Origin of the sequence: Vibrio sp. 10N.286.51.E5, assembly GCF_041469125.1 — a bacterium.
GTDB lineage: Bacteria > Pseudomonadota > Gammaproteobacteria > Enterobacterales > Vibrionaceae > Vibrio > Vibrio crassostreae_C.
Window position 1 is genome coordinate 10,983 of the sequence record NZ_JBFRJZ010000050.1, and the last position, 56,892, is coordinate 67,874.

Below are 56,892 nucleotides of genomic sequence, written 5' to 3' on the forward strand. Positions count from 1 at the left end.
GTTCTAAGTTCTAAGTTCTAGCCTACAGCGCTTATCCATTGCCCAAGAATAAAACGGAAGCGACCGAACGCTTCCGTTTTCATTGGGATTTTCCCCAAATAGGTCACCCCAAAGCGGTTGGCAACACCTACAAAGTCCATTTATATTCTATACTCCTAGCAGATAAGCTTTTCTTTTTATGGAAGAATAATGACATTACCTAGGATTTTGGTACTCGGCCTCTGCGCCCTATCGACACTGACTTATGCCAACCCATGGCAGTTCGTCAAAAGTGAAGATGGCATCATGATTGATAAAAGGCCACACAGCGAAGGCTTGGTCGAAATACGAGCACAGATGCAAACGCCCACCACTTACTCCGGTTTTTTACTGTTATTGGAAGACAGTGAGAACGTGCCAAACTGGATAGATAATGTATCGCAAAGCCGTGTGTTGATGCAGATATCTGAAGATGAAAACATCGTCTATACCCAATTCAAAGCACCGTGGCCTGCCAGAGATCGAGACATGGTGACCTACTCAAAATACAGCATCGAGGGTGGGCAGTTTGTTTTGTCGATAAAGGATGCGTCGAACTATTTGGCGAAAGAGTCGGGGTACATTCGAATCTACGATGTGGACGCACTTTGGACACTGCAACCGCTGACTAATGCCAATACCTACATCACCTACACCGCGTATGCGAACGCAGGGGGCATCTTGCCAAATTGGTTGATGAACAAGTTATCGATAGGCAGTGCGCTGAGCACGTTTAAGGGGCTGAAAGAACAGCTACCAAAATACCAAGGCCAGCAGCACCCTAACCTGCCAAATGAGTCTCGCTAATGATACAAGTCGATAAGTAAATGGAGGCATTAAGGTTAAAGATTAAGGTCTTCTAGCGAGGTCGCGAGCTAAGATAAGCGCCAAACCAAATACTTGAAGAAACAGGGCGATGTTCTTATAGAAAGCCATTTTCTCATCAAGCCTTTGGATTAACTCAACCAAGGTCAGGTTATCCAAATAGTAATCATCGATTCGAGTTCGTTGCGCTTCTTGTGCACTGTTTATCAGCATCATCAGTTTCGGTAAGTGAGCCAAAGAGATACTTGGCACTTCGCTACTCACCCAACGCCTAAGTTGCCCACGCAGTGCTTCGTCGAGAACCGTGGTCGGCTGCACCGTTTCTAGTTTATCAAGGTGAATCAAAATCGCTTCACGCTTGCGCTCTAGGGTTTCAATCGTATTCCAAGCAAGCTGTATTGAGTACACATTGCCGTATTTGCGATCGTTGTACTCCGCTTTCTCAGCTTCAATTTTATCGAGCACCAAGCTCGACATGACAATCGCCATGATGTTGAGTATCAAGCCTGCAAGGACAATCGCCCAAGCAGGAGGAAGACGCAACGCCATAATGCTCCCTAGAACATTTTATCAAAAGGTAGGTAAGCTAAGTTTAGGACAATCAAAGAGATCATGCAGATAAGCGTTAACACCATCCCCACTTTTCGACCTTTGAAGTTCTTCGCTAAGATCCCTTTCGCATGAATCACACGCCCCACAATAAACGCCACACCAATGACATGAATCAGCCACACACCGGCACCATTCATCTCTAACAATCCCATCAAAATCACCGTGATTGGGATGTAATCCATAGCATTACTTTGTGCCGAACGTGCTATCTGTAACGACTCAACACCGCCATCAGCATGAGCAACAAGATTGATTCGCCTTTGCTTGATCACCTCTATCGCTAACCAAATCATTACGATCGTCAGCAAGGCTGCGTAAAGTGCTGTAACCATCATATTTCCCTATTATTTTGTGTTTACTCAGTATTCTTTGTTATCTGTTCGACAACACCCGCCGAGATAAAATGAAAATCGCGCCCGAGCACTTGTAAGAGATCTCTCACACCGAACGTAAGAGATCACAATCAAGCTTCGCAGAAAATTCGTAAAATACAAACCCAAGCCCTTGTTTTGTATGAATCCACGCATATTTCTTTCGATCAGCGGGTACATTTATTTCTTAGGGTGGATTGTGAGTAAAGCCTCTGCAGTGTTTAATACACATGTCGACAGGGAGTTGGCAGGAACAGGAAAAAGCCTAACGGATTAGGTATCTTCAGGATGAAGATTTGGTGACTTAGGATGAGTTATCAGCAAGGAAGTTATGCTCTAGGATAGAGTCGCTTATCAGGATGATGAGTTGGCAAGGACACCGCTAGGACGGCGATGAATTGGATAGGTTAAAGGATTTAGCCACGTCAAGGAACGATGCAGGGAGCACCAGTTACCTATTGAAAGATAAGTAACGCGCAGTAGCAGGATGGCTACGAAAAGAATAGACCCCGTTTGGTGAAAGCCAAACGGGGTTTCCTTTTTTGTAACGTCTGAAAGCTGTTCGCAACTAACCGTTCAAAGTCACGTTACAAAATAATGTTCATCAAGAACATTGCACCAAAGGCATTCAATACTGAAATCGCGATCATCACTGGAATATAGCGACCTTCAATACCAATTGGTCCCATGATACATCTCATGTATTGCACCAACAAACTTGAAGATAAACATCACAGCAACCGCTAGGCCAATTGACGAAGTTACCGCCAAAGAACCATCCATAACTGGAAGGGTGAACAGTACTGTACCTGAAGAGAAGAAGTTAACGATCGCCCCGCGCCAGCATCAGTACTTTGAAGCGACGCAATCAATGCTAAGCCTGAGTTGCCAGGAGTATCCATCAAAGCTAATACTTTCGCCACCGTCTTTCTTTTTCACTATAATCTATTGAATTATTAAGATATCTATCACACCCCACATGCTTATTTAGGTCTACGCTTTTACCCGTGTTAATAACTTATTAACTTCGGAGCGTAATCCATGTTAGGTATCCAGCTTTCTGCTGTTCTCTCTTTGTTACTCTTTTCTTCGGTAGCAGGTGCTGCCACTTCTCAGTTGGGAGAACCACTCAAGCTCACCAACTCATTCGCTGGCTACCTATCCCTGACCATTTTCGTTGTCGCCTACATCGTGGTGATGATGGAAGAGTACCTAAAGCTCCGAAAATCTAAGCCAGTGTTACTTGCAGCAGGACTGATCTGGATAATCATTGGTTTTATCTACCAAGAACACAACCTTGTTGAAGTCGCTAAGCAAGCACTCGAACACAACTTACTGGAATACGCTGAGCTGTTACTTTTCCTACTCGTCGCCATGACCTACATCAGCGCCATGGAAGAGAGAAGACTGTTTGATGCGCTGCAAGCGTGGATGGTGGGCAAAGGCTTTAATTTCCGCTCTCTGTTCTGGCTAACCGGTATTCTGGCCTTCTTTATCTCACCGATCGCCGACAACCTCACCACAGCTCTATTGATGTGCGCCGTGGTTCTGAAAGTCGCAGGATCTAACCCTAAATTCGTTAACCTAGCCTGTGTGAATATCGTGATAGCCGCTAACGCTGGCGGCGCGTTCAGCCCATTCGGTGACATCACAACGTTGATGGTGTGGCAGGCTGGTTATGTGAGCTTCAGTGAATTCATTCCCTTATTTATTCCTTCAGTGATGAATTACCTCGTCCCTGCAATGATCATGTCTTACTTTGTTCCCACAACCCAACCCGACACGGTGCATCAGCACGTTGAATTAAAACGCGGTGCAAGACGCATCGTGTTGTTGTTCATCATGACCATCGGCACTGCGGTTGCTTTCCATGCCGTACTCCACTTCCCTCCAGTAATGGGCATGATGATGGGGCTGGCGTATCTACAGTTCTTTGGTTATTTCTTGCGTAAGACCTTACCAAATTCACTGGCGAAGAAAAAAGCGGTGGCGATTGCCAACAATGATGGGGGGGCATTGAAGCGACTCGGTTCAGTCGTGCCCTTTGATGTATTTCGAAGAGTGTCCCATGCCGAATGGGACACTCTGCTGTTCTTCTACGGCGTGGTAATGTGTGTAGGTGGCTTGAGTCTACTGGGATACTTGGAGCTTGCCTCTGGCGTGATGTATAGCCAATGGGATCCAATTTGGGCCAACATCATGGTGGGGATCTTATCTGCGATTGTCGATAACATTCCGGTGATGTTTGCCGTGTTATCGATGGAACCTCAAATGTCGATGGGTAACTGGCTACTGATCACCTTAACCGCAGGCGTTGGCGGCAGCTTGTTATCTATTGGTAGTGCGGCAGGTGTGGCGTTAATGGGCGCGGCGCATGGCAAATACACCTTCTTTGGCCACTTGAAATGGATGCCAGTGATCATGATTGGCTATGCCGTCAGTATCGCTGCACACCTATGGCTTAATGGCGATCTTTTCTAATTCGGAGATCTTTTCTAGTTCGAACTGTCTTTCACAGGCTTATCTACAAGTGTCCAGACGTTACTCAATTGTATCGCTGGACATTGGTTGCAAGTTAGCATCTCGCCCTTCTGTTGAATGCGCATCACTAGTCTAGAGTCAGTTCGGCTGCTTCCAGAATTGAATTCAATGGTGATCAAGTCATCATCAACACGATAGGTTCGAGTCACGGAATTATCCGTTCTTTGATAAGTCACTTGCCCGGATTCAAAAAGTAGATAACTGTCATTATCTGCGTTCTCATACATACCTTTGAACAGAGCAAGCTGTGGAACCTCGAAAGGTCGGCTGGTATCAGTTAAACAACCTGTCAGCAATAATGCAGAGCTGCAGCCAGATATTAGTAAGGGGAATCTATTCATTTGGGCATCCTTGCCTAGAGAACATAGTCAAAGAATATGCAACCAAATCGATATTTCCCAGAAAGCGTTGATTTTAATGCAAAGTCATATTTTAAGAACCACTCGCCTTCACCATTAAGTAGTACGAGATATTCAGCCAGCATCTCGACAGGCTCATGGCTAAATCGCTTGCTAGTCTTGCTCTCTTCCCTCTATCACCAATAAGTGCTGTTTACGTTCTACGCCACCTGCATAACCCGTCAGTTTGCCGTTTTTACCAATCACACGGTGACACGGCACAATCACTGAAACCGGATTTTTGCCATTCGCCAAACCCACAGCACGAACGGCTTTCGGATTGCCTATCGCATCGGCCAGTTGTGCATAGCTCCAAGTCTCTCCATAAGGAATGGTCGTCAGCGCCTGCCAAACCGACTGCTGAAATGGCGTGCCCTTGGCTGCAATCGGCACAGAAAACTGAATAGCTTCGCCCGAGAAATAGCGATTAAGCTGCTCGATAGCCAATGCAAAGATCGGAAAGCTATCATCTTGAACACCCAACGGTTCCGGCTTGGTGGTATGTGTCTCGAACCAAAGGCCGAGCAAGCCTTCATCGTTCGCCTGTAACGTCACGGTTCCCAATGGGCTCTCATAGTAAGTAAAACGGTTGTCCATGATATCTCCTAGCTTAGTATTCCGATTAAGACTGATTCCAACAGTGGAACGTGGCGTAACTACCCCAAGGCGAAACACTCTCCGTGTTGATGGCGGGGCGATGCTCAATAAACTTCTTCACCACCAAGTCACCAACCAACAGATGATTAGGTTCGCTTAACCCGCGAAGCAGTGCATATTGAATAGTCCAAGGCCCAATCCCTTTTAGCTCAATCCATTTGGAAGGATGCTCAGCTTCATTGTCGACCATGTATTCGGCAAAACGCTTTAGGGTCTCTTTGCGGCTTCCCGGCATTCTCAAGAAGCTAACATCAGCGTCCGCTATCTGTTTTGGTGTTGGGAAGCTGGCTTTCTCATGTTCATCAGAAAGCTCTTTGACCAATAAGTTAAGCTGACCAATCGCCGCGGTTACCGAAACTTGCTGTCCTAGAATCGCTCTCACGCCTGCCTCCCAAGCACTCCACACGCCAGGAATACGGATACCACTCTTAGCCACCAAGTTAGGATCGATAGTCGTAAAGAACGTCTCAACCTTGGCAATATCGACATCAAGATCAAACATACGGCGGATATTCGCAATCAAGCTTCTTAATTGGCTTATATCATCCAACTCGAATTCAATATCCAAGCGGTTATCTTTGGCTAAAGTCGCCTTGAACCAACCCTTTGACCCGTTCACATTTACCGTGCGCTTATAATAATCTTCGCCAACGCCTTCTAAGCCCTCAATCATTCTTCGTCGATAAAACCTCAACAAGTGGTTCCAATCTAAGGGTCCATGAAAACCAAGCTGAATATGATTACTCTGAGTGTCACTTGGCTTCGCTCGCCTAATTTGGCTTGGCGAAAGCTGCAGCTCTTTTTGAAAGGCATCATTAAAACGGCGCGTACTATTGAAGCCACTAGCAAAGCCGACATCAGTAATGCTCATGCTACTGGTGTGCAGCAACTGCTTGGCAAACATCAATTGACTGTACAGACTATATTGCTTGGGTGACACGCCGATGTAATTGTCGAATAAGGTTCGTAAATAACGATCTGAAATACCTAACCGCGTTGCAAGGTCGACGATAGATCCTGAATTCAGAGCGCCATTATCAATCAACTGCATCGCACGTAAGAAAGTGGTTTCGACGCCCTTCCAAGCCGGCGAAAAAGGTGCGCTGTCTGGTCGACAACGTAAACAAGGACGATATCCCGCTTTCAATGCTTGAGCTTGATGGGAAAAATATTCGACGTTTTCTTCTTTGGGTGGTGTGGCTGGGCAAATCGGGCGACAAAAAATTCCTGTCGTTTTCACCGCTGTAAAAAACATCCCATCAAAGCGAGCATCTCGTGCATATCGAGCCAAATGGCACTGCTCACTGGTTAAGCTGCTGTTGTGATTGATCTTTTTCGACATGCCGTACTCTTCCCACTTACCATAGCGTTTGTTCCGATACCTAAAAGTTTACCGTGAACCACCATTGTCGCTAGCCACTTTCGGAAGCGAAGGTCAGATAAATCACAAAAAAGGGTTTTAATTTTATTCAATTCGACTAAATTTAACCTAGAGAGGACATTCTTCTCACAACGTCAACGATCGGTACTTAGCACGCCAAGATGCAGAGACCTATCGAATATAAAAAGGAAAAGGCTATGGTTCTACACACATGTCGTATTGTTTTATCAAATCAACAGGTTCTCACCAGTCAATCAGTCGAGCAGTCTCTAAGCTTTCTTGAAGACAAAGCGGACAACGGGATTTCTATGATCGAGATTGACGCAACGGATGGCAATCAAATCCATTCGTACATGTCACACTCTCTTGAAGAGTCTATTGAGAATCTAATGAACCTATAGGGCTTTTAATAAAGGCTACACATACCAGGCTTAAACGATATTTATGGAATTAGAAACGATCTCTAGTTCCGAAAAGAAGTACATTTCTGGTTTAAAACAAAAATGGCTCCCAACTATACAATTAGTTGGGAGCCATTTTTTATTGAATCTAATCAGCAAAGCCACTGCTTACCGCGAATGCCGTTACTCAGGTGCTTGTTCAGCGGCTTGCTGCAATGTGTAAGCCGTCGATGGGTCAATCTCATTAACCAACTTCTCAACCTGCATGATCGCATCAACCGAGGTACTGCTTTTACGGTAGCTCAGATAAATTGGGAGATACCAGTCTTCAACCCCTTTCACCTTGTGCAGCTGACCCGAATCGATAAAAGGTTCGACTAGAGACACCGGAAGATACGCACTGCCGCCTTTCTCTAAAATGAAATCGAGGGCGATACGGGCTGTAGAGGTACGTAGGTACGGTGCTGGCACTTTAGGGTGACGTTCTGCGTGTTCAGAACCAAAGCGCGTTCCCCAATCCACATAAACATACTTATGTTGAAATACAGATTCCAGATCATCTTGCTGCGTTGATACCAACACCAAAACCAAGTCAGCGACTTTTTTACAGTTCAGCTCTTCTGCTTTGATCTGATCGAACGCGAAAGCCATATCTAAGGTTCGTTCTAACAAATTACGGTTCAGTTGCTCGCGCCCCATCACCTCTGCCATAAAGCCGTAACCACCAAAAGAGTCGGTTACCACACTTAAACAGTTTTGCAGATACGCATCCCAAATATTCGGCGTGCCGCCCAGCGTTAACTGCAAGGCTTTACCACTCTCTAACGACAGCTCAAATTTGGCTTGTTGTAGGGTGGACACCATCACTTCGGCATAACCAATCAAACGTTCACCGGAAGATGTGAGTTTGATGTTATTGCGGTCACGAATGAAGAGCTGAGTATCAAAATAGCCTTCAAGCTGTTTGATCCGCGCACTCACCGCCGCTTGTGTTAAATACAAGTTTTCAGCTGCACGCCCAAAATGGCGCACCCTTGCAACCTCAAGAAAGGTTCTAAATACTTTCACATCCATCAAATACATCTCTGTAATAAATCTGCTAACTAGCCGATCTAGGATTGTTTATCGTAAAGGCAAAAACATTTTGTTTCCTATTTTAGCCTTTTAACAATATTTTCGCGTGAGCAATAAACACTAATTTCTATCTAACCACATTACTGAGGCTGATATGTCTGAGACCGAATTCCGACACGGAAAAAAACGTTTTTATGACACCATTAAATTCCCGAGAGGGTTCGCTAAGTCGGGTGATTTTACTCTTTCAGAAGAGGAAATCCTAACCTTGTTTGGTGACACTATGCTTGCACTTGAAACTGGTGAACTAGCACCAATCAATGCAGAAGAAAAACACTTCATTAAAGTGTTGTCTCACCCTCATAAGGCAAAGTCCAAGTTAGAGCGTGTTTGGTTGAAGTACATTCAACTGGCTCGTGGACGCCGTCGCTTTCACACCCTAAACGGCTGCAAACGCGGCGACGTATCTAGGGAAGAATACGAAAGTGAGTTAGTGTTAGAAGATTAGTAAAATCGCTCAAAGTGATACCTCATCACTTTGGGCTTTTTTTTGCCTTCAAACACACATCTTCTTTGTAATTGGTAAGTTTAGCCAACCTATCCATTTTTACCAATATTTATATACAATTCATAGCGATAGCGTGACTAAAACACAGCTCTCGTTCAATCTTATGGGTATTCATCCCACTGAGATTCATCGTTCTTCATCCTGCCCCTGTCTTTTATCACGATAGCGCTCCATTGCCATCATTATTTTTCTAGTTTCAACTATACGCTCAAGGCTTGTTTATACTCGAAACACGTTAATGCACCAAAATTCGTCAATGGTTCGAGCGATGCCATTATTGCAATAATCGTATCAAGGCATAGAAACACACCAACCCTTTCAGGTGCTGAATTAGATCAACATTGCTGTATATGACAAACGTATTAATCTTGTTTAACGCCACCAAATATCCATACAATAATTGTGCAATTTTGAGAGTTCCAGTCACAGTTACGACGAAAAAAGCAAAAACTTGACCTAAAACAATAGCGGAACTGGATAACTTATTTTATAATGCGAATTAATGTTTCAGAACACTATAAAATTTTATTTCTAGGGGCAAAATCAATGAGACTTATTCCATTAAGCAACAAAGCTAAAGTAGGTAAATGGGCTGCTCGTCATATCGCAGATTCAATCAACAAGTTCGCTCCAACGGCTGAGCGTCCATTTGTACTAGGTCTTCCTACTGGTAGCACACCTCTAACTACTTACGCTGAGCTAATTGAACTTTACAAAGCTGGCGAAGTTAGCTTCAAGCACGTTGTAACATTCAACATGGATGAGTACGTTGGCATCGACCCTAACCACCCAGAGTCTTACCGCACATTCATGCACGAGAACTTCTTCAACCACGTTGATATCCAAGCAGAAAACATCAACCTGCTAGACGGCAAAGCTGAAGATATCGATGCTCACTGTGCAGCATACGAAGAGAAAATCCGTTCATACGGCAAAATCAACCTGTTCATGGGCGGCGTAGGCATCGACGGTCACATCGCATTCAACGAACCAGGTTCTTCTCTATCTTCACGCACTCGTATCAAAACGTTGACTGAAGACACTCGTATCGCGAACTCTCGTTTCTTCGATGGCGACATCAACCAAGTTCCTAAATACGCACTAACTATCGGTGTTGCGACTCTTCTAGATGCAGAAGAAGTGATGATCCTTTCTCTAGGCCACAACAAAGCTCAAGCGCTTCAAATGGCTATCGAAGGTTCTGTAAACCACATGTGGACTGTTACAGCTCTACAGATGCACCGTAAAGCTATCATCGTTGCTGATGAGCCAGCTCAACAAGAGCTAAAAGTTAAGACTCTACGCTACTTCCAAGAGCTAGAAGCTGAGAACATCCAAGACCTATAATTCCTATAGTCTTGAATAGCAGGGCGTTTTTATAAAGAGAGCGTCTTGAATAGAAAAAGCCACTGAATGTGGCTTTTTTTGTGCCTGCTGCTTTTGTATTTAATGTGAAGATATTTCGGATATTTTTTAGAAGCACAAAAACAACAAAGCGATTTCTCCAACGAGAGAAACCGCCATCATTTAAATCTTTGTATTGAAACGAACGAACAGCTACAAGTTATGTAGGATGCGAAACAAGATAAGCAGAGCTGCAAACTAGAGCTAAGAGCTCAGCGCGTTATCTCGGCATAGGGTAGTGATAATGTCAGTGATAGCTAATACGATCGTCGACTTCACCTTTTGATTATGTCGCCCCAAGAACATTTCAAGCATTGGGCCAGACATCGTTTCCACCATCTCCGCGTCATATTCGATAGGCATAATACGCTGAATCGCGTGCACCTTGTTGAGCTCAAATATCACATCAACTTCTGTAAAGCTGGTGTCTTCACCCTGTATTTTCGCCCACTCTTTCAAGGTAACGAAAACCTCAAGATCGTCGTAGAGTTCTTTACTGATCACGCCAAGTCCGAGTAGCAACTTAGCACGAATCATGATCTCGCCTAACGGCCCACCACTGTTGAGAAGTGGCTCGACAACGAACTTAATTGCAGTGTCGTCTTTCTTAAAGATGTTTTTTAATACGGCATCTACCGTGTCGTCCAATGCATCATAAGCAGCCATTAGGCAAGCGCTAGCACTCTCAGCTTCCGAAAGGGCTTCGAGTAATTCAGTTTCATGGCTTGTTTGTATTGGCATAACGGCTCGACAATAAGAAAGTGCCACTGGTGTGGCACTTTGATGGTTTATCATTTCAATGCTAGATAAGCTTCTTCCGCTAGTTTAACAACTTCTGAGTCACTATTCAGCTCAGAATAATGCGCTAATGTCTCAGCAAAGCCTTTTTCTGCGAACATTGCTTGAAGTTCAACCGCTTGTGGGTCGTCTTCGTTCTTGTAATGGAACGCAGCAGCGATTGCTTTTACTAGGTGAGCATTCGGTAGGCCGTACTCTAATGTACCGTTTAGAGGCTTAACTAGGCGGTCTTGCGGGCTCAGTTTACGAATTGGCTGACGACCAACGCGGTCTACTTCATCACGTAGGAACGGGTTAGCAAAACGACCTAGAATCTTTTGGATGTAGGCAGCGTGTGCTTCTGGATCAAAGCCGTAACGCTTAATCAGAACCGCACCACTCTCTTCCATCGTCGCTGTTACTTCAGCGCGGATTACGTCATCTTCGATAGAGTCTTTAATAGTCTCATGACCTGCAAGCACACCAAGGTATGCCGTTACCAAGTGACCTGTGTTTAGCGTGAACAGTTTACGCTCAACGAAAGCCATTAGGTTATCAGTGCATTCCATTCCTGGGATGTTTGGAATCTCACCTTTGAATTGTGTTTGATCTACGATCCACTCGCTGAACGTTTCAACCGTTACCGCTAGAGGATCTGTTTCGCCCGCTTCTGCCGGTGGAACAATACGGTCAACCGCAGAATCAACAAAGCCAATGTGCTCTTCAGTGAACGCTTTCATTTCATCAGAAAGGTGCTCTAACACGGCTGCTTTTAATTGGCTAGTACCGCGAACCATGTTCTCTGCCGCGATGATGTTCATTGGTGCAGTGTTGTTTGCTGCTGCACGCTTTTCAATGCCTTGAGCGATAGACTTAGAGATGATTTTAAGAACCGTAGGGCCCACGGCTGTCGTCACAAGATCAGACTCAGCAATGCAATCTACTACTGCGCTTGTCGCTGAGTTTACTGCTGTCACGTTCTTAACAACTTCGACAACACACTCTTCGCCAACAATCTTAACTGGGTATTCTTGGCGTTCAATTAACGCATTTACAACCGTTTCATTTACGTCAGCAAACGTAACCTTCATACCAGCATCAGAAAGAAGCTTACCAATGAAACCACGACCGATATTACCTGCACCAAAATGTAACGCTTTCATAATTTTGACCTTATAAATATTTGAATCTAGATAGCTAACTGCTCAACAACATGCCTTGACGATGTGCCCTAGGCATTAAGCAGTAAGCTATTCAGACTGAATCTTGTTAGAAAGATTAAGACCGAAAATGAGGCCAGTAGGGGGATACCGGCCTCCTTCACTCAGGAGCTTGACTAGAGCTTTTTAGTTTCCGTTGAGAATACGTAGAACATCAGCAGGGTTTGTTGTGTTCTGTAGGCATTCCACAGCTTCTTCATCATCGAGTGAATTGGTAATAGCCATCAGCACCATGTTGTGCTCATCGCCTTGTGCGGCAATACCGATAACCATCTTCGCGATATCATCTTCATCTTCGCCCCACTGAATACCTTCAGGGTACTGACAGAAAACGATGCCGGTTTTTTGTACGTACTGTTTCGCTTCGATTGTGCCGTGTGGTACTGCGATAGACTCACCTAGGTAAGTAGACACAAGCTCTTCACGAGCAAACATGCCATCTACGTATTCTGGTGATACGTTGCCAAGTTTTACTAATTGTTCGCCAGCAAACTTGATTGCGTCTTCTTTTTGAGTCGCTTTAAGGCCAAGGAAGATGCTGTCGTCATTGAGTGCAAGCTTGTTGCCTTCTTGCGCTGGAGCTGCTGCAGGAGCCGGAGCTTCTACTTTCGCTTCACCACTTTGAGCATCGACAAGCTCGGCAACTAGTTGGTCGTATACGCCGCCGTCTAGGAAGTTGCTTAGAGACATATGCATCGCACCTGGCACAGTGCTACGAGCACGGTCTGTTAGGTCTTTATGCGTAATAACGATTTGCGAATCAGCCGGTAGGTTGTTGATTGCGTAGTTGGTTACTTCAATGTCTAGGCCAGCTGTTGCTACTTTCTTACGTAGTAGACCTGCACCCATTGCACTTGAACCCATACCCGCATCACACGCTACATAAACTGCTTTTACATCCGCTAGGTTTACGTTTGCTTCTGCTGCTGCACCTTTAGAAGACGCTTTCATGTCTTTCATTTGTGCAGAAGCTTTTTCTAGAGAGTCTTCGTCGTCATCTTGAGCTGAAGTTTTAAGCAGAATTGAAGCCACTAAGAAAGATACTGCTGTTGCTGCGATAACTGACAATACAACACCGATGTAAGAGCCTTTTGGCGTCATCAGTAAGATTGCGAAGATAGAGCCTGGTGATGCTGGAGAGATAAGGCCAGAATCGAACATTACGTTAGTGAATACACCCGCCATACCACCTGCGATTACCGCAAGAATTAGACGTGGGTTCATTAGAACGTAAGGGAAGTAAATTTCGTGGATACCCCCTAGGAAGTGGATGATAGATGCACCAGCAGCAGATTGCTTCGCGCTACCTTTACCAAACACCATGTAAGCAAGTAGAAGACCAAAACCAGGACCTGGGTTTGCTTCGATTAGGAAGAAGATAGAGCGACCCATCTCTTCAGATTGCTGGATACCTAGTGGAGAGAAGATACCGTGGTTGATTGCGTTATTTAGGAATAGAATTTTCGCAGGTTCAACAAAAATAGATGCTAGAGGTAGTGCACCCGCTTCTACCATTGCGTTTACGCCAGCCGCAAGTCCGCCAGACAGAATCTTAACCGCAGGACCAATCACGATGAACGCGATGATCGCACAGATCATGCCGATGATACCCGCAGAGAAGTTGTTCACTAGCATTTCGAAACCACTCTTCACTTTACCGTGAACAGCTTCATCGAATTTCTTAATTGCGATACCACCTAGTGGACCTACAATCATTGCACCCATGAACATTGGGATATCAGTACCAACGATAACACCCATTGTTGTGATAGCGCCCACTACCGCACCGCGGTCACCACCAACCATTTTACCACCGGTGTAACCAATCAATAGTGGCAGTAGGTATGTAATCATAGGACCAACCATTGATGCTAACGTTTCGTTAGGCCACCAACCCGTTGGGATGAATAGTGCAGTAATGAAACCCCACGCAATAAATGCGCCGATGTTTGGCATTACCATATTGGATAAGAAACGACCAAAGTTTTGAACCTTAATCTTTGCTTCTGGTGATAACATAGGTAGAACCCCGTAATGTATTGGTTGGTCAAATGACCGAAAGTGTGTACTCAAAAGTCGATTAAAATGTATCACAACATTTCCAAAATGCACCTTAGCCCAACTTTCGTGATAGCCATCACACACGAAAAGCACTTTCGGGTTAACAAGCACACCTTAGATCACAAAAACACCATGAATTTAAATTACAAAGCTAAATTAATGAGAATAGATATCATCAACACACGATCTAGATCACATTTTATTTTGTAATACTTAAAAATAAAATGTGATTAAAGTCACATTTAATAAAATATAGCATCTAAGATCTGTATAAACCGTATAAAAGAACATCGTGTCACGTATATAAAATATGCACCCAGATGAGCAAAATCGCGATACCTGTAATTTAATTACAGGTTGAGCTACATTTTGCTAAACATACAAAACGAGACCTAACGCTCTACTAAAAACATAGACCACTGAACTGCAGTTAGCATTGATAGATGTGATATGGTATTTACCAACGCTATCGCATCATATATATCCAACACCCATCAGCTGATCACTCCGCTATTTGAGAAAAGACTATGTCAGACAAAATTTCCACATCCGCACTCGCTAAACAAAAAGGCATAGAAGCTAAAGCTTTATTTAGCGATCTAAAAACAGCGGGCTATATAGTGCGTTCACAAGAGCGTTGGATTCTCACAGAACGGGGAGAAAGCTTTGGTGGGGAATATGTCGAACACAAGAAGTTTGGTGTCTTTATTGTCTGGCCAGAGAAACTGCTTATCGATTTGGACTCATTCTCAGGAAAAACACTCACCGCCACCCAGCTTGGCAGTGCCTTTCAACTCAGCGCAAAGAAAATCAACTTACTGCTCAACGAGCTTGGTTGGATAACAAAAGAAGAAGACGGTTGGCATGTCACCTCTACAGGCTTAAAAGCCGGAGGTGAACAAAGAGAAGACAAAGCGACTCAAAACTTATTCGTGGTATGGCACGACTCATTGGTTCGCAATAAACGTTTAAAGCAGTCTGTTGTTGAATTCCTAGGGCATGATGCTGAAAGCCACTCGACCGATGTGTCATTCTCCAGTTTTCGTCAGAAATTTGAGGCGAAGCACCGAAGCTTAGACGGGCATTATGTTCGATCAAAGGGAGAGCTGATCATTGATAACTGGCTTTATATGGCAGGAGTGGTCCATGCGTACGAGCGTCCGCTTCCGATATCAAAAGAAGTGATCAGCGATTTTTATCTACCAAGTGGCAAAGTATACATCCAGTTCTGGGGAACTGATTCTGCGCCAATCGCCGAAAATAAACGTGAAGCTACGAGAAAAATCTATGAAGAGCATGGTTTTGGTTTAATCGAAATCACGCCAGAAGATATCCCCAACCTAGACAGCGTACTTCCGCCATTATTGCGCCAATATGGTATCAAAGCGTACTAAGCTACTGAATCTAGAGATTCCACCTCCATTAAGATCACACTTATTGAATCATTATGGACATTATTAACCATAGTGATTTGATATGTTCGCTATTTTTCCCGAGTCATTCTTCTATTATCTTACACCCATCGACTTGAGCTACCGCAGATACTCGATTTATTGGGGCATGTTCGATAACTATTTAGACGTTCAATCTATTGAGATTCGTTTAAATTGGTTATCCGTTTATTGTTGACGTAACTGAACATAAAACCCTACAACATTTATTATTGATAGATATTAGGATTCAACATGACTCATCCAATCATTACTGATCTAAACACTCGTTACACAGCTAAAAAATACGATGCAGAAAAGCGCATCTCTGCGGAAGACATGGAAGTAATCAAAGAAGCACTTCGCTTGTCAGCTTCTTCTATCAACTCTCAGCCTTGGAAATTCATCATCATTGAGAGTGACGCTGCAAAACAACGCTTCCACAATACTTTCGAAAACATGTTCCAGTTTAACCAACCACATGCGAAAGAAGCGTCACACACAATCCTGTTTGCTCACGATCCTAAGTACACTAAAGAGAAATTCGCGAAGCGTGCTGATACAGAAGTAAGCTCTGGTCACTTACCAGCTGAAATGTACGAGCAATTCTTAGGTGCTTACGCATTCGCAGAAATGAACACAGACGAAACAGGTTTCAACGGTAACTGGACTAAGTCTCAAGTTTACATCGCACTAGGTAACACACTGCACACACTAGCTCGTCTAGGTATCGCTTCAACACCTATGGAAGGTGTAGATGCAGCTATGATCAGCGAAGAGTTTGCTGACGAACTAGAAGGTCACGTTGTTGATGTAGCTCTAGCTATCGGCTACCACAAAGACGGCGAAGACTACAACTACGGCAAACCAAAAGCGCGCCTAGCTCTTGATGAAGTCGTTACAACACTTTAGGGCGTGTTGACCTTTCGTGGTTAAATTTTGTTCGGATGGGGACGCCTAGTCAAAAGCGTTTTAATCGCGGTGAGGGAGAAGTAGCCTAGTCATTCTAAGCAAACCTCCCTCAACAAAGAGTAAAACGCTTTTGGCGGGGGCGCCCAGCTCGAACCCTTCGGGCAGCGTTTGCTGGTCATTTCTACTGCGTTATCGGCTTCTCATGTAGGCTAGCTACACATCGATGCCTCTGCCTTGTATAAATACCCAGCAACTCACTGCAAAAATCAGCTCGAAAGATCAACACGCCCTAGTTATTGATGTGACAGAGCCCTAACCGCAGGGGTATCAGGCAAGAAAACCTCGATAAACAAGAACAAAAAAAGCCAGTCAACAGACTGGCTTTCTTGTATTCATCTTAGTGCGATAAGCACATTGCGTTTAAGTAAAGGCGAACATTAACCGATAAACGAGATGTAACCCTGAAGGATAATCAGGTTAACGATATCGATAAAGAAGGCACCAACAATTGGCACCACCATGAACGCCTGTGGTGAAGGACCAAAACGGTTCACCAAAGAGCCCATGTTCATTACCGCTGTTGGTGTTGCACCTAGGCCGAAACCACAGTGACCACCTGCCATAACCGCTGCGTCGTAGTTAGAACCCATTACTTTGAACGTCACAAAGTAAGAGAAGATACCTAACACAACCGCCTGAACCGCCAGGATAACCAAGAACGGAATCGCAAGGTCAAATATGTTCCAAAGCTTAAGGCTCATTAGCGCCATTGCTAGGAACAGTGACAATGACACCGTACCAAGAATATCGACCGTTTCGCTGTCAGTCTTATGCAGCTTAGTCACTTCAAACACGTTAGTGATGAACACACCGATAAACAAAGCGTAAACGAAGTCAGGAATCATCAACCAAGAAATTTCAAAAGTCGCCACCCACTGCTCTAGGTACTTCGCACCCGTGATACAGATAAGAAGGATGAACAACACTTCAATCACCTTCTTCGCCGTCACTTTGTCTTCTTCATACTCGTTGTAAGTAACAAGTTCAGGGAAGCGTTCATGTGTTTGCGTGCCAGTGCCGTACTCAGATTCAAGCTGGTTTTTATCAATCAGCTTTTGCGCCACTGGGCTACCGATAATACCACCGATGATCAAACCAAAGGTCGCTGAAGCCATCGCGATTTCTAGCGTATTTGCAATGCCAAAAGTGTCTGCAAAAGTTTGAGACCAAGCCGCGCCTGTGCCGTGACCGCCCGAAAGGGTGATAGAGCCAGCAATCAAACCCATCAAGGGTTCAAGGCCTAGTGCCGTAGCTAAGGTTACGCCTACACCGTTTTGGATAATGATGTAAACCGACGCTACCCCTAAGAATAGGAATACCTTAGCACCACCTTTTATCAGCTGCGTGTAGTTCGCCGCAAGACCGACCGTTGCAAAGAACATCAACATAAACGTGTTCTGCAGGGGCAAGGAAAACTCAAGATCAAGGCCGTTAAAGTGCAGGGCTGTAATAGCAAAAGCGACAATCAAGCCGCCGACAATGGGCTCTGGAATGTTGTACTTTTTGAGAATCGGAAGCTTTGCATTGACGAAATGACCTAGAAACAAAACACTAATCGCGATTAGGAAGGATTCTAGTGGTCCAATTGAAATTAATTGATTCATATAACCTCTATTTTTTTACGTTCTCATCTTCCCTAATGAGTCTAGTTTTATCTGTAATTATTTGTGCTGCTCTACCTATATTTATACAAACTGGAGAGAAAGTGTGGATTCGAAAAACGAACACATTACTGCGATCGCTTAGTACCATGTTAGTAGCACGTTAACTTTTATAGGAGATAAAAGGATTTGTGACAACAATCACCTCCTAAAAGTTGAAAACGGCGTGAGTATCTATGCCGCTGACTCTGCTTTCTTAATACCTAAAAAAGCAAAAGGAGCTATTTCTAGCTCCTCTTTCATCACCATCGCTGGTAATTAGAATTTTTTCGGTGCGTAACCAGTCATAACCTCAATGCGAAGTTCTTTACCGATCTTCGTCATTGGGTGAACAATTACGAGTCCTTTAACAGACTTTTTAAGTTTACCCATATCCGCTTGCTCAGCCTTAGTGATCTCACGGCTAAATGGCATATCAACCAGAGACTTACGCTCTTGGTTCACATCATAGCTTTCTTTGTGTTTAAGCTGGGCAATTTTCTTAGTTAGCTTCTTAATCTCTTCCTCGAACTGACGAACAACAGGACGATCATTACGAGTTTTAGCAGCATCTAACTTGTGGCGACACTTGTCTAGACGGTTGTTAATTTGTTGAAGTTCGTTTTTAACACTCATAATAATTTCCTAAGATTAAACAAGCCAATTCGGATTGGGGCGCGGAGTATAGCACAAGGGTTGTGTTGAACCGAAATTTATCTGTTAATTACCAATAGAAACGAATCACATCGACACCGCTCATTCAGCTTACTTATTCTTTGTGGCGAATCTCTAAGCGAATTATTCATTGATAGGATAGCGCCTACTTCAAAAATTGCAGTCCTCGATGCATCAAAATTCCGTCTAAACTTATACTCTAACGCAATAACTAAATCAGGGTACACAGCTTGGAGTTGTTACCCCCAGCACGACTCTGAATCGCAACGTAATCACAAGGATAGCCGATGACATTATTGAAACGAACATTGACCTGCAGCCTAGCCCTGAGTGCAATGTTTGCCACAACTTATGCATCTAGTGAACAAGCCACCCAAAGTAACCTAATCGTCGAGTACTCTACACCGCAAAATACCGAAGAAGAGCAGCTCAAACGAGAGATTCAAAGCAGTGGCGTTAATGACACCGTGGTCGACCTATCAAACCAACTCTTCATGTTTGAGAAGCCATTAACCATTCAATATGGCGGGGAAGAAGGACCACTCTACGATCCACAAACCCATCAAGTACTGATCCCTTACAGTTTTTACGCTGAGTCACTCAATTACTTTGAGAAGAACCAATACGAAAAAGAGTATGGGAAATCTGCGCAAACCGGCGCTATTGATACCTTGCTGCACACCCTGCTACACGAGACTGGGCATGCGTATATCGAAGATCAGAACATTGCCATATTGGGTAAAGAAGAAGATGCGGTTGATAACCTAGCAACCGTGCTACTGCTTAACTACGTAGAGCATGGGGCCGACGCTGCTATCAGCGCTGCAGACATGTTCGCTTTCGAGTCAGAAGACCGCCCAGAGTATTACGACTTGGGGGAATACATCGACGAGCACAGTTTCGACCTGCAGCGTTACTTCTCCACGTTATGCTTGGTGTATGGCAGCGATCCCGATGCCTATAAGAACTTGCTCGATGAAGTGGAAAACGACTATTTGAAAGACAGAAAAGAGTTCTGCGTTGAGCACTTTGACGTGATCAATGAAAATTGGCATCAGTATTTAAAAAAGAGTGACGATGCTTAGATGCTTAAAGGTTAGTGTCGAGAACTAGGAAAACGGCTTTGGCATCAAATTCCAAAGCCGTCACTCGATAGATTGGCTTAAGTCTTACGTGTTAAGAGTTAAGAGTTAAGAGTTAAGAGTTAAGAGTTAAGAGCTTAAACCCTAGACCTTCACTTTATACTTCAGATCTTGAGCTTCATCGCCGGTCATGCCTCGAAATCCCCAGCAGTGCGATGGCTGTTCCTTAATGGTGATTTCAATATCAATTGGAGAGATAGCTAACTGCTTCTCTATCTCAGAAAATATCTTCTTAATTAAGCGCTTTTTGGTGTTTACCGCTCGACCTTCCATCATGTTGATCTCAATGACGGTATAGGCTTCTGTTCTTCCTTCCGGGTAAAAGAAGTCATCTCGTTCCAATGGCACAAACCGATGTGCTCGCTTGTCATCGGGTAAACCCATTTCACTGTTTAAGCACTGCTGCAACACATTAGAGAGCTGCAACTTAATTGGATTTAAGCACTCTTTGATACCATAAATAACAATCATGACCATTCCTTTGATGCGATGTTAGGTATAGAAGAACGTCAGATAGAAGCATCGCCTGGCGACTACCTATTCGCTTACTATTTGTACACATATTACCTAATGACGCGTATGGGAAAAGGTAAAAACAATGAATTTATGAACAGGTGCAACAAAATACTTATCCCTTTGCCAACATAAGCCGAAGCGAATTGATCGAACACCACCCTCCCCGCGTATATCTTCTCAAATCACATTTGAACTAAGGAGTGCTATGTGCCGAATTCACCTAGGAAGACCACGCGGACAGACGCCGAACCAGAAACACCCGTAGAGTCTTCTCTGAAGCTTGCTGTGTTTCCTCTCCCTATCTTTCTTTTACCGGGAGGCAGGCAAAGACTGCGCATTTTTGAGCCAAAGTATCTCGCGATGGTTGCTCACGCAGCGCAGGGCGATGGTTTCATTATCGCCACTCAAGACAACACTAACTCTGATCATCTCAGTTCTTGGGGAACAAAGGTGACCATCGTAGACTTCAATATGTCGGAAGACCAAATATTAGAAATTGATGTTGAAGGCGAAAAGTTGGTGCAATTGCATGGGTCGTTTCGAGACGATGATGACCTGATTAAAAGTAAGTTCAGATCGTTGCCACACTGGCCTACCGATGAATATAAAGTGCCTAACGTGTTTACCGCTTTTTTGGTTCAGTTGTTTCGCGACCACGATTCGATAAGAACACTCTATCCCACTCCTGATTTTGAGAGCCCACAATGGATCTGTGCGCGATTGCTCGAAATGATGCCTATCCCACTGGAAAAGAAAACAGAATTTACTGAGCCAGCCAGTTTTCCGTCTCTAGTTCCTTTTTTGAATCAAATCATTACGGGGCAATAAGCACTTTTCTTCACTATAATTTTGTATAGTAGAAATTAATTTAAATTAAAGTGATCCCGACTTTCTCCTTTCACGTAGTGCCCATCAAATTCGCATGATGGTTAGTTACTATGCAAGTGGAAAGCAGAAGTTCAGGGAACGGCAAGGAGCATGTCATTATTCCCGATAACAAAGTACCGACAGAGCTCTCGAGCTGGCTGGTGTTGGTTGGTACAGACCGAGACAAGCAGGCGTTCACCTGTTTGTTCAAGTTCTTCGCTCCTAAGATCAAGCGTTTTGGTATCAGTAAGTTGGGTGGCGAAGCTGCTGCAAACGAGCTAGTTCAAGACACGATGACTAATGTTTGGAAGAAAGCACATCTCTACAATGTAGATAAAGGCGCTGCGACCACTTGGGTCTACACGGTAATGCGTAATGCAGCATTCGACATGTTGCGCAAAGTGAAAGCGAAAGCCGAACAAACGATAGCCGACGATATCTGGCCAATCGATGCGATGGTAGCCGAGTCTCAAAGCGAAGATTTGCCATTCGGTGACCATTTGATGAGCCGACACGTAATGACTCAAATAGAAAAGTTGCCTCTCGCTCAGAAAACCATCGTCAAAGGCGTTTACTTTCAAGAGCTCTCTCAAGAGCAACTCGCTCAGCAACTTGGCGTCCCACTTGGAACAGTGAAATCACGTCTGAGACTCGCTTTAGCCAAATTAAAAGTTCACATGGGGGAACAAGACCATGATTAAACATCACCCAAACGCGGCAATCTTGAAAGACTTCGTCGATGGCACGTTGGCTGATTCAGTTTCTTTGATTGTTTCTAGCCATGTAGAGCTGTGTGAACACTGCCAACAACAAGTCAAGCAGCTTACAGCTGTAGCAGCGAATAATGCTTTTGACGCAGAGCCAGTATTCTCAAGTGAAGATCTAGATAGCTTCTCAATGGACGACATGGACTTTGATTTTGACGCGATAGAGCAAATCACAGCTGATACTTCTCAGTCTGTTGAAGTGACTCCAGAGGTTCAGAAAGTAACTGTTGCTGACACGACATTCACAATCCCTCGCGCTCTAAACTCAGTAGCGAGAAAGGACTGGATGAACCTAGGCAAAATTTCACGAGCAAGACTCGATTTTGCTGACGAAGCACACCACACCAGCTTGTTGCACATCGACAAAGATGGACAAGTGCCTTGCCACACCCACAAAGGCTTCGAGATCACGCTTCTTCTAGAGGGCAGTTTCGAAGACGAAATGGGCGTTTACAACAAAGGTGACTTCATCTGGTTGGATGGCAATCACACTCATCAACCTGCAACAAAAAAAGGTTGTGTCTGTTTAACCGTTTCAAGTGATGCGCTTTACTTCACAAAAGGTGTGAGCCAACTATTCAATCCACTTGGAAAATATATCTATTAACCCAGTTGCAGGCTATAAATATACAGGATGGCATGAAGCTATCCTGTATATCGTCAATACATCTGAATAAAAACAACTACGGTGTCAAAGTAAAAACACACCCAGCTCTGTAAGTACGATTAGCAATGTTGAACTATAAGAAAAAGCTCAGAGCAAGAGCAAAGGAGTTGGCCAATGGAAAAGAAAATCAAAATCGGTATCAGTGCATGTGTTGCTGGACACAAAGTACGTTTCGACACAGGTCATAAACGCTCTCGTTTTTGTACAGACGACCTAGCAGACTACGTGGAATTGGAACCTGTTTGCCCAGAGATGGCTGTTGGTCTTCCAACCCCTCGTCCAACCATTCGTCAAACAAGAATGCTAGATGACATCATCCATGTTTCTCGCCCTGATGGCTCAGGTGATGTGACCAACGAACTGATCGAGTTCGGTCAAAACTACTCAAAGAAAAACCAACACATTGCTGGCTTTATTGTGTGTCAAAAAAGCCCAACCTGCGGCATGGAGCGCGTGAAGGTGTACCACCACCATGGTCGCGGCTCTGAATCGACAGGCATAGGCATGTTCACCCAACAAATTATGGACGGCAACCCGTTACTTCCCGTTGAAGAAAACGGCCGCCTTAACGATCCCATTTTGCGTGAAAACTTCATGACTCGAGTGTTCACTTACCAAAAATGGCTCGATCTTGTGGATGAAGGTGTGACCAAGCACAAACTGATTCAGTTCCACAGCGCCCACAAGTACCTCGTCATGTGTCACCACGTTGAGGGTTACAAAAGCTTAGGCAAACTGCTAGCGGGTAATGACTTAGAAATCGACGAATTGGCGGCTCAATACATCGAGGGCTTGATGACAGCATTGTCACATCACGCAAATCGAGGCAGTCACGCCAATACGCTGCATCATTTGCAGGGTTACTTTAAGAAACAACTGAGTAGCGCCCACAAACAAGAGTTGACCAACCAAATTGCAGCTTTTCGAGAAGGTGTTATCCCACTGTTAGTGCCGCTGACACTGATCAATCACTACCTGATGGAATACCCGAACGAATACCTAGAATCACAGGTTTACCTAAACCCGCACCCTCAAGAACTTAAACTGAGATACGGATATTGAGCGACATACTATGGATACGACGAGACCTGCGGATTCTCGATAACCCAGCGCTCGTCTCGGCAGTTGAAAACGGCGTAACAATCGCCGTTTTCATTTCAACTCCTCAAACGTGGCAGCAGCACCACCTTGCGCCAATCAAAGCTGATTTTATCTATCGTCATCTAAAACAACTCGATTCCCAGCTCGCTGAATTCGGCATAACGTTGCTTCACCTAAAAGCGACCGATTTTGACGACCAATCCAATCAACTCATCGATCTATGCCAGCAGCTTGATGCCAAGTGCGTCTACGCTAACTCTGAACCAGAGGTCGATGAACAAGCTCGCGATAAAAAGCTGATTTCAAGCGGCCTAAACCTGAAGATCAGCGATTGTGACGTTATGCTGCCACTCGGTAGCGTTCTCAACAAACAAGGCGAGATGTTCAAAGTCTTTACGCCCTTTAAGAACGCTTGGTTAAAAGAAGTTCAGGTGAAAGGCATCATCTGCAGTCCAGCTCCTGTCGAGTCAGCTGAACGTTCACAAACACAGCTTCCTGACGACTTACAAGCCTTAACCCTCTCTGCTGACTATGATTTCGATTTTCCGCGTGTTGATTCGAGTCGCTGGCCATTAAGCCAAGATGTATTGGGCAATGTGATCCCCAATTTCTTAGGCAATAAAGTCAACGACTACGCACGTCTGAGAGATATTCCCTCAGTTAAAGGAACATCGGGGCTATCACCTTATTTAGCGATTGGCGCCGTGAGCCCACGTTGGTTAGCGATTCAATTGATTCAGCAGCAACCCGATCTGTTATTTGATACGCAATTACCGGCCTTTTGTTGGCTCAATGAATTGATTTGGCGAGATTTTTATAAGCATTTGATGTTCCACCACCCTAAACTGGTCAAAGGTGCTAACTTTCAGCAAAAATACAATGGTTTAGATTGGTATCACGATCATCCTAGCTTCAAAGCTTGGTGCGAAGGAAAAACAGGATATCCATTGGTTGATGCCGCAATGCGTCAACTGGTTGAAACGGGCTGGATGCACAACAGACTAAGAATGGTGGTGGCAAGCTTCCTAACCAAGCACCTGCTTATTGACTGGCGTTGGGGCGAGCGTTTCTTTATGTCGCACCTTATCGACGGAGACTTTAGTGCCAACAATGGTGGCTGGCAGTGGGCTTCAAGTACTGGCTGTGATGCTCAACCTTACTTCCGAATTTTCAATCCAATCACTCAGAGTGAAAAGTTTGATCCAAAAGGAATTTTTATTCGTAAGTACATACCAGAGCTGCAAAATATCCCAGATAAGCATGTACATTTCCCACATGACTTTATCGCTAAAAACGGAATAGACAGCGAATACTGGCAACCCATCGTTGAGCATAAAGAAGCACGATTGAGAGCCTTAGCCTTCTTCAAATAATTAGAGTGAATATTATGGATAACTCTCTATGGCTTGATAACTTTCTCAACATGTATCGAGAACTCGGAACCGACAATTTCGACGTGCTTAAGACGGTTTATCACCCTGATATTGAATTCCAAGATCCGCTGCATCATGTCAGCGGTATTTCGGCGCTTACGCACTACTTCGAGAACCTCTACACCCAAGTAACCAGCTGTTACTTTCATATCGAACACACTTTCGAAGCGAACGACGAAGCTTCCGTTTACTGGACGATGCAATTTGCTCACAAGCAATTAAATGGGCAAAAGCCAATCGAAGTACAAGGACACAGCCATCTCAAGATGCTCGACGGTCAAGTGATTTACCACAGAGACTACCTCGACGTCGGTTCTATGTTGTATGAACACATTCCAGTACTGGGCTGCGCGATAAAATCCATCAAAAAGAGAGCGAGTCGATAATGCGTATTATGATTACAGGCGCGACCTCAGGTATCGGCCAATCCCTAGCTAAAGATTACGCTCAGCAAGGGCATCAGGTGATTGCTTGTGGCCGCAACTCAGACAAGCTGCAAGCCTTAGTTGACTCGCACGAGACAGACGTCGCGCATTCATCAATTTCACCGCTCTGTTTCGATCTGACTGATTACCACAACTTCCCAGAACTCGACCAAGACAAGCCGCTCGATCTGCTGATTTTAAATGCGGGTGATTGTGAGTACATCGACGACCCAGTGAATTTTGATGCCGAGCTTTTTGAGCGCGTCATCAACATAAACCTAATTTCAATTGGCTACGCCCTTAAAGCTTGGTTAAAAAACATCAAGCCCGGCGGCCGTTTGGTTTTAGTCAGCTCCAGCGCCAGCTTTTTACCTTTGCCAAGAGCCGAGGCTTATGGCGCTTCAAAGGCAGCCCTCACCTACTTAGGCAGAACACTTTCGGTTGATCTGGCAACGCACAACATTCATGTCTCAATTGTGCACCCTGGCTTTGTTGAAACGCCATTAACCGAGCGAAATACGTTCTCTATGCCTATGATTATTAGTAGTGAGGCCGCAACTCAGCGAATCGTAAATGGTATCGCTCAAGGAAAGAGTGAAATTGATTTCCCAAGACGATTCATCATGTTGATGAAGCTACTAAGAATGCTTCCAACTCCAGTTTGGCAAAAACTCGCTTCAAGGATGGTATAACAATGAAGAAAATCGCCATTATTGGTTCAGGTATCTCTGGACTCACTTGCGCGCATATATTAGATAAGCACCACGACGTAACAGTATTCGAAAAGAATGATTACGTTGGGGGGCACACCGCGACCGTTGATATTGAACATCAAGGCTCGGCGTTTTCGATAGATACAGGTTTCATCGTATTCAACGATCGAACCTACCCGAATTTCAATCAGCTTCTAGAACAACTCGATGTCGAAAGGCAACCGACTGAGATGAGCTTCAGCGTCCACAACACGACGACCAAGTTTGAATACAACGGCCACAGCATTAATTCGTTATTCGCGCAGAGGAGCAACATCTTCAAACCTCAGTTCTGGTCTTTAGTGTCTGACATTCTCAAGTTCAACAAACTGTGTAAGGCTCAGTTTGAAAGCAATGAATTCACACCAGACGTTACCCTCGGCAGCTTCCTACGCGATAATCAATTTTCCGACTTTTTCAGCCAGCACTATATCCTACCGATGGGCGCGGCGATTTGGTCGACAAGCTTGGAAGAGATGGAAGAGTTTGAGCTCAAGTTCTTCATTCAGTTTTTCTACAACCATGGATTGCTCGATATCGCGAACCGTCCTCAGTGGTATGTGATTCCAAAGGGATCGCGTTCTTATGTTGAAATCATCCTTTCACGCCTAAGTAAGACTGTTGCACTGAATACATCGATTAAACAAGTGACTCGCCAAGAAACAGGCGTCACGATTGAATTTGAAGATGGCAGCGCACAAGGTTTCGACGAAGTAATATTTGCCTGCCACTCAGACCAAGCCTTACGCTTGCTTGGTGATGCAACAGAACAAGAGCAACAGGTACTGGGCGAGATCCCATACAGCCGCAATGAAGTGGTTCTGCACACCGATACTCGCTTGTTACCAGACAGAAAACTGGCTTGGGCAAGCTGGAACTACATGTTGGATGGCGACAGTAAACGACCTGCCTGTGTCACGTACAACATGAACATTCTGCAAGGCATCGAAAGCCAAGACACCTTCTGTGTCACCTTGAATCAAAGCGAAGCCATCGACCCAGAAAAAATTATTCGCAGCTTTGTTTATCATCACCCGGTACTTAATTCGAACACGGTCGAAGCTCAGCACAAGCGTGAGCAAATCTGTGGCAAAAACCAGACGCACTTTGCTGGCGCTTATTGGTATAACGGCTTCCATGAAGACGGTGTCCACAGTGCACTCGATGTGACCAAACGCTTCGGTTTAGATTTGAGTACGAGTTCCGCGCTATGAACAGTCAAACCCTGACACCCGAGATGGGGATCGCATCCGAAAAGAGTGAAGAGCTCAGCGGTATCTATTGGGGTAACGTCAGACATCGCCGCTTTGGCGACATCACTCATGAGTTCAGCTATCAGCTGTATATGATGGGGTTAGATCTTGATGAGCTGCCCCAAACCACAGCGCGCAGTGCGCTGTTCGGAACTCGTTGGTACAACCCGATTCGCTTTGTCGAATCGGATTATCTCGCTGAAAAAAAAGAAAATGTCACCACGGATGAACCAAAATCACTTAAGCAACGTATAGCTTCCAAAGTGCAACAACTTGGTGGGGTTTGGTCTGATTCAAACCGTGTGACGATGCTGGCTCAGTGCCGCTGTTTAGGCATCTACTTCAGCCCAATCAACTGTTTCTTCTGTTATGACGAGACTGGAGATTGTAAGTACATGTTGGCTGAGGTGAGTAACACGCCTTGGCGAGAAAGACACTACTATCTCATCGACATGCACCAAGAATTGAAGGTAAAAAAAGAGTTTCACGTTTCGCCGTTCATGGATTTGAACATGACTTATTTTTGGAAGATTAAGCCACCAGCGAAACGCACGTTAGTTCACATCGAAAGCCGCCGAGACGACAAGCTTTTCGATGCGACACTAGCCCTGACGAAGCAGTCAGTAACCAAGACAAACATTAGACGAACGGTATTCAAGATTCCGGCGATGACGATCAAAGTCGTGATGGGAATTTATTATCAGGCTCTCAAATTATTCCTGAAAAAAGTACCGTTTGTGGCGCATCCAGACTCAACATCTTAAGCGCTTAAAACAGAAATCATTTCTAGCTTGGGTTCGCTCCAATCAAGGAGCTGAACTCAGCTTAGTTGGCACAAAATATTAGAATGAGTTATCAGCGAGGTTCACATGGAACAGCTTGCCAAACAAAACAACAATATTGAACAACAAGCTAAAGCCGTTGCTGTTTCAAGCAACTGTAAATATCGAGCTTTAATCTTCAAGGTGTTAGAAAGCCTGCAATTCGCGACGCTCGAGATCATTGAGCGCGACCAGCATTCGGTGTTCGGTGATCGAGAAGCAGACTTGAAAGGTCGAATCGTGATTCATGATGCGACCTTTTTTAGAGATGTGGTCATCAATGGCAGCATTGGGGCATCTGAAGCCTATATCGATGGTAAATGGACCAGCCCAAACCTCACGCGTGTGATTCAAATCATGGCTCGTAACCAAGCCCAATTGGATGAGCTTGATGACAAGACACAATGGATTTCTCGCATCAAAAACCTATTGCTGCGCCGTAAGAATGCCAACACCGAGCAAGGCTCTAAGCGAAATATTCTCGCCCACTACGATATTGGCAACGAGCTGTATGAGCGCTTCTTAGATAGCTCGATGCAGTACTCTTCCGCAATCTACAGCGAAGACGCAGAAACCTTGTCGAAGGCTCAACAAAACAAAATGAAAACCATCTGTGAGCGACTAGAACTGTCTGAGAAAGATAGCGTGGTCGAGATAGGCACAGGGTGGGGCGGCTTAGCCATCTTCATGGCGCAACACTACGGTTGCCACGTCACCACTACCACGATCTCAGATGCCCAACATGCACTTGCTGAACAGAGAGTAAAAGCGCTTGGTTTAACCGACAAAATCACCCTGCTCAAAGAGGATTATCGCAATCTCACTGGTGAGTATGACAAGTTGGTTTCGATCGAGATGATAGAGGCGGTCGGACATGAGTATCTACAAACCTTCTTTGAAAAATGTTCCTCGCTACTTAAGCCCTCAGGCAAGATGCTGATTCAAGCAATTACTATTGCTGACAGCCGTTACGACAAATACCGCAAAGGTGTCGACTTTATTCAGAAGTACATCTTCCCCGGCGGTTGCCTACCTTCTGTTTCAGTGATGACCCAACACCTTGCGACCAGCACCGACCTTGTGGTTCAAGAAATTGATGACATTGGCCTGCACTACGCTCGAACGCTGAATGATTGGAACATCGCCTTTGAAAATAGTTGGGAAGAGCTAGAGTCTCTCGGCTATTCAGAAGAGTTTAAACGCTTATGGACCTTCTACTTCTGCTACTGTGAAGGCGCATTCAAAGAGCGCGTGATCAGCACTCACCATGTAGTCGCAAGAAAACCTCGTTACTTTGGAGAAAAAGATGAAGCGGTTTTGGATTATTAATCTCGTACTGTTTCAAGCGACCTGGGTTTGCAGTGCTTTCTTTACCGCGCAAGCCCCGTTCGTCACACCACTGATTGTAGTGGTTCACTTCCTTCTATCACCGACTCGCAGTAGCGATTTGAAGATACTCATTTTATTACCATTGGGGCTATTGCTTGATAGCCTCTTACTCCACTTCGGCGTGTTTGCCGTCGACTTTGAAATTGCGAATCAATCGTGGTTCCCGGTGTGGCTTGTCTGCCTGTGGATCATATTCTTAATCAGTTTTAACCACAGCCTAAATTGGCTTTTAAAATGCTCGAAAGTGATCTTGTTTGTCATAGGGTTCGTAGCAGGTACTAGTAGTTATTGGGGAGGCATCAAAGCAGGTGCTCTTCTTACTACTTGGCCAGATGCATCGGTAGTTGCTGCCCTTGCAATAAGTTGGGGGATTTTGTTGCCCTTACTGGTGGCCGCCTACTCCAACTTAATACAACCTAAAATGGCAATAACGAGGTGACTTATGGCTTATCCACGCAACCCGACACAAACGTTCAAACCTGAGCGAGGTATTGTTCGCGCTCATCAGCAAGCAAAAAACACACTTCTAAGCTTTATTACTCTCCCGTTAATCTTTGCTGCGCTGTTATTTGCCGGACACGCTAGAGCCTCTGCTGTCGATGATCTGAACAAACGTGGTGAGGGTGAAATGAGTTACCTGTTTTGGACTCTCTACTCGGCAGAATTCTACGCGACTCCAACCAACTCCGAACGAGCTTTGAAGCTTGAGTATTACCGCTCTATCGATAGCAAAGACCTCGTAGACGCTACCGAAGATCAGTGGAACAAGCTTGGCTACTCTGACAGCAACATTCAACGTTGGTTGAAACCCTTGTACGCGATGTGGCCGAACGTGGAAGAAGGAAGCACACTCACGATTCGTGTCGCTGAAGATAACGTAAGTCGTTTTTATTTCGATGAACAACCGATCGGCACCATCCAAGACAAGCAATTTGGTGAAGCCTTTCTAGCGATTTGGTTGTCTGAAAACACCTCTGAACCCGGTCTTCGTAAACAACTTTTAGGTTTGAACAAATGAATCCAAAAACAACAATAATAAAATTTGCTCTGGCATTCTTTTCACTCACTTGGCTAGTGGGCTGTGGCTCTGCAAGTTTAGAAGACCATGTCGACACTACGCCAGAGCTCAAGCTTGAAACCTTTTTTAATGGCGAGCTAATGGCCTACGGCATGGTGCTAGACCGCTCTGGTAACTTACTGCGCCGCTTTGATGCCAAACTGATCGCGACTTGGGACGGTGACAACGGAGAAATAAAAGAGTGGTTCTCTTTTGCTGATGGCGAGCGCTCAACTCGCGTTTGGAATCTAATCAAAACGGGCGAAAACACCTATTCTGGGACTGCCAACGATGTCGTTGGAACCGCTTATGGTGAAACCCAAGGTTCTGCGCTGTATTGGAAATATGACTTAGAGATTGAAGTAGACGGCAGCACCTATGAAGTGGTGCTCGATGATTGGATGTTCTTAATGGACGATAAACGCTTGTTCAACAAGACTGAGATGTCTAAGTTTGGCTTTAAAGTCGGAGAGGTCATCTTATACATCGAGAAGATTTGATGTAACTGCCGTTTCTGATTCTTAGTTTTAAAACGATGACTACATCTACAGTACGTAACAAAACAGCCCACAACGAAAATTGTGGGCTGTTTTGTTTGATCCCTCGAATAGCATACCTGCATGCTCAAGCCATTGTGCTAAGATGCGCCACCAGCATACAAATGGACTAGACTGACACTAAGCAGTCCCCATTTGTTTCGCTAAGCGTAGATTCCCTACCATGAATAATTGAAAAGGCTTTAAAGCATGAGCAAGTTGACCTCAGCGGAGCGTAAAGCTCGCGACAATGAACGTTTCTCACAACGCGTAAACGACCGCAGAGAAAAAGGTGAAGACGTAGTTGCTTACGCACTGACCAACAAAAAAGCTGTAAAATTCCTGACTAAGTCAGAGAAAAAACGTTTCAACGAAACGAGAGCGACTCTGCAAGAAGAGAAGCGAGTGAAAGAACAAGAAGAGCTTAACCGAATCGAAGACGCGTTCACGATCAAACAGTTCGACGACGAATAATCACTTATGATTACTCAAAAGCGCTGGCTCTATGCCGGCGCTTTTACTTGTTAGTTCGTTGTTTTTTAACGCTGTTATTTCTTGCTAAACCCGTCGATTCTTAACGGCTTTCCCCCACTCTCTTAGCTCAGCCTTACCGCTCGACCGATCACCCAAGCTATTAACCTATCAACCTATCAACCTATCAACCTATCAACCTATCAACCAGGCTATCGATCAACTTTAGCCATAGATCTCAGAAAATCTTAGCCTAGCCCCTTACTATCTCGAATCAACTCTACAAATTGAAGACAGTATGATTTTAATTACCGGATCAAGCAGCGGTTTAGGCGCAGCTCTCGCGAAACAATATGCTAACGCCGACGCTCAGCGCGTAGCCATTACAGGTCGCAATGCACAACGTTTAGCAGAAGTGGCGCAAGGCCTACCTGCGAATACCATTAGCCAAGCGTGTGATCTCTGTGACCCGCACTCAGTGAGCGAGTTATTGGATGCGTTACCTGAAATGCCGAAGCTGGTGATCCACAGCGCTGGCAGTGGGTACTTCGGTAAGATAGAACAGCAAGATCCAACCATCATCAGCGACATGCTGAAGAACAATATCGAGTCTTCGATCTTTTTGATTCGCGAGCTTGTGCAGCGCTACAAAGATCAATCGGTCACCATTGCAGTGGTGATGTCGACGGCGGCCCAAGGTGCTAAAGCGGAAGAGTCCACCTACTGCGCGGCAAAATGGGCCGTGAAAGGCTTTATCGAATCGGTGAGGTTGGAGCTAAAAGGTCACCCGATGAAAATCGTGGCGGTTTACCCTGGAGGAATGGCGACCGAGTTTTGGAATACAAGCGGTAAAGACATGGATACCTCGAGCTTTATGACCGCGCAAGAAGCCGCTCAGATGCTACAACAGGCGTTGACCAGCACAGAGCATGGCTTCGTATCAGACATCACGATAAACCGCGGCTAGTGCTTAGATAGAGCTACAAGGAAATAGAGCCGCGAGACAATTATTTGTGAGGGTGAGCATGAAAGTGTGCGACAATGCTCGGCGTAAATTCATATTCAAGGTTTATTATGAAACTTCTAGTTCGTAACCTATCGCGCTCTACATCTGAGCAAGACATCCGTGTGCTATTTTCTGAGTTTGGCTCAGTAAAAGAGTGCAGCCTAGTTTTAGACCAAGAAACTGGCGACTCAAAAGGCTTTGCTTTTGTTGAAATGCCAGAGCAAGAAGAAGCTAAAGCGGCACTAAACAAGCTGAACTTGTCAAAGCTTGGCAAAAACACGATTCGTGTAAAAGTAGCGAACTCTTAATCGAGTCAATGCTTCATAAGCCGCATGGCTTAGCTTAACAGCAGCACAGATGATAAAGCCCGTAACGATATGACGTTTTCCAGCGCAATATCGTTACGGGCTTTTTGCTGCTCGCAATTCTCTTTTCACACAATTTGAATACGCCTACAGACCTTCATGTTCATCAATAGCACGTCTTGCTTCGGCCATTGAACATCCAGATTCCATCACCAGCTGAGCCACAGTCATTGAAGGTGTAGCGGCCAACAGAGATGCCAAACACACCACGGGTTTAGGCAGCACTTTGTCGATTGCAATTGCTATCCAACCGTCTTTTTCATGGGTTAACATCGTTTTAAATTCAACGAGTTGATACTCTTGAGCGACCAACAGCCAATTACGCGAACGACGAACTCGTTTCAACTGACATCCACATTCCGCAGCATTCACCATCACTTGGCTTTTATCACTCACACGATGTACAAAACTATTCAATGGGACGCTAAACATAACTCTCTGCTAATCAATCTATTCCTACCATTCAAGAGCTCTCTACCTATCTCTCAAAACTTTCTAACTGTCACTCAATTAAAACCGTACGTAGGATTACACAGACACAAAAAAACCGCCAGTGATGCACTAAGCAACCTCGCGGTTTTTGGATGTTAACGTGTGTGGTTTACGCTTTAGTTTCTACCACAATGTCCGTTTTTACCGAGTTCGCGATAAAGCAGTTTTTGTGCGCCAAGTGGTGCAGTTTGTCGAGCTGCTTGGCGGTGGGCTTTTTGGTACCTAAAAACACAATTTTAGGGCGCAGAGTCACCTTAGTGACCGATGAGCGGCCAGATTCATCTTCTTCCAGCACACCAATCGCATCATCGACATAGGAGTCGATCACGTACTTCTGCTTTGCGGCAATGCCCAAAAACGTCAGCATATGGCAGCTAGAAAGTGCCGCGATAAACGCTTCTTCTGGATCAACATTCGCTTCCACCGAAAACGGCAGTGGCACAACATGTGGAGAGGACGAAGCAGGCACAGTGACACCACCATCGAACTCCCACGTATGACCTCGACTGTATTGATTGTCGCTAAAGACTTCATCTTCTGCTTTTTTCCAGCGAATGATCGCTCCGTATTCAGACATAATTCCTTCCTTTTTTATGCTCAATAAATTAACGATCAGCTGGATGATTGACACCATCGTTGGTCACCACATCACCAATATCAAAAGGGTTCACCCCTTCCAAACAACCAATATTGAACCCGTATTCATTTGGGCTAGAGCGACGTTGATGGTGGGTATAGATACCGCAGTTTGAGCAAAAGTAGTGCTTCGCGGTGTTGGTATTGAATTGATATAACTTGAGATGCTCGGCACCTTTGAGGATCTTGATACCATCCAACGCAACAGAACCAACAATCGCGCCTTTTCGACGACAGATAGAGCAATCGCAGCGACGTGGTTTTTCTATCCCGTTAGGTAAGCTGAACTCTAGTTCAACCGCACCGCAATGGCAGGTTGCCTTGTGAAAAGGTTGGATAACCGTATCTCCGACGACTTTCATTTTTCTCTCCAATCACATCCTTATGTTGGTCGTATCATAACCAGTTCAATGTTCTCTGTCCGTACCCGGGTGTTGAGTTCGAGAGATCTGTCATGCGCTGCTTCTCGGCTAATCTAACTAGACTTTTCAACCAAATCGCCAAACCGCTCAAACAAGAAATCAAGAAACAACCGGATACGCTTGGGCTGATATTTCTTGCTGATGTACACCACATTCAAATCGGCACTCGACACCGACATCGCGGTGTTGAAGTTCTTCATGTAGCCATTAAGCAGCGTCACAAGGCGCTGGTTATTGATGTCGCCTTGCACATCCAGTACCGATTTAAGAGCAATGCCCTCGCCTTTTAATGCCCAGTAGCGAATCACTTCGCCATCGTCTGAAAATCGCTTTGGAACAACAGTAATCGACTTCTTCATATCATGATCTTGGAAGTGCCATGTCTTGAGCTCTTCATTGCTGCGCAGCATAGCTAAACAATCGTGATCAACCAAATCTTGTGGTGTTAACGGTGTTCCATGCTTGGCAAGATATTCAGGAGAAGCACACAGCACACGTCGGCTTGGTGACAAGCGTCTGGATATCAAACTGCTGTCGACCAATTCACCATAACGGACCACGATATCCATGCCAGATTCAGCAATGTTCGAGAGGTTATCGTTCAAGTAGAGGTAAGGGATCACGTCGGGATATTGCTGACAGAACTCAGAGAGAATCGGAAGAATGTACTGCTTTCCGATGTCTTTCGGCGCGGCGATTTTGAGTGGACCTTTGACCTCTTTGACGCCATTTTGGATCAGGTTTTCGGCCTCACTGACATTATCCAATATCTCCAGACACGCCTTGTGATACAGCTCGCCAGAGTCGGTTAAAGACACATGGCGCGTACTTCGATTCAACAACTTCACACCATATCGCTCTTCCAGCGCTTGAAGCCTTGCTGTCATGGTCGCAGGTGATAAACCCAGTTCGCGCCCAGCCGCAGCTAACCCATGATGCTTAACAATGCTCACGAACATCGCCATATCTGAAAACTTATCCATACGATTCTCGCTTCCGTCTCTTCGTCTTACTTCTCGATCTTAATGCTCGATCTGAATACTCAGCGACACTATTCAGATTAACCGAATAATGAATTTATATTTTAACCAATTATCAAATTTAGTCGAATAAATATAATGACAAACATCAACAGAACAACGCAGGAATTCAGAGCATGACTAACGAATCGACTAATCAAGAGCAACGCACTTTCGTCATCATTGGTGGCACATCAGGCATCGGTAAAGCACTCGCGATGAAATTGAGAAACGAAAACAACACAGTACACATTGCCAGCCGACACACCGGCGTTGATATCAGCAATGAGAAATCGGTTTGTGAATACTTCGAATCGATCGGTGCATTTGATCACTTGGTGATAACCGCGGGTTCATACGCCCCCGCAGGAAAAGTGACAGACGTTGCTATCGCAGACGCAAAAGCAGCATTTGATACCAAGTTTTGGGGAAGCTTAAACGTAGCCAAGCACGCCGCACGTTACATGACTCCAAACGGCTCAATCACGCTAACCACGGGCATGCTGTCACGCAAAGTGGTTGCTGGTACTTACGTAAAAACCGCGATTAATGCCGCGCTAGAGAGCGTAACTAAGGTACTTGCCAAAGAGCTATCACCGATTCGAGTCAACGCGGTCAGCCCCGGCCTTACGGTGACCGAGGCTTACAAAAACATGGATGATTCAGCTCGTACAAGCATGTACGACAACGCGAAAAACAACCTACCAGCAGGCAAAGTCGGAGAGGCTAAAGATATCGCAATGGGCTATCTATTCGCGATTAACAACCCATACGTAACGGGGTCAATCATCGACATCGATGGCGGTGCTCTACTCGGCTAACACTTCGCAAAGAAGCAAAGAAGCAAAGAAGCAAAGAACAATCGTTAGGGCGTGTATCTAAACGTCCTAACAAACAAGAATTAACACAGGTATTTCACTATGAAACCAGAAGCGATCCATAAAGAAAAGATCCCATTCCAAGTTTGGATACTGACACTCGCAGCTTTTGCCATCGGCACCGCTGAGTTTGTTATCGCAGGCATCCTTCCACAAATTGCCACATCCCTTTCGATCACCGAAGGTCAAGCCGGCTACCTAATCAGTGCTTACGCATTGGCTATCGTTATTGGTGGCCCGATCTTAACCATCTACCTCGCACGTTTTAACAAGAAGATGGTACTGATTGGCTTAATGGCTTTGTTCATCATCGGCAATATCTTGTCAGCCTTAGCTCCTAGCTACCCACTTCTACTTGCAAGCCGCGTTATCGCAGGTTTAGTGCAAGGTCCTTTCTATGGCATAGGTGCAGTTGTCGCGACCAATTTAGTGTCTGAGAAAATGGCAGGTCGTGCTGTTGGTCAGATGTTCGCTGGCTTAACGCTCGCTAACGTTCTTGGGGTTCCCGCAGGAACTTGGGTGAGCTTGCAATTCGGTTGGCACACCACTTTCTTTACCGTGGCAGCACTTGGCACCATCGCCATGATTTCAATCTTAACGTCAATAAAATCTTCAGGTCACAGCGAAGCGAAAGACATCAAAACTCAGCTGTTGGCATTCAAAAATCCAATGCTTCTCATCAGCTTGGCGATCACCGCTTTTGCTTGGTCTGGCTTCATGACGCTTTACGGCTACCTTGCGCCTATCGCCATGCACATCACGGGTTACGGTCAAGAGTCTGTTACTTGGATCTTAGTGATTGTGGGTGTCGGCTTAATTATCGGTAACACCTTGGGCGGTCGCTCTTCAGATAAAAATCTAGGCAAAGCTTCAATGTATTGGGCAGTCGCGATGATCGCTTCACTGATTGTGGTAGGCCTAGTGGTAGACAACAAAATCCTATTCGTTGCAGCTGCATTTGTCTTTGGTATTGCATCATTTGCGAACGTTCCCGCTATGCAACTTCGAGTGATGAACCACGGTGGCGAAGGCCAAGAGTTAGCAGCAACCGCCAATATCTCAGCGTTTAACCTAGCGAATGCCTTCGGTGGCTTCCTAGGCGGCATGGTACTCGACAGCCAACTAGGCGCAGGAATGATTCCATTCGCAGCCTTTGTTGTCCCAGTGATTGGTTTGTTGCTTATTGCGAAAGCCAACCGAGCTGAAAAGCCACAAAACGACTCTATCTTCAGCCCTGCGGAATCGAAATAGTGACCACCGCACGCTAAATCAATCAATACATTACCGACACAAGGTAAATACCATGAGCAAATTATTCGAAACAGCAGAACTCAAAGATCTAGAACTACAAAACCGTGTGGTTATGGCGCCCATGACTCGCGCTCGCACAAGCCAACCTGGAAACGTGCCAAATGAAATGATGGCGACTTACTACCAACAACGTGCCAGTGCAGGGCTCATCATCACTGAAGCGACACAAATCTCAGATGACTCTCAAGGGTACTTATTCACACCCGGCGTTTACACAAGCGAACAAGTGAAAGGCTGGCAAGGTGTCACCTCTGCCGCTAAAGAACAAGGCGCAGCGATATTCTGCCAACTATGGCATGTGGGGCGCGTGTCTCATCCAACCTTTCAAAAAGGCGAGTTGCCGATTGCACCTTCAGCACTGGCTCCGGTAGAAACTCAGGTTTGGATCTCTGATGAGAATGGAAACGGCAACATGGTGGATTGCATTCAACCAAGAGAAATGACCCAAGCCGATATAGATCGTGTGGTTCAAGATTTTACTGAATCAGCAAAAAAAGCGGTCGAGGCAGGGTTCAATGGCGTGGAAATCCACGGTGGTAATGGCTACCTTATCGATCAATTCTTAAGAACTAATTCGAACAAGCGCACCGACAACTACGGTGGTAGCCGCGAGAACCGACTTCGCTTTCTAATCGAAGTGGTGGATGCAGTCATTGAAGCAATTGGTGCTGATAAGGTGGGCGTTCGTTTAGCCCCGTTCATCACCTTCAAAGACATGAACTGCCCAGACATCGTGCCAACGATTCTAGAGGCATCAAAGGCACTGCAAGCTCGTGACATCGCTTATTTGCACCTTTCAGAAGCCGATTGGGATGACGCACCGGTTATCCCTGAAAGCTTCCGAATTGAGCTAAGAGAGTTGTTCTCTAACACCATCATCGTCGCTGGCAGTTACACACCAAAACGCGCCGAAGAAGTGTTAAGCAAAGGCTACGCCGACCTTGTCGCATTTGGTCGCCCATTCGTTGCGAATCCAGATCTCGTTTCACGCCTACAAAACGGCAGTGAACTATCCGATCTTGATGGCGCCACTCTGTTCGGCGGCAACGAAAAAGGCTACATCGATTATCCAGTGTTGTAGTGAATCTTAAATTGATAGAACTGCCTTAGATTTTCCTTCAGGCAAAAGAAAGGCTCGCATGACTAGTGCGAGCCTAATGCAGTTTAGGGGGTAAACCACAATCTGATATTAATCTGGGACTAATTATTTAACTTATGAGCCATTATGCACTTGTGCGCATTGATATTCTATTTTTAAATGATTCACTGCAATTAATCAATCGATAAAAGTTAGCGTTTGGTCAATTTAAACCACATAGATAACAGTGGTTTAGTTAGTGATGTCTAGAAAACCATCATAAAACCCATAAAAATCAGATCTATAAGCTTCTCATTTGCCAGTAGCCTTCACCATTAGTGGCGAGTTGGCTGTGTAAATAATCGAGCGTATCTGCGACCGTTCCCGCAATGCCTTGTGGTGGATTGAACAACAGCAAACCACTGCCGATCAGGCGATCATCACCCTTGGGCTCTCTAAGGCGAAGTTCCGACTTGATCGGACTTGGTAGCAAGCCATCTTTTACCGCTGTCACGCAGTGGTTCAAAATCAGTGAGCTCTTATCATCCGTGTAAAGCGGGTACCAAATTAATGCTGATACCTTCTCAGACTGCTGATACGCCTTAACCAAGGCATCAATCACCGCGAGATATTCAGAATCGGTTTCATAGGGTGGGTCGATAACAATCAGATGGTGGTTGTCATGTTTAGCAACGTCATCAGGTAACGCTTTGAGCCCGTCGCCTGCGGTGATAGTTAGCTTACTTGAGACATCAAGATCGCGTTGCAGCTTCTCAATATTGGTTTGTAATAAGTCGGCTTCATCTTGCTGAATGTCTGAAAAATAGAAGCTATCTTGGCTGCGGCCTTGTTGGTAGGTGATGGCTGCAGAACCCGGATAGAGAGAGATAAGTTGGTTCGGATTGTAGTATTCCAGCACCGACATAAAAGAAGCGAATGCCGGAGGAAGATAAGCCTTGTTTCGCCACAAGTACCCAACCCCTTCAGCAAACTCACCAGCATGATTACTTGGTGCAGTGTTGAGGTCATAACACCCTGTACCAGAGTGGGTGTCGATAACATTGAGGCGTGAATGTTGCTGCATTAATGACTGAACAAGTGCACTCAATACTGGATGCTTTAGCGCATCACCATGGTCGCCTACATGACATTGATGTCGATATTCCATTCCCTTGCCTCATTTCTACGAACGTCATCTAAACATACTTCATATCATGAGGGCTTGCCTGCTCAATCCATCGTTTTTTGAAATAGGCTCTCTTTTCTGTAACTGTTTGACTCTTATAAAAAATAAAGCCCCTCGTTTTGTTATAAACGAAGGGCTTATTGACGTTACTGACTAAGTCGTACTGTTAACCAATAGATAACCTAACGGTACTCGCCCTCAACTTCTACTGGCGCTTTCACTTGGTAGTGACAAGGCTGTAGACCAAGTAGCTTAGGCAGTGTGATACCGACAGACACTGAAGACCACGTACCGCTGACAATACCGACAACCAATGCAATTGCGAAACCTTGCAGTGCCGCGCCACCAAGCAGCCAAAGCGCTGATACGGTGATTAGGGTTGTACCTGAGGTCACCATGGTGCGTGAGAAGGTCGCTTTAACCGATTCGTTAAGCAGGTTATCAGTGTCACCATTTGGATTACCACGCAGCATTTCACGAACACGGTCGGCAATGATGATCGAGTCATTCAATGAGTAACCCAAAATCGCTAACACCGCCGCCAATACGGTCAGGTTGAACTCAAACTGAGTAAAAGCGAACAGACCCAAGATGAGCGTCACGTCATAGATGATCGCGGCAAGCGCGCCGAGAGCCAAACGCCATTCAAAACGAACACTCAGGTACAGCATGATCATTAGGAAACACACCAATACCGCCAAGCCACCTTGGTCAACCATGTCTTGACCCACTTGAGGGCCAACCACGCTGCTGTTGAGCACTTTTACTTGGTCGCTTACAGAAGACAAAGCATCCACTAAGTTAGGCTGTTGTGCATCCGTCAATTGGCTGTAACGCAGGGTCCAGCGATCTTGTTCTGCCATGCCAACAACTTGCACGTCTTGTTGGAAAGCCGCATCAAGTTTTGTTTTTAAACCATCTTTGGTTACTTGGTCAGAAAGCTGAACTTCGGCAACCACACCGCCAGTAAAGTCTAAGCCCCAGTTAAAACCTTTTACTGCCACCAGCATCACAGAGCTCATGAACAGCACGATAGAAATCACAGACATCACCTTACGAAGGCGAGTCATATTGCTGTCTGAAATATAGCGTTCTGAATTAGTCACTTTTGTTGAAGTTCTCATGCTTAAATCCTTACATCGTGGCGTTGGTCACGCCCCCAAGCCAAATTGATGATCGCGCGTGACGCAAAAATACCTGTAAACATACTGGTTAGAAGACCCAAACCTAGGGTCAATGCGAACCCTTGAATCGGTCCATTACCAATGGTGTACAGAGCCACGGCAACAATCATGGTAGTGACGTTGGCATCGAAAATTGAAGAGAACGCGCTATCAAAGCCACGGTCGATGGCACTCGCAAAGCTGCGCCCTTCTTTCATTTTGTCTCGAATACGCTCGAAGATAAGCACGTTAGTGTCTACCGCCATACCGACGGTCAGTACCAAGCCCGCAATACCCGGCAGAGTTAATACCGCACCCGGGAGCATCGCAATCAAACCGAATAGTGTGGTCATGTTGACGACCAATGCAGCGTTCGCAACCCAACCAAGGCGACGATACCATAGCGCCATAAACGTTAGAGTAAGACCAAGGCCAAGCGCCAAAGCAGCAAAGCCGTTAGTTACGTTTTCTGCACCCAGAGACGGGCCAATAGTACGCTCTTCAATGATGGTAACAGGCGCTGTTAATGAACCTGCGCGTAGCAGTAGAGCAAGCTCTTGTGCTTCTGCCATGCTGCCTGCACCTGTGATTCTGAAGCGGCTACCCAGTTGAGATTGGATGTTCGCCACACTGATCACTTCACTGGTTTTTTCGCTGTTACCCGCTCTGTCACGGCTGTATTCGCTGTAAACGGTCGCCATTGGCTTACCGATGTTATGGCGAGAAAACTCAGACATTTTCTTACCACCAGAAGAATCCAACGTGATGTTTACTTCTGCACTGCCCATCTCACCAATGCCACTGCGCGCATCAATAATGTGTTCGCCACTCAACACAGCCTTGCGGTCGACGACCACACGGTTGCCGTCTGAATCTTTCAGGGTTTGAGTACTGCGAGTGGCATTGTCGTACACCGAATAGAACGCCAATGATGCCGTTGCACCAATCACGTCTTTCGCTGCAGCAGGGTCTTGTACACCCGGCAACTCGATACGGATACGGCTTTCACCTTGGCGTTGAATCGATGCCTCAGTGATGCCGAGCTCTTCAATACGGCTGCGCATGATTTGCAGGTTTTGCTGAACCGTTAGGTTACGTAGCGTTCTTTGCTCTTCTTCAGACTGAGTTAACGTTAGCGATTTATCTGAACGGTCACGCTGCCATTGTGGGAACTCTTCACGAATCAGTTTTTGTGCTTTCTCGAAATCTGCATCAGTACGGAAGTTAAATTCAACTTGGTTGTTCACCACTTTACCGCGTGCATAACGTACTTGGCTGGTGATCTCATCGACCACAGATTGCGCTTGTGCGTGGTATACCGGTTCCATGTCCACTTCTAGCAGGAACTGCACACCACCACGTAAATCAAGGCCTAGCTGAATCGGCGCGAAGCCCATGTCAGTCAACCATTTTGGTGCTGCTGGCTCCATCGCTAGCGCAACAGTCGCGTTATCCAATAGGCGCTCATTCAGCACCTCTTTGGCTTTCGCCTGTTGTTCTGCATCTTCCAAGATCACGACCAAACGGTTGTCTTTTTGAAATGCAGATTTGGCTTGGATGCCTTCGCTTGCAAGGTATTGGGTAATTTGACTCGCGTCGATACTCTGTTCAGAACGATTGTTAATTTGTACCGATGCATTCTCGCCATACCAAGAAGGTAAAGCACTCAGAACCATGATGATGATAGTGGCGATAAGTACCACGTATTTCCACTTTGAGTAGTGGTTAATTTGTTTTCTTGGAATGCGTTTTTTCACAGTCAAGATCTCTTATTTCTACCAATCACCGTAAATACGTGCTCAAAAATAGCACCAGAAAAAAGCAGTGATCGTGCATTTTAACCAGCTAGGATGACCAGTTATTTACTACGATTGGTATGGCTAATATTTTGCGAACACGAGCGATGGCTAATCACAACCAGAACAAGCTGATTGAAAGGTAGTGATGCTAAAACTGATGTCGCTATGTTTGTTTTGGTTAACTGGCGAGCTCAACGGGCACAAGTGACCATCGATACAACCAATTTAGGGTCAAACGATTAGCTAAGAAGTTCTCGGAAATGCGAGTATTGAATGTTGCCCTCTTTCCACCCAGCAAGCCGGGAGGACGGAGAACTCACAATACTGGTCCAGTGCAGCTTGGAATCCAACAACGGCGTGTTGAAGAGCAGGGAAGCCAGTATTGAGGGGGGAGAGAAGTCAATCAGTAGATGATAAGCAGGCTCAAGATCGGCCACGCTTTCTTGCTCGTTACTGAGCATACGTCTGAAGTTTGCTGCTTGAAGGCTTGATTCGGTGTCGTGATAGTTAGAACTGTCACCAGAAGGCACGGTGCCAAACTGAGTCTTATCGCACTCTAAGTAGCTCGACGGATTATCCGTATCAGCTTGTTTACAAAGATCATTCTGTGAAGATTGCTCTTGAGCCGAGTATATTTGAAATGGCTTAGAAGGAAACGAATAGCCGTTAGAATTCACTAAGCCAAAGCTCAGTAAAAACAACATTAAGACTAATCGGGTACCCAGTTTAAGCAATCTAATATCCAAACAACATTCTCGTAGATCGTCAATCTACAATACAAATGAAACGCTGTCTTGATTTAAAACATTTTTTTAGAAAATGATTCGATGCAACCGATTAAGCACCCTCGCAATTTAGATTTACATAGATCTAAAACGGCTTAACAACTGGTGATGGATAGATGTTATGAATAGTAGAAAAACAAGAAAGCCAAGCGGTGCTCGCTTGGCTTTCAGCTGTCTCTTTCTATTGGCTTCAAGCTTTAGGCTTTAGGCTTTAGGCTTTAGGCTTTAGGCTTTAGGCTTTAGGCTTTAGGACGCATGATGTTCTTAACCTTACGGCTATTTTCACCAAAGATGCGTTGGACAAATTGATTCATGTCTTCTGCAGTGATCGACCTCGCCACTCGCTCAACTTGAGACAAAGCTTCGATATCGTAACCATGAAGTAAATAACGAGACAGGTACCATGCTTGGTCAATAGAGCTCATCTCGAGAGGCGTGAAGTCCGCTTCAAACTGTTTCACGACTGCGTGCATTTCCTTTTCAGAGACGCCCTGTAAAAGGTCTGCAATCACTTTATCGATCGCCACTTCGACTTGGTCAACGTTCTCCGGCGCTACCATCGCCCCGATAACCCACTCACCACTCAGCTCACTATCTGCGGCTGCTGAATACGTATATGGCGAGTAATCTAAGCTCAACTCTTCACGAATATAAGCATCTAAACGAGCCGCCAGCAGTCGTTCTAGCAAGTTTTCCGTGAAGATATCTTTTGCCGTTACGCCTTGATCGGTTTCGGCTTCAGGTTCAGAGAGGACTCGTAAGATGTACTCTGCACTATTCACATTGTTGATCGCTAAATCAATGCGTGATTCAGATGGCTGCTTGTAAGCCACCTTAAATTCAGGAACCTCAGCTTTTTCTAATGGAATCGAAGCCAAGTATTGCTCAACCAAAGGCTTTAATTCACTTGGGTCGATGTCACCCACGATCACCAATTGGTTATGCCTCATTTGACCAAACAATTGTTGATGAAGATTAGCGACGTCTTCCACAGAAACCGCTTCAACACGTTCTTTATCAACAAAGAGGTGACGACTGTCTTGACGATAGATATTCTGGTTTCTTGCGCGCTCAAACTGGCCAACAGGGCTGCTCAAGAAAGATTCTTGACCTTGTACAAACTCCTGTTTCACTGCCTCTAACTGCTCGGGAACAATTTTAGGCGCAGTTATGAAGGTATAAAGCGCAGCAAACGTATCTTTAAGTCCGTCTTTATTGATATTAAATTCAATACCATGACGAGTATTACCAATAAAAGAATCGGCGCTAATATTTTCACGATCAAAGTACGCTAAAAGCTCAGAGCCCGTAAACTCACCGACACCACTTCGAGCGAAGGTAGGTAACGCAACCTCAACAGCTGGGTACAGGCTCGGATCCAAAGCGGCTTTTCCGCCGAGGCTCATGTACATCACCCCAACATCGTCACCTGCCTCATAATCACGCAGGTACCACATGTCGATGCCATTGCTTAACGTCCACTTTTGGATGTATGGGTCGACAGACATTTGTTCAGCAAGTACAACCTCGCCTTGCGAGCTAGGTACAGCAAAAGCATTGGCTGTTCCAATCGCAAGCGGCGCAACTCCCGCCTCGCTATACGTGGCTTTTAAACTATCGAGAGAGTTGATGATCGCTGTTCTGTCTTCAGAGTCGTCCATCCCAATAACAATAAAGTAATCATCAGAAAGTAGATTCTTGATGTTGTCGTTAATCACTTCAAGGCTCAAGTTAGCGATGAAAGCTTCCAAGCTGGCTTGATAGTCTTTCTGTGATTGGACGATTCGATCATTGACTAACGCACTCACTTTGTAATTCGCGTGTTCAACGCTGTCCATTTTATCCCAGTTATGCTCGATGTTATCCAGCAAGTCTTGGTAGTAGTACAGTTCACCAGCAATATCCGTTTCCGAAACACCAAAATCACGCAATGATGCCAATGTAGAAAGCAGATCTTGTTGGATAACTTCACGGTCTCCAGCCGGAAACCCAACACTTATTGACGAATAGTACAAAGCGCCCATTCGATAGCTATCAGACGCAATCCATTGAGTCGGTAACGCGGCATCATTGAACACCGCTTCTAATCGTCGTTGAATCAATTGTTGAGCGGTTTCATCTAACCTGCGTTGATTCTGCTGAGCATGATTTTCAACTATATTTGAACCGCGGTTAAACGTCAGAGTGATGCTTGGCGCTTCTCTTCCTGCGTACTCAACATAATCATCTTCATTGAATGAGGTCGTTTTCTGTTTCTCTGGTCTCGGCGTATCGCCACGCTCCCAGCTAGAAAACTTTTCTTCAATAAGTGGAATCACAGTTTTGATGTCCACATCACCAGAAACGACCAGCTCAACTATTTGAGGTTGATACCAAGTCTGATAAAAGTTGCTGATGCCTTGAGGAGTAGCATTCACGATCGACGATTTAGTCCCTAATGCATCTTGCGATTCGTACGGGCCGCCTTCAACGAAGTAATCATAATATATATCTCCGAATGACTTATCATCGAGGCGAGCCATACGGAACTCACCAAGAACCACGCCTTTTTCTTTTTCGACTTCTGAACTTGATAGATCCAGGCCATCACCAATGTCACGCATCCACGTCAAAGCAGACTGCAATTGGATGTTATCTGGCAAATCTAACTGGTAGACCGTCTCTTCATAAGAAGTGTAGGCATTAATATCAGCACCAAAGCTAGCGCCTGCGTCTTCGAATAGACGAATCACATCGTTCTGAGAGAAGTTTTTACTGCCATTGAATGCCATGTGTTCCAAGAAGTGCGCGTAGCCTTCTTGTTGAGAAGTCTCTTGAATCGAACCGGCGTGCACGACTAAACGAACAGATACGGATTCTTCATGATCTGGATAAACATGATAAGTAAGGCCATTTTCTAGTTGGCCTGAAGTCCATGCCGGATCCGGCTGGATTGGCGTTTCGGTAGTTTTTGATGTTGAGCTACAGCCAACTAAGGTGAGGCATAGAGCCGTCGCTAAATAATATGTTTTCATAACAACCTCTTAATGTCATTCATCGACAATATACAGATTGAGCTAACGATTATTATTTAATATTGAACCTGATGAGTATCTTTGTGATCTAGATCTTTATTTTATAAACCACCAATCGTTATGTAAGATCGCTGTGCTCATTTAAATAGGCATTTAGATAAGAGCCTATTAAATCGATTTTAGACTCGCTAACTACATCTATTTAAAATCAATAAGCTACATAAATTTCAGCCAGTTCTCTACATACCCTTAAACAACGCTTGCGAGGCACGGCTGATCGGTAGCTTTTCCCCTGACACATACGCCGACATCTGACCTGAGAGCCCTTTCTTCACCTTATCAATGGCCGACACTTTAACCACCACCGAGCGATGGATCTGCCAAAACTCATCAGGATTGAGTTGCGCTATCAACTCTTTTAGTGACACGCGAAGAATATACTCCTCTAGCGATCCCCCTTGACCCTTCTTAAATATAGACACGTACTTGTCTTCTGCTTTGAAGTAAGCGACATCATCGACGGCGATTAGGTGAATGTCTTCTCCGACACTGGCTTTGAGCCACGTGAGATACTGGTGCTTGTTTTGTTGGGAAGACGATTGTGATAGCTGTTGAAGCTGAGCCATTAACGCTGTGATATCGGGCTGTACTGAGGTGTCACCAGGCTGTTTTTGACGGCTTAACAAACGCGCTTGCACCTTCTGACATGTGGCCAGTAAGCGCTCTTCATTGATTGGCTTCAGCAGGTAATCCATCGCATTGTGTTCAAAGGCTTTAACTGCGTATTCGTCATAAGCCGTAATAAACACAATCAATGGCGGTGAATCTAGCTTGTTGAGTTGCTTCGCCAGCGAGATTCCATCCAGCTCTGGCATACGAATATCGAGAAAAGCCACGTCGGGCTTAAGCTGCTGAATACTTTGCATCGCCTCCAAACCGTTTTGTGCCTTACTGACGATCTCCAGCTCAGGCCAAACCTCAGCAAGGCTCTTGTCTAAGTGATGCCTTAACAGTGCTTCATCGTCTGCGATAATCGCCGTTACGCTCGGCTGTATTGCTGGGTTATTCATGGTTAGTCCTTTAAATTCACACTGTAAATCGTCTATTTTTCGTCACTGTTCTGTGCTTTCTGGTCTGCAATTCTAGACAACTGCATCAGTCAGCGGTAACAAGATCGTCGACACGACCCCGCCTTCAGCGTGTTCAGTAATCGTTAGGCTCGCCTTATCACCATACAGGGTTTCGATTCTTTGACGAATATTGCTTAACCCAACACCGTGACCCGTATTCGCAGAAGGCGTTTTCAACCCAGCGCCATTATCAGCCACTTCAATTTTTAGCTGCTGTGCTTGTTGAGTAATACGAATATTCACTTGGCCACCAGCGGCTTTGGGCTCGATGCCGTGCGTGAGTGCATTCTCGACCAAAGGTTGAATCAAGAACGGTGGAATCACCTGCAAATCGCTAATCTCGTGTATTTCAATCGAGAACGTTAAGCGCTCACCCAAGCGTATCTTTTGGATATTAAGATAAGCGTCTAACAAGTCGACCTCTTGTGCGATGGTCGATTGCTCGGTGCGGCTGTTTTTCAGAGTTACACGTAATAAGTCAGTCAGTTTTTCGAGCATCAACTTGGCTTTCGCGCTGTCACTCTCAATCAATACATTGATGGTCGCAAGCGTGTTGAACAAGAAGTGCGGTTCAATTTGGCTTTGCAGTTGTTTAAGCTGGCTTAGCACCACCACCTTTTCTTGGTCGGCCTGACGACGCTTGGCCACTTCCAATTCGTTATCGGCACGTAACTGCTGCTCCCGAGTATAGAAATAGTAATAGCAAACCGAACAGAAGATCACACCGAGCAAGACTACAGATTTAAGGTCCGAGATATTAGCCCCGAAATACCCGTTCAACCAATAGTGTGCGTTCAAGGTACCAAAGGTCATCGCAATCACCATTGAGATACCCACCTCAAGCGTTCGAGATGTCCTCTTAAACAACTTCACCAAGATGAAAGAAGAACCCACGGCGCTGTAGCCAAAGCCAAAACTGATTGCCAGGTTAACCGTTAATCCGCCGCCCCAAATCGTATGGGTTGTAATCGCAATAAGAACACAAAATAGCGTGGTGAACGCGAAACTCTTAATCCATGAAAATCGACTGTTTGAAGAAGTGTCCATTAAAATCGTCCTTTGATATTTAAGAGAATCATATGACTATCGGGTAAACTGGCGTAAGCAGAATCACTTTTACCACCTAGAAAGCGTGCAGCAAGTTCCAAATCCAACGATGAATTGCCATTATCTAAAGCCTGATAATTGAGCCACTGAGTCGCAATAAAACCGCCATCTTGAGGAGACAACATGACATCGAATGTTGGCGTGATATCTTCAAGCCAGCCATGTGTCGAATCCAGAGACCAATGAAACATGATGTTGTGTTGAACCAAATTGGCGTGCTGATAACCTTGAGCATAAGAACCTACCAACGAAGATGTCATCGGATTAACCGACAAAGACTCTGCACTTTCTATCGCGCTTTGCCACTCAGAATGACTCCAAGCACGGCTATCAAACCAGTATTCCAGCACCACATTATGGCCCGTGTCATTGGCCCATGTTAATCCTGCTAACGCTTGATAAGCCTCGCCCTGCTCTTCAAGATAAACCGGTTTAAGCATTGAATCCGGCTGACTGTAGCCAAGGCTTTGTCGCTGATAAACCACCGAGCCATGAAACTCCCAAGCGAGATTCAACACCGACACTAAACTCGCCCCAAGTAAGCCATGGCGTACATCGTCGTAATAAGCGACCCACTGATATTCGTGGTCGCCAACCAGATTGTAACGACGTATCCCAAAGCCTTGTTGCTGATTCTGCTTTTCGAATTCATTTACGTCTTGGGAAGTCCATGACGAATCGCTGTAAAGCAGTGTCCATTCGCCCGTCATATCGAACAGTGACGCTGAAGCCACACCGGCGCCCTCTTCTGCGACAATGCCAACAGGGTTTTGTCGGTAAGGCTTGATAATGTCTAACGGTCGGTAGCCATAACCAACACCCCAATCTAGGCGAACCTTACCGAGTGTCACATCAAGGTAGTGATCACCGAACGCTGAATTAGACAGTTCAACACCACCTTGCCAAAACAGCTCGCGCGCAATGAATTCCGATTCAAAGCTCGCGTCTTGGTCTTGAGGAGTATTAGTCAAAATATCATTGGCTTTCACGGCAAACAGGCCAAGCCAATTGCCATATCCAACTTCAAGATCCAACAAACCATTGAGTGACTGACGATTATAAGATGCAAAAGGGCTAAATGGCGACTCTCGCGATTCAACGGCTTCAGCACTCAGTTGCCAGTCCCACGCTAGGCTCAGATCGTCCGCTTGAGTCGTGTTACTCACACAAGACAATGCAAGAAAGCTAGCGATTAAAGGCTTAATGTGGAATCGACGACTAGAAGCTTTCATGGCACCCACCTAAAGCCCAGACACGCTATTACGTGATAAGTAAGCAGGGTTGTAGTATTTGTCCGCTAAAGCTTGTTCGCTTACCTCGCGGTACTCAATCACGGTTTTCTTACTTGGTTGAATCTTATCGAGCAAAGTCATCGAAACTACACTTGGCAAGCCATCTCGCACGCCTTCAGTAAACCAAGCTTGCTTGGCTAACTTACCTGAACGCAGATACAGATCCGCTTTAACAGGAAACGCTCGGTCTGCCGTTAACCACAGATCAATCGATTGATAGCTGGCACCCTTGGTTTTCGCCGTTAGCTTTAGATGATAAGTATCGAGTGTCTCGCCAGTCGACCTCTCAACCTGTTGCTCGGCAACCCACTTACCTTGGTAATCTTCGCTCCAAGTGAGCGTCGAAATGTCCCCTACCGAAGCTTCACCCAAGAGTTTCTGCATTGGTGTGATTCGGATAGGTCGGCGCGATTTCGGCATCAGTAACCAATAGTTGTCCTCTATCATCAGCATCTTTTGACCCGCCTCGACCGCCGACTTGAACACGACCAGCGACTCTCGGTTTGGTCTTGTGTAGACGTTGTATTCGCGGGTTTTGTCTAGTTGCTCGTCTTGATATAGCGCCACCAGAGAAACCACTTTAGACGCCTGTTCGCTGTTCAAGCGATAGCTATCCGCCTTGGCGATCATCTCTGTGACTTGTTGTGAATCGACTGCCCAGCTTGGTGTCGATGCTAGAACCAAAACCAATACAGAACCTAAAACAGTGAGTGAACGAGTAAATTTATACATAAACCAGCGCCTCCGTGATTGGCTTATTCACGCCTTTGCGAGCAGAAAAATAAGCAGCTAGCAAACATATCGTCAACACACCTAAAGTGGCGTAACCAACTAATTCCAATGAGAAGTAAATGTTGAGTGGGTAACCCTCGGTTCTGCCGGGAGGTGGTGGCATTTGCACATCAATCACCAGCAATAACACCGACACTAAACCGCTCACTAACGCGCCGATCGCGCTGCCAATCACAGCCAACAATCCCGCCTCTTTTAAGAAACCTGCGACGATTTCAGACGGGTAACTGCCTAGTGCCGACAAAGTGCCAATCTCACGAGTACGCTCGGTCACCGACATGGTCATGGTGTTAAACAAAGATACGAACACTACCAATGCCATCACTGCGCCCATGATGCCGAAGATACGGTCGTAAAGGTCTTTAACCTTGGTGTAGAAGAACGCGCGATCTTGCCATGGGGTGAGCTCAATATCTGAGCCCTGTTGACCAACTTGCTTGTCCAAAGCCAATTGGATGCGCTGTTGAACCGTCGAGGTCTTGCTTGTTTCAAATAGAAACACCGACAAGGTACTGACTTTGTCTGACGCTAAAAGATCTTGGGCAGTGATGATGTGTACGTATAACTGACGCTTATCCAGCTCAGGCACTCCTGTCGAGTAAATACCCTGCACCTTAAAATCAAAAGCGTTCAATGCGCCGTCACTGGTAGTCGCGAGCAGTGTCACCCAATCGCCAACGGCAACTTTGAGATTACGAGCAAGGTCAGTTCCCAGCATCACTTGTGGCTCTTGGCTGTCGTATCTTGGCGATTTCACATCCGAGAGGGTCTGACCGCTGCGCACATCTAAGAAAGGACCTTTCATGTCGAACTCACGCTCATTGACACCCGTTCCCATAAAGATGGTCGATTTGCTGCCGTTAGACACCAAACCACTAAAATAGACTCGTGGCTGCACACCACGCACGTCACTGTCGCCAATAATGCTCTTGGTTAGGGCTTGAACATTGTCTAGACCATTGCTCAGCGGCATGTCTTCATCTTGCTCAAAATATCCCGGTGTGCTCAATGTGAGATGACCAGTATCGCGCGCGGTCGATTCACGCAGAGATTCATAGGTGTAAAGCCCGTAGCCTCCAGCCGAGGTGAGTGCAAATACGGCGATGGCGATGATCAACACCGACAACAAACTGCGGCGACCGTTTCTAAATAAATTAAGCCACGCCAAGCGAAGCGATTGCAAAAAGCCAAACTGCATTAACTTGCCCATGAGACTGCCTCCTTGTTTGACACTGAAGAAACCAACTTACCGTCCACCAACTCAATCACACGGTCGCAACGGTTAGCCATTCTTGGATCATGGGTCGCAACAATAAAGGTGGTGCCAAACTCGTGGCCAAGCTCGTGCATAATATCGATCACGTTATTAGCAGTGTGGCTGTCTAAGCTCGCTGTCGGCTCATCGGCGATTACTAAGCTTGGGTTGTGGATTAGCGCTCTGGCTATTGCGACACGTTGCTGTTGGCCACCTGAAAGATTGTCTGGGCGATGATGTACATATTCGCCTAGCCCAACACGCTCCAACATCTCTTGTGCTCTGGTCTGCTGTTCTTGTTTCGAACATTGGTTCAACATCAATGGGTAGGCCACGTTCTCAAGTGCCGTCATCACTGGAACCAGATTGAAGCGCTGAAACACAAAACCCAGCGACTGACGACGAAAACGCGCAGCGGCGATTTGCTCAGTCGGATACGGTTGGCCATCAATATTGATCTGTCCTCGATAGTCCATATCCAACAAACCCAAAATATTCAAAAGTGTGCTTTTCCCTGAACCAGACGGGCCACACAACGCCACCATTTCACCGCGCCGGATATGTCCATCGACCCCGCTTAATGCATCAACACGTTGACCGCCCGTGACATATGCTTTGCAGATATCTTTAAATTCAATCATTCCTTTGTCCTCCGCTGACCCATAATTTTTAAGCGTTCGCAGTTGTTAATGAGCTTTAGTAAACCGCTATTTGGCTTTCGCTATTAGGGCTTTCGCCGTCATTGTCTCGATGTTGCCAGCATCGGTGTTTTCCATCTTTTCAAGCCACACCTGTGCTTGCTCGAAGTCCTCAGCACGAATCGATGCAGTAATGGCGTAACGGTAAATCCACGATGTCGCAGCGAAATGTTGCTGTTGGAAATCATCTTCCGCGAGTAACGCGAGGAACAGGTCATAACCACGATCGAAATGGTTAAACATGTCTGGCAGAGAGGTGTAAGTCACCGCTGCCATTGCACGGGTTAGGTAAGAATCTGGCAGCCCTTGAACACGAGGTTGCTCATGAATGGGTTGGTCTTCGTCTTTCAGCAATACCAATGATTTATCAATGGTTGATAAGCCTTTCTCCACATACTTCATCTTGTTCCAAGGTAAGAATGCATCACGACCCATTAAGGTTTCTGTGCTTCCTAGATAAACCAAAGTCAGTGGCGTCGCGCCGTCTTGTTGCAGCGTGTCGTTAAGGCGTTCATAAGCCACCTCAACCAAGTCTTCATTGCCTTGCGCCGCTTGGTTGTAGATATCGAGCACGTCTGAACTTGGGTTCGCCAAAGCTAACGACGGTGCAAACGAAACAAGAGCAACCAGTAATGAACGCTTAAGCAGAGAAGTGGTAGAGCCTGAATTAAATGAGTGTGAAGTAGTCATGATTTCTAATCCCTTTCAAATGTTGACGTTGAAAGGTTAACTAGAATTTGTCGCGCAGTTTTACCAATGCGACGAATGGTAATTATAAGGAGTGAATGGTTGAGTTAGGGCGTGAGTGGAGTCTCAACCTTATAGGAACTAGACGAACACTATTCGCATAATTAGCCATAGTTACCTCCCCCTCAATCTGGGTTCATCAATCTCTAGTTCTGTAGCAGAGGGGGAGAACTTTCTTTAGCACTGAACATACATCGACACTTTTAACGATCGATGTTCTATTCCTCCCCTTTCCACGATCAGCAAGGGATCTACATATGAATCAAGGGGAGGCTAGGAGGGGATTTATTTTTTTGGATTAACGCACTCGGCAGAGCTCAAACCAAAAAAATAGCCGCTAATCAGCGGCTATTTTCAATGTTCAGAACGAAGCTTGATGACTTCTACTTCTTTGTCTCTTCAACCACAGCTTTCATCAATACTGATGTATCCATGCGGCCTTGTCCTTCGGCAGACAATGCCTTGTATGCGTTGTTGGTCTTTTCAGTTAGTGGAAGCTGGATGCCTTGGCGCTCAGCTTCATCTAGGCAGAAACCTAAGTCTTTGATCATCCAATCAATGGCGAAACCGAAATCGAACTTGTCTTGCGCCATTGTGGTCGCGCGGTTTTCCATCTGCCACGAGCCAGCAGCGCCGTTTTTAAGGCAATCAACCAGAGTTTGGATATCCAAACCTGATTTTTCAGCAAGTACTAAGCCTTCAGATAAGCCGTTCAATACTCCTGCAATGCAGATCTGGTTAACCATCTTCGCGCGTTGGCCTTGGCCGACTTTACCCATAAGAACTGACGACTTACCGTAAGCTTCGAACACAAGTTGAAGGTCGTTGAAAAGCGCTTGTTCGCCGCCACACATGATGGTTAGCACGCCATTTTCTGCGCCCGCTTGGCCACCAGATACAGGTGCATCCATAAAGCGAATACCGGCTTGCTTCGCTGCAACTTCAAGCTCTTCAGACAGAACTGCAGATGTTGTAGTGTGATCGACAAGAATTGCGTTTGGCTTCATTGCTGCCAATGCGCCTGTGTCGCTGGTTGTCATGCTGCGTACGTCATCATCGTTGCCCACACAAACCAATACCACGTCAGCTTCCGCTACACACTCAGCCACAGATTCTGCCGCTTTACCTTGGTGTTTATCAGCCCAGTCTAGCGCTTTGCTGTGAGTGCGGTTAAATACCGTTACCTCAAAACCGGCTTTGACTAGGTGGCCTGCCATTGGGAAACCCATAACGCCTAGCCCGATAAAACTTACTTTCATTTCTTTCTCCTTTTATTTGACCAAACCATCACTATGAAAAGATCGAACACTCTCAATCAATGCATCAATAAGCAGGGTCAAAGCCTTTGGCTGATATTTTCTTTCTTTGTACACTAAATACGCTTGGCGATCACCCCGATGATACTCAGGGAGCACTTGAATCAGATTCATCTCAGGGGATACATGACGAAAAGGCAATGAAGCGAGCCCCAAGCCTTTTTGCGCTGCGGCCGCCACCGCATGAATATCGTTGACGATGAACTTAGGTTTAATCGTGATCATTTGCTCTAAGCGGTCGGATTTGTAGAGCGGCATATCAAACACATCATCGACGTTAATCCAGTCTTGTAGCTCTAGGTCGTCCGGTTTTTCTATTGTTGCACGCGAATCTAAGTATTCTGGGCTTGCATAAAACCCGTGTTTGGCTTTAAACAGCGGTCGAGCAATCATGCCTTCCATGTCCGAGATCTTAAACGTGATCAGTAAGTCACGATCGGTCTGTGGAATAAGCTGCTGCTGGCTAAGAGTAAGGTCGAGCTGAACGTTCGGATATTGAGTGAGGAATTGCTCTACCGTCGACCCTAGAAAGCCACTGTAGAAATTATGAGGCACGGCGAGCTTTATCTTGCCTTGGATAGCGTCACGCTCTTCAAGCAAGCTATTAAAGCCGTGATGAATCGACTCCATGCCGCTGCTCAGTGCAGAAAAGGCCGCCTCGCCGTCTTTGGTGGCCACCAGCTCACGACCTTTCTTTTCTAAAAGTCGGATATTGAGGCGATCTTCCAATGCAGTTAACCGACGCGACATAGTCGACACTGGCAATTGCAGCCGTTTCGAGGCCGACAACAAAGAGCCCTCTTCAACCACTGCACAGAATAAGAACAGATCATCAATGTTTCCAAATATGGAATTCATACTTCTACATGTGCCTATTTTTCTCATTAATGGATAAATATAACCTTATCTCATCAACATCAGAAAATCACGGGAGAAACACAGTATGAACAACAAACAATTTTGGGTAACCGCGATTTTATCTTCACTGACCATGGCGACCATCATGTCTGGGTTAATTTCTGGCTACAAAATGGGATTTAGCCCCGAATGGCCGCCAATCTGGATGCAAAGCTTTTTCATCGCTTGGCCGTGTGCCATCGTGCTCAACCTCACCGTGCTCCCTTTGATCAGAAAACTATCAGCATGGATTTGTCGCCCGAGAACGCTTTGCGAACCTGA

At 45.5% G+C, this 56,892-nt stretch carries 59 protein-coding genes and 1 pseudogene (1 of these 60 cut by a window edge); 28 read left to right on the top strand and 32 right to left on the bottom strand.

Translation table 11 applies throughout. The annotated features are described in order from the left end of the window. Positions 1-17: 17 nt before the first annotated feature. On the bottom strand, positions 18-140 hold the full coding sequence (locus AB4161_RS17500; RefSeq protein ID WP_372083727.1) for a hypothetical protein: 123 nt from the start codon (positions 138-140) through the stop codon (positions 18-20). 49 nt (positions 141-189) lie between these two features. On the opposite strand from AB4161_RS17500, the gene AB4161_RS17505 reads away from it, so the two are divergent. Beyond that, positions 190-825 (top strand): START domain-containing protein, encoded by a 636-nt coding sequence (locus tag AB4161_RS17505; RefSeq protein WP_372083728.1) that lies wholly within the window; start codon positions 190-192, stop codon positions 823-825. Between the two features lie 42 nt (positions 826-867). Here AB4161_RS17505 and AB4161_RS17510 read toward each other — a convergent pair whose 3' ends face one another. The 3 genes and pseudogenes from AB4161_RS17510 to AB4161_RS17520 all read right to left on the bottom strand — a co-directional run. Beyond that, positions 868-1,392 carry a hypothetical protein gene (locus tag AB4161_RS17510; protein ID WP_017067247.1) on the bottom strand — a complete coding sequence of 175 codons (525 nt, stop codon included), beginning with the start codon at positions 1,390-1,392 and terminating at the stop codon, positions 868-870. An 8-nt stretch (positions 1,393-1,400) separates the two neighbouring features. Continuing rightward, positions 1,401-1,787, bottom strand: a complete 387-nt coding sequence (locus AB4161_RS17515; RefSeq protein WP_017065075.1) for an MAPEG family protein — start codon at positions 1,785-1,787, stop codon at positions 1,401-1,403. Between the two features lie 744 nt (positions 1,788-2,531). Next, a pseudogene (locus AB4161_RS17520) lies at positions 2,532-2,758 on the bottom strand (YjiH family protein); the annotation flags it as partial. A gap of 109 nt (positions 2,759-2,867) precedes the next feature. Here AB4161_RS17520 and nhaD point away from each other — a divergent pair. Then, positions 2,868-4,307 (top strand): sodium:proton antiporter NhaD, encoded by a 1,440-nt coding sequence (gene nhaD / locus AB4161_RS17525; RefSeq protein ID WP_017061523.1) that lies wholly within the window; start codon positions 2,868-2,870, stop codon positions 4,305-4,307. 14 nt (positions 4,308-4,321) lie between these two features. Here nhaD and AB4161_RS17530 read toward each other — a convergent pair whose 3' ends face one another. From AB4161_RS17530 to AB4161_RS17540, 3 genes are all read right to left on the bottom strand, one after another. After that, a complete protein-coding gene (locus AB4161_RS17530; RefSeq protein ID WP_372083729.1) occupies positions 4,322-4,708 on the bottom strand; it encodes a hypothetical protein in 387 nt (128 codons plus the stop codon). A 171-nt stretch (positions 4,709-4,879) separates the two neighbouring features. Next, on the bottom strand, positions 4,880-5,362 hold the full coding sequence (locus AB4161_RS17535) for a methylated-DNA--[protein]-cysteine S-methyltransferase (protein ID WP_017061521.1): 483 nt from the start codon (positions 5,360-5,362) through the stop codon (positions 4,880-4,882). Positions 5,363-5,387: 25 nt separating this feature from the next. Further along, positions 5,388-6,764, bottom strand: coding sequence for an AlkA N-terminal domain-containing protein (locus tag AB4161_RS17540; protein ID WP_017061520.1), 1,377 nt, complete (start codon positions 6,762-6,764; stop codon positions 5,388-5,390). A gap of 236 nt (positions 6,765-7,000) precedes the next feature. Here AB4161_RS17540 and AB4161_RS17545 point away from each other — a divergent pair, with 236 nt between their 5' ends. Next, on the top strand, positions 7,001-7,204 hold the full coding sequence (locus tag AB4161_RS17545) for a hypothetical protein (protein ID WP_017061519.1): 204 nt from the start codon (positions 7,001-7,003) through the stop codon (positions 7,202-7,204). Positions 7,205-7,387: 183 nt separating this feature from the next. Here AB4161_RS17545 and AB4161_RS17550 read toward each other — a convergent pair whose 3' ends face one another. After that, on the bottom strand, positions 7,388-8,278 hold the full coding sequence (locus tag AB4161_RS17550) for a LysR family transcriptional regulator (RefSeq protein WP_017061518.1): 891 nt from the start codon (positions 8,276-8,278) through the stop codon (positions 7,388-7,390). A gap of 154 nt (positions 8,279-8,432) precedes the next feature. Here AB4161_RS17550 and AB4161_RS17555 point away from each other — a divergent pair, with 154 nt between their 5' ends. Both AB4161_RS17555 and nagB read left to right on the top strand, forming a co-directional pair. Beyond that, positions 8,433-8,786, top strand: coding sequence for a DUF413 domain-containing protein (locus tag AB4161_RS17555; protein WP_017061517.1), 354 nt, complete (start codon positions 8,433-8,435; stop codon positions 8,784-8,786). Positions 8,787-9,392: 606 nt separating this feature from the next. Continuing rightward, positions 9,393-10,193: a glucosamine-6-phosphate deaminase gene (gene nagB, locus AB4161_RS17560; protein ID WP_017057618.1), complete on the top strand. Its 801-nt coding sequence runs from the start codon at positions 9,393-9,395 to the stop codon at positions 10,191-10,193. Positions 10,194-10,454: 261 nt separating this feature from the next. Here nagB and AB4161_RS17565 read toward each other — a convergent pair whose 3' ends face one another. The 3 genes from AB4161_RS17565 to AB4161_RS17575 form a co-directional block, all read right to left on the bottom strand. Next, on the bottom strand, positions 10,455-10,991 hold the full coding sequence (locus AB4161_RS17565) for an MltR family transcriptional regulator (protein WP_198592367.1): 537 nt from the start codon (positions 10,989-10,991) through the stop codon (positions 10,455-10,457). A 50-nt stretch (positions 10,992-11,041) separates the two neighbouring features. After that, entirely contained in the window at positions 11,042-12,190 is a 1,149-nt protein-coding gene (locus AB4161_RS17570) for a mannitol-1-phosphate 5-dehydrogenase (protein WP_009846102.1), read from the bottom strand. A gap of 183 nt (positions 12,191-12,373) precedes the next feature. Next, positions 12,374-14,266: a PTS mannitol transporter subunit IICBA gene (locus AB4161_RS17575; RefSeq protein WP_372083730.1), complete on the bottom strand. Its 1,893-nt coding sequence runs from the start codon at positions 14,264-14,266 to the stop codon at positions 12,374-12,376. A gap of 569 nt (positions 14,267-14,835) precedes the next feature. On the opposite strand from AB4161_RS17575, the gene AB4161_RS17580 reads away from it, so the two are divergent. Together AB4161_RS17580 and AB4161_RS17585 are read left to right on the top strand one after the other, a co-directional pair. Continuing rightward, entirely contained in the window at positions 14,836-15,702 is an 867-nt protein-coding gene (locus tag AB4161_RS17580) for a hypothetical protein (protein WP_017070219.1), read from the top strand. Between the two features lie 291 nt (positions 15,703-15,993). Next, positions 15,994-16,650 carry an NAD(P)H-dependent oxidoreductase gene (locus AB4161_RS17585; RefSeq protein ID WP_017061511.1) on the top strand — a complete coding sequence of 219 codons (657 nt, stop codon included), beginning with the start codon at positions 15,994-15,996 and terminating at the stop codon, positions 16,648-16,650. A gap of 437 nt (positions 16,651-17,087) precedes the next feature. Here AB4161_RS17585 and gltS read toward each other — a convergent pair whose 3' ends face one another. Both gltS and AB4161_RS17595 read right to left on the bottom strand, forming a co-directional pair. After that, complete coding sequence (gltS, locus tag AB4161_RS17590) at positions 17,088-18,314, bottom strand: sodium/glutamate symporter (protein ID WP_017060972.1); 1,227 nt, start codon at positions 18,312-18,314, stop codon at positions 17,088-17,090. A 315-nt stretch (positions 18,315-18,629) separates the two neighbouring features. Beyond that, entirely contained in the window at positions 18,630-18,986 is a 357-nt protein-coding gene (locus tag AB4161_RS17595; protein WP_017060971.1) for a YibL family ribosome-associated protein, read from the bottom strand. Between the two features lie 326 nt (positions 18,987-19,312). Here AB4161_RS17595 and AB4161_RS17600 point away from each other — a divergent pair, with 326 nt between their 5' ends. After that, positions 19,313-20,110: a DUF4344 domain-containing metallopeptidase gene (locus tag AB4161_RS17600; protein ID WP_017060970.1), complete on the top strand. Its 798-nt coding sequence runs from the start codon at positions 19,313-19,315 to the stop codon at positions 20,108-20,110. A gap of 141 nt (positions 20,111-20,251) precedes the next feature. On the opposite strand, the gene AB4161_RS17605 is transcribed toward AB4161_RS17600, so the two are convergent. Then, positions 20,252-20,638, bottom strand: a complete 387-nt coding sequence (locus AB4161_RS17605) for a tautomerase family protein (protein WP_017070218.1) — start codon at positions 20,636-20,638, stop codon at positions 20,252-20,254. A 252-nt stretch (positions 20,639-20,890) separates the two neighbouring features. Here AB4161_RS17605 and AB4161_RS17610 point away from each other — a divergent pair, with 252 nt between their 5' ends. From AB4161_RS17610 to AB4161_RS17685, 16 genes are all read left to right on the top strand, one after another. Then, positions 20,891-21,511: an LON peptidase substrate-binding domain-containing protein gene (locus AB4161_RS17610; RefSeq protein ID WP_372083731.1), complete on the top strand. Its 621-nt coding sequence runs from the start codon at positions 20,891-20,893 to the stop codon at positions 21,509-21,511. A gap of 110 nt (positions 21,512-21,621) precedes the next feature. Further along, the gene (locus AB4161_RS17615; protein WP_372083732.1) at positions 21,622-22,251 is read left to right on the top strand and encodes a sigma-70 family RNA polymerase sigma factor; all 630 of its coding nucleotides are present in this window, start codon (positions 21,622-21,624) and stop codon (positions 22,249-22,251) included. Further along, positions 22,244-22,924 carry a ChrR family anti-sigma-E factor gene (locus AB4161_RS17620; RefSeq protein WP_372083733.1) on the top strand — a complete coding sequence of 227 codons (681 nt, stop codon included), beginning with the start codon at positions 22,244-22,246 and terminating at the stop codon, positions 22,922-22,924. The genes AB4161_RS17615 and AB4161_RS17620 overlap by 8 nt, the downstream gene beginning before the upstream one ends. A 174-nt stretch (positions 22,925-23,098) precedes the next feature. Then, positions 23,099-24,046 carry a YbgA family protein gene (locus AB4161_RS17625; RefSeq protein WP_372083734.1) on the top strand — a complete coding sequence of 316 codons (948 nt, stop codon included), beginning with the start codon at positions 23,099-23,101 and terminating at the stop codon, positions 24,044-24,046. Beyond that, positions 24,043-25,458 carry a deoxyribodipyrimidine photo-lyase gene (gene phrB / locus AB4161_RS17630; RefSeq protein WP_372083735.1) on the top strand — a complete coding sequence of 472 codons (1,416 nt, stop codon included), beginning with the start codon at positions 24,043-24,045 and terminating at the stop codon, positions 25,456-25,458. The genes AB4161_RS17625 and phrB overlap by 4 nt, the downstream gene beginning before the upstream one ends. Positions 25,459-25,472: 14 nt before the next feature. After that, a complete protein-coding gene (locus AB4161_RS17635; RefSeq protein WP_050647550.1) occupies positions 25,473-25,904 on the top strand; it encodes a nuclear transport factor 2 family protein in 432 nt (143 codons plus the stop codon). Continuing rightward, positions 25,904-26,635 (top strand): SDR family NAD(P)-dependent oxidoreductase, encoded by a 732-nt coding sequence (locus AB4161_RS17640; protein WP_017061282.1) that lies wholly within the window; start codon positions 25,904-25,906, stop codon positions 26,633-26,635. The genes AB4161_RS17635 and AB4161_RS17640 overlap by 1 nt, the downstream gene beginning before the upstream one ends. Before the next feature lie 2 nt (positions 26,636-26,637). Next, complete coding sequence (locus AB4161_RS17645; protein ID WP_102428126.1) at positions 26,638-27,909, top strand: NAD(P)/FAD-dependent oxidoreductase; 1,272 nt, start codon at positions 26,638-26,640, stop codon at positions 27,907-27,909. Continuing rightward, complete coding sequence (locus AB4161_RS17650; RefSeq protein ID WP_017061280.1) at positions 27,906-28,712, top strand: DUF1365 domain-containing protein; 807 nt, start codon at positions 27,906-27,908, stop codon at positions 28,710-28,712. Before AB4161_RS17645 ends, AB4161_RS17650 begins: the two co-directional genes overlap by 4 nt. Positions 28,713-28,817: 105 nt before the next feature. Beyond that, complete coding sequence (locus AB4161_RS17655) at positions 28,818-30,098, top strand: cyclopropane-fatty-acyl-phospholipid synthase family protein (RefSeq protein ID WP_017061279.1); 1,281 nt, start codon at positions 28,818-28,820, stop codon at positions 30,096-30,098. Next, positions 30,076-30,597, top strand: coding sequence for a DUF2878 domain-containing protein (locus AB4161_RS17660; RefSeq protein WP_372083736.1), 522 nt, complete (start codon positions 30,076-30,078; stop codon positions 30,595-30,597). Before AB4161_RS17655 ends, AB4161_RS17660 begins: the two co-directional genes overlap by 23 nt. A 3-nt stretch (positions 30,598-30,600) precedes the next feature. Beyond that, on the top strand, positions 30,601-31,176 hold the full coding sequence (locus tag AB4161_RS17665; protein WP_017061277.1) for a chalcone isomerase family protein: 576 nt from the start codon (positions 30,601-30,603) through the stop codon (positions 31,174-31,176). Continuing rightward, the gene (locus AB4161_RS17670; protein WP_017061276.1) at positions 31,173-31,715 is read left to right on the top strand and encodes a DUF3833 domain-containing protein; all 543 of its coding nucleotides are present in this window, start codon (positions 31,173-31,175) and stop codon (positions 31,713-31,715) included. Before AB4161_RS17665 ends, AB4161_RS17670 begins: the two co-directional genes overlap by 4 nt. A 246-nt stretch (positions 31,716-31,961) precedes the next feature. After that, a complete protein-coding gene (locus tag AB4161_RS17675; protein ID WP_017061275.1) occupies positions 31,962-32,225 on the top strand; it encodes a hypothetical protein in 264 nt (87 codons plus the stop codon). 295 nt (positions 32,226-32,520) lie between these two features. Continuing rightward, the gene (locus AB4161_RS17680) at positions 32,521-33,189 is read left to right on the top strand and encodes an SDR family NAD(P)-dependent oxidoreductase (protein ID WP_372083737.1); all 669 of its coding nucleotides are present in this window, start codon (positions 32,521-32,523) and stop codon (positions 33,187-33,189) included. Positions 33,190-33,296: 107 nt separating this feature from the next. Continuing rightward, positions 33,297-33,536, top strand: coding sequence for an RNA-binding protein (locus AB4161_RS17685; RefSeq protein ID WP_017061273.1), 240 nt, complete (start codon positions 33,297-33,299; stop codon positions 33,534-33,536). A gap of 144 nt (positions 33,537-33,680) precedes the next feature. Here AB4161_RS17685 and AB4161_RS17690 read toward each other — a convergent pair whose 3' ends face one another. The 4 genes from AB4161_RS17690 to AB4161_RS17705 all read right to left on the bottom strand — a co-directional run bounded on the left by AB4161_RS17690 (position 33,681) and on the right by AB4161_RS17705 (position 36,126). Next, a complete protein-coding gene (locus tag AB4161_RS17690) occupies positions 33,681-34,025 on the bottom strand; it encodes a ribosome recycling factor family protein (protein ID WP_017061272.1) in 345 nt (114 codons plus the stop codon). Positions 34,026-34,194: 169 nt separating this feature from the next. Next, positions 34,195-34,662 (bottom strand): OsmC family protein, encoded by a 468-nt coding sequence (locus AB4161_RS17695; RefSeq protein WP_017065091.1) that lies wholly within the window; start codon positions 34,660-34,662, stop codon positions 34,195-34,197. Positions 34,663-34,690: 28 nt separating this feature from the next. Then, positions 34,691-35,083, bottom strand: coding sequence for a GFA family protein (locus AB4161_RS17700; protein ID WP_102320400.1), 393 nt, complete (start codon positions 35,081-35,083; stop codon positions 34,691-34,693). Positions 35,084-35,196: 113 nt separating this feature from the next. Beyond that, positions 35,197-36,126, bottom strand: coding sequence for a LysR family transcriptional regulator (locus tag AB4161_RS17705; RefSeq protein ID WP_102320399.1), 930 nt, complete (start codon positions 36,124-36,126; stop codon positions 35,197-35,199). A gap of 173 nt (positions 36,127-36,299) precedes the next feature. On the opposite strand from AB4161_RS17705, the gene AB4161_RS17710 reads away from it, so the two are divergent. From AB4161_RS17710 to AB4161_RS17720, 3 genes are all read left to right on the top strand, one after another. Next, positions 36,300-36,983, top strand: a complete 684-nt coding sequence (locus AB4161_RS17710) for an SDR family oxidoreductase (RefSeq protein ID WP_372083738.1) — start codon at positions 36,300-36,302, stop codon at positions 36,981-36,983. 99 nt (positions 36,984-37,082) lie between these two features. Next, positions 37,083-38,291 carry an MFS transporter gene (locus tag AB4161_RS17715; protein WP_372083739.1) on the top strand — a complete coding sequence of 403 codons (1,209 nt, stop codon included), beginning with the start codon at positions 37,083-37,085 and terminating at the stop codon, positions 38,289-38,291. 52 nt (positions 38,292-38,343) lie between these two features. Next, positions 38,344-39,432 carry an alkene reductase gene (locus AB4161_RS17720; RefSeq protein WP_372083741.1) on the top strand — a complete coding sequence of 363 codons (1,089 nt, stop codon included), beginning with the start codon at positions 38,344-38,346 and terminating at the stop codon, positions 39,430-39,432. Between the two features lie 298 nt (positions 39,433-39,730). Here AB4161_RS17720 and rlmJ read toward each other — a convergent pair whose 3' ends face one another. From rlmJ to AB4161_RS17790, 14 genes are all read right to left on the bottom strand, one after another. After that, positions 39,731-40,597: a 23S rRNA (adenine(2030)-N(6))-methyltransferase RlmJ gene (rlmJ, locus tag AB4161_RS17725; protein ID WP_102320395.1), complete on the bottom strand. Its 867-nt coding sequence runs from the start codon at positions 40,595-40,597 to the stop codon at positions 39,731-39,733. Between the two features lie 200 nt (positions 40,598-40,797). Next, the gene (gene secF / locus AB4161_RS17730) at positions 40,798-41,739 is read right to left on the bottom strand and encodes a protein translocase subunit SecF (protein ID WP_372083743.1); all 942 of its coding nucleotides are present in this window, start codon (positions 41,737-41,739) and stop codon (positions 40,798-40,800) included. A gap of 2 nt (positions 41,740-41,741) precedes the next feature. Further along, on the bottom strand, positions 41,742-43,541 hold the full coding sequence (gene secD, locus AB4161_RS17735; RefSeq protein WP_372083744.1) for a protein translocase subunit SecD: 1,800 nt from the start codon (positions 43,539-43,541) through the stop codon (positions 41,742-41,744). A gap of 275 nt (positions 43,542-43,816) precedes the next feature. After that, positions 43,817-44,281: a hypothetical protein gene (locus tag AB4161_RS17740; protein ID WP_372083765.1), complete on the bottom strand. Its 465-nt coding sequence runs from the start codon at positions 44,279-44,281 to the stop codon at positions 43,817-43,819. A 320-nt stretch (positions 44,282-44,601) separates the two neighbouring features. Then, on the bottom strand, positions 44,602-47,376 hold the full coding sequence (locus AB4161_RS17745) for a M16 family metallopeptidase (protein WP_372083745.1): 2,775 nt from the start codon (positions 47,374-47,376) through the stop codon (positions 44,602-44,604). Between the two features lie 239 nt (positions 47,377-47,615). Further along, positions 47,616-48,446, bottom strand: a complete 831-nt coding sequence (locus AB4161_RS17750) for a LytTR family DNA-binding domain-containing protein (protein ID WP_136977938.1) — start codon at positions 48,444-48,446, stop codon at positions 47,616-47,618. 72 nt (positions 48,447-48,518) lie between these two features. Next, a complete protein-coding gene (locus AB4161_RS17755; RefSeq protein ID WP_136982529.1) occupies positions 48,519-49,553 on the bottom strand; it encodes a sensor histidine kinase in 1,035 nt (344 codons plus the stop codon). Then, a complete protein-coding gene (locus tag AB4161_RS17760; RefSeq protein WP_102397967.1) occupies positions 49,553-50,845 on the bottom strand; it encodes a hypothetical protein in 1,293 nt (430 codons plus the stop codon). The genes AB4161_RS17755 and AB4161_RS17760 overlap by 1 nt, the downstream gene beginning before the upstream one ends. A 9-nt stretch (positions 50,846-50,854) precedes the next feature. Beyond that, on the bottom strand, positions 50,855-51,637 hold the full coding sequence (locus AB4161_RS17765) for an outer membrane lipoprotein-sorting protein (RefSeq protein WP_017065102.1): 783 nt from the start codon (positions 51,635-51,637) through the stop codon (positions 50,855-50,857). Continuing rightward, positions 51,630-52,907 (bottom strand): ABC transporter permease, encoded by a 1,278-nt coding sequence (locus AB4161_RS17770; RefSeq protein WP_372083746.1) that lies wholly within the window; start codon positions 52,905-52,907, stop codon positions 51,630-51,632. Before AB4161_RS17770 ends, AB4161_RS17765 begins: the two co-directional genes overlap by 8 nt. Beyond that, positions 52,895-53,593, bottom strand: coding sequence for an ABC transporter ATP-binding protein (locus AB4161_RS17775; RefSeq protein ID WP_137001626.1), 699 nt, complete (start codon positions 53,591-53,593; stop codon positions 52,895-52,897). Before AB4161_RS17775 ends, AB4161_RS17770 begins: the two co-directional genes overlap by 13 nt. Before the next feature lie 66 nt (positions 53,594-53,659). Next, positions 53,660-54,340 carry a hypothetical protein gene (locus AB4161_RS17780; RefSeq protein ID WP_372083747.1) on the bottom strand — a complete coding sequence of 227 codons (681 nt, stop codon included), beginning with the start codon at positions 54,338-54,340 and terminating at the stop codon, positions 53,660-53,662. Between the two features lie 440 nt (positions 54,341-54,780). Next, positions 54,781-55,656 (bottom strand): NAD(P)-dependent oxidoreductase, encoded by an 876-nt coding sequence (locus tag AB4161_RS17785; protein WP_372083748.1) that lies wholly within the window; start codon positions 55,654-55,656, stop codon positions 54,781-54,783. A 12-nt stretch (positions 55,657-55,668) separates the two neighbouring features. Beyond that, positions 55,669-56,571: a LysR family transcriptional regulator gene (locus AB4161_RS17790; protein ID WP_372083749.1), complete on the bottom strand. Its 903-nt coding sequence runs from the start codon at positions 56,569-56,571 to the stop codon at positions 55,669-55,671. An 85-nt stretch (positions 56,572-56,656) separates the two neighbouring features. Here AB4161_RS17790 and AB4161_RS17795 point away from each other — a divergent pair, with 85 nt between their 5' ends. Further along, a protein-coding gene (locus AB4161_RS17795) for a DUF2798 domain-containing protein (RefSeq protein WP_372083750.1) crosses the window boundary here: on the top strand, positions 56,657-56,892 show its 5' portion. 16 nt of this gene lie beyond the right edge of the window; the window shows 236 of its 252 coding nt (coding positions 1-236); the start codon lies at positions 56,657-56,659; its stop codon lies off the right edge, out of view.

What these genes read in the sequence shown, in the direction of transcription:
- AB4161_RS17500 (WP_372083727.1), bottom strand. Translation starts at nt 140, where the DNA reads ATGGACTTTGTAGGTGTTGCCAACCGCTTTGGGGTGACCTATTTGGGG.
- AB4161_RS17505 (WP_372083728.1), top strand. Translation starts at nt 190, where the DNA reads ATGACATTACCTAGGATTTTGGTACTCGGCCTCTGCGCCCTATCGACA.
- AB4161_RS17510 (WP_017067247.1), bottom strand. Translation starts at nt 1,392, where the DNA reads ATGGCGTTGCGTCTTCCTCCTGCTTGGGCGATTGTCCTTGCAGGCTTG.
- AB4161_RS17515 (WP_017065075.1), bottom strand. Translation starts at nt 1,787, where the DNA reads ATGGTTACAGCACTTTACGCAGCCTTGCTGACGATCGTAATGATTTGG.
- nhaD (WP_017061523.1), top strand. Translation starts at nt 2,868, where the DNA reads ATGTTAGGTATCCAGCTTTCTGCTGTTCTCTCTTTGTTACTCTTTTCT.
- AB4161_RS17530 (WP_372083729.1), bottom strand. Translation starts at nt 4,708, where the DNA reads ATGAATAGATTCCCCTTACTAATATCTGGCTGCAGCTCTGCATTATTG.
- AB4161_RS17535 (WP_017061521.1), bottom strand. Translation starts at nt 5,362, where the DNA reads ATGGACAACCGTTTTACTTACTATGAGAGCCCATTGGGAACCGTGACG.
- AB4161_RS17540 (WP_017061520.1), bottom strand. Translation starts at nt 6,764, where the DNA reads ATGTCGAAAAAGATCAATCACAACAGCAGCTTAACCAGTGAGCAGTGC.
- AB4161_RS17545 (WP_017061519.1), top strand. Translation starts at nt 7,001, where the DNA reads ATGGTTCTACACACATGTCGTATTGTTTTATCAAATCAACAGGTTCTC.
- AB4161_RS17550 (WP_017061518.1), bottom strand. Translation starts at nt 8,278, where the DNA reads ATGGATGTGAAAGTATTTAGAACCTTTCTTGAGGTTGCAAGGGTGCGC.
- AB4161_RS17555 (WP_017061517.1), top strand. Translation starts at nt 8,433, where the DNA reads ATGTCTGAGACCGAATTCCGACACGGAAAAAAACGTTTTTATGACACC.
- nagB (WP_017057618.1), top strand. Translation starts at nt 9,393, where the DNA reads ATGAGACTTATTCCATTAAGCAACAAAGCTAAAGTAGGTAAATGGGCT.
- AB4161_RS17565 (WP_198592367.1), bottom strand. Translation starts at nt 10,991, where the DNA reads ATGCCAATACAAACAAGCCATGAAACTGAATTACTCGAAGCCCTTTCG.
- AB4161_RS17570 (WP_009846102.1), bottom strand. Translation starts at nt 12,190, where the DNA reads ATGAAAGCGTTACATTTTGGTGCAGGTAATATCGGTCGTGGTTTCATT.
- AB4161_RS17575 (WP_372083730.1), bottom strand. Translation starts at nt 14,266, where the DNA reads ATGTTATCACCAGAAGCAAAGATTAAGGTTCAAAACTTTGGTCGTTTC.
- AB4161_RS17580 (WP_017070219.1), top strand. Translation starts at nt 14,836, where the DNA reads ATGTCAGACAAAATTTCCACATCCGCACTCGCTAAACAAAAAGGCATA.
- AB4161_RS17585 (WP_017061511.1), top strand. Translation starts at nt 15,994, where the DNA reads ATGACTCATCCAATCATTACTGATCTAAACACTCGTTACACAGCTAAA.
- gltS (WP_017060972.1), bottom strand. Translation starts at nt 18,314, where the DNA reads ATGAATCAATTAATTTCAATTGGACCACTAGAATCCTTCCTAATCGCG.
- AB4161_RS17595 (WP_017060971.1), bottom strand. Translation starts at nt 18,986, where the DNA reads ATGAGTGTTAAAAACGAACTTCAACAAATTAACAACCGTCTAGACAAG.
- AB4161_RS17600 (WP_017060970.1), top strand. Translation starts at nt 19,313, where the DNA reads ATGACATTATTGAAACGAACATTGACCTGCAGCCTAGCCCTGAGTGCA.
- AB4161_RS17605 (WP_017070218.1), bottom strand. Translation starts at nt 20,638, where the DNA reads ATGATTGTTATTTATGGTATCAAAGAGTGCTTAAATCCAATTAAGTTG.
- AB4161_RS17615 (WP_372083732.1), top strand. Translation starts at nt 21,622, where the DNA reads ATGCAAGTGGAAAGCAGAAGTTCAGGGAACGGCAAGGAGCATGTCATT.
- AB4161_RS17620 (WP_372083733.1), top strand. Translation starts at nt 22,244, where the DNA reads ATGATTAAACATCACCCAAACGCGGCAATCTTGAAAGACTTCGTCGAT.
- AB4161_RS17625 (WP_372083734.1), top strand. Translation starts at nt 23,099, where the DNA reads ATGGAAAAGAAAATCAAAATCGGTATCAGTGCATGTGTTGCTGGACAC.
- AB4161_RS17635 (WP_050647550.1), top strand. Translation starts at nt 25,473, where the DNA reads ATGGATAACTCTCTATGGCTTGATAACTTTCTCAACATGTATCGAGAA.
- AB4161_RS17640 (WP_017061282.1), top strand. Translation starts at nt 25,904, where the DNA reads ATGCGTATTATGATTACAGGCGCGACCTCAGGTATCGGCCAATCCCTA.
- AB4161_RS17645 (WP_102428126.1), top strand. Translation starts at nt 26,638, where the DNA reads ATGAAGAAAATCGCCATTATTGGTTCAGGTATCTCTGGACTCACTTGC.
- AB4161_RS17650 (WP_017061280.1), top strand. Translation starts at nt 27,906, where the DNA reads ATGAACAGTCAAACCCTGACACCCGAGATGGGGATCGCATCCGAAAAG.
- AB4161_RS17655 (WP_017061279.1), top strand. Translation starts at nt 28,818, where the DNA reads ATGGAACAGCTTGCCAAACAAAACAACAATATTGAACAACAAGCTAAA.
- AB4161_RS17660 (WP_372083736.1), top strand. Translation starts at nt 30,076, where the DNA reads ATGAAGCGGTTTTGGATTATTAATCTCGTACTGTTTCAAGCGACCTGG.
- AB4161_RS17665 (WP_017061277.1), top strand. Translation starts at nt 30,601, where the DNA reads ATGGCTTATCCACGCAACCCGACACAAACGTTCAAACCTGAGCGAGGT.
- AB4161_RS17670 (WP_017061276.1), top strand. Translation starts at nt 31,173, where the DNA reads ATGAATCCAAAAACAACAATAATAAAATTTGCTCTGGCATTCTTTTCA.
- AB4161_RS17675 (WP_017061275.1), top strand. Translation starts at nt 31,962, where the DNA reads ATGAGCAAGTTGACCTCAGCGGAGCGTAAAGCTCGCGACAATGAACGT.
- AB4161_RS17680 (WP_372083737.1), top strand. Translation starts at nt 32,521, where the DNA reads ATGATTTTAATTACCGGATCAAGCAGCGGTTTAGGCGCAGCTCTCGCG.
- AB4161_RS17685 (WP_017061273.1), top strand. Translation starts at nt 33,297, where the DNA reads ATGAAACTTCTAGTTCGTAACCTATCGCGCTCTACATCTGAGCAAGAC.
- AB4161_RS17690 (WP_017061272.1), bottom strand. Translation starts at nt 34,025, where the DNA reads ATGTTTAGCGTCCCATTGAATAGTTTTGTACATCGTGTGAGTGATAAA.
- AB4161_RS17695 (WP_017065091.1), bottom strand. Translation starts at nt 34,662, where the DNA reads ATGTCTGAATACGGAGCGATCATTCGCTGGAAAAAAGCAGAAGATGAA.
- AB4161_RS17700 (WP_102320400.1), bottom strand. Translation starts at nt 35,083, where the DNA reads ATGAAAGTCGTCGGAGATACGGTTATCCAACCTTTTCACAAGGCAACC.
- AB4161_RS17705 (WP_102320399.1), bottom strand. Translation starts at nt 36,126, where the DNA reads ATGGATAAGTTTTCAGATATGGCGATGTTCGTGAGCATTGTTAAGCAT.
- AB4161_RS17710 (WP_372083738.1), top strand. Translation starts at nt 36,300, where the DNA reads ATGACTAACGAATCGACTAATCAAGAGCAACGCACTTTCGTCATCATT.
- AB4161_RS17715 (WP_372083739.1), top strand. Translation starts at nt 37,083, where the DNA reads ATGAAACCAGAAGCGATCCATAAAGAAAAGATCCCATTCCAAGTTTGG.
- AB4161_RS17720 (WP_372083741.1), top strand. Translation starts at nt 38,344, where the DNA reads ATGAGCAAATTATTCGAAACAGCAGAACTCAAAGATCTAGAACTACAA.
- rlmJ (WP_102320395.1), bottom strand. Translation starts at nt 40,597, where the DNA reads ATGGAATATCGACATCAATGTCATGTAGGCGACCATGGTGATGCGCTA.
- secF (WP_372083743.1), bottom strand. Translation starts at nt 41,739, where the DNA reads ATGAGAACTTCAACAAAAGTGACTAATTCAGAACGCTATATTTCAGAC.
- AB4161_RS17740 (WP_372083765.1), bottom strand. Translation starts at nt 44,281, where the DNA reads ATGTTGTTTTTACTGAGCTTTGGCTTAGTGAATTCTAACGGCTATTCG.
- AB4161_RS17745 (WP_372083745.1), bottom strand. Translation starts at nt 47,376, where the DNA reads ATGAAAACATATTATTTAGCGACGGCTCTATGCCTCACCTTAGTTGGC.
- AB4161_RS17750 (WP_136977938.1), bottom strand. Translation starts at nt 48,446, where the DNA reads ATGAATAACCCAGCAATACAGCCGAGCGTAACGGCGATTATCGCAGAC.
- AB4161_RS17755 (WP_136982529.1), bottom strand. Translation starts at nt 49,553, where the DNA reads ATGGACACTTCTTCAAACAGTCGATTTTCATGGATTAAGAGTTTCGCG.
- AB4161_RS17760 (WP_102397967.1), bottom strand. Translation starts at nt 50,845, where the DNA reads ATGAAAGCTTCTAGTCGTCGATTCCACATTAAGCCTTTAATCGCTAGC.
- AB4161_RS17765 (WP_017065102.1), bottom strand. Translation starts at nt 51,637, where the DNA reads ATGTATAAATTTACTCGTTCACTCACTGTTTTAGGTTCTGTATTGGTT.
- AB4161_RS17770 (WP_372083746.1), bottom strand. Translation starts at nt 52,907, where the DNA reads ATGGGCAAGTTAATGCAGTTTGGCTTTTTGCAATCGCTTCGCTTGGCG.
- AB4161_RS17775 (WP_137001626.1), bottom strand. Translation starts at nt 53,593, where the DNA reads ATGATTGAATTTAAAGATATCTGCAAAGCATATGTCACGGGCGGTCAA.
- AB4161_RS17780 (WP_372083747.1), bottom strand. Translation starts at nt 54,340, where the DNA reads ATGACTACTTCACACTCATTTAATTCAGGCTCTACCACTTCTCTGCTT.
- AB4161_RS17785 (WP_372083748.1), bottom strand. Translation starts at nt 55,656, where the DNA reads ATGAAAGTAAGTTTTATCGGGCTAGGCGTTATGGGTTTCCCAATGGCA.
- AB4161_RS17790 (WP_372083749.1), bottom strand. Translation starts at nt 56,571, where the DNA reads ATGAATTCCATATTTGGAAACATTGATGATCTGTTCTTATTCTGTGCA.